Source organism: Sphingomonas kyeonggiensis, assembly GCF_030812785.1.
Taxonomy (GTDB): Bacteria; Pseudomonadota; Alphaproteobacteria; order Sphingomonadales; family Sphingomonadaceae; genus Sphingomonas; species Sphingomonas kyeonggiensis_B.
On the sequence record NZ_JAUSTJ010000001.1, the window covers coordinates 112,277 to 165,483 of the forward strand.

A 53,207-nucleotide genomic window follows, 5' to 3' on the forward strand; every position below is an offset into this window, starting at 1 on the left:
GCCAGGCCGGCGACGGCTTCAGCGTGACCGACGCGACTTCCGAGCAGGTCGCCGCGGCCTATGCCAAGGCGAAGCCCGGTGGCCCGATGCACATGGGCCAGTGGGACCGCACGATCGCGATCTCGGCGTTCGAGCTGCCCGGCATGGCGCCGGGGCCCGATCGCGACGCCAAGGTCGCGGCGGCCAAGGCGATGCACAAGACCGAGAGCGTCTGCCATATGGGCACCGATCTCGCCGCGCCAGAGCCGGCGGCAGTCTTTGAGATGCTCGGCAGCGATTGCCATTACCAGCGCCTGACGATGGGCGGCGGCAAGTTCGACGGCCAGCTCAGCTGCAAGGGCAGCGAGCCGGGCGCTAAGGTCGATGTCGCGGTCTCCGGCAGCTACGCCGCCGAGGATTTCGCGATCCGCCTCGACATCGATCAGCAGCCCGGCGACCCGGCGCAGCGGGCCAAGATGACCATGGCGCTCAGCGGCCACCGCACCGGGGAATGCGCGAAGTAATCAGGCCTCAGGACGATAGGCGATGCGCCACATTAGCGCCGCCGTACCCGCCGCGAACAGCGCGAGTATCGCGCTCGACGCGACCGCGCTGATCCAGCGGAACAGCAGCGCGCGATTGTCCATCGGCGGCATCTCGAACAGCCCGAAGCCATAGGTCTGCGCGCCGACGAAGACGGCGAGCGCGGTAAGCGCGCCAACCAGCGCGGCGTGATGCGCCCGGCGCAGCCCGGCGACATGCATCACCAGCCATAGCGGCCCGCCGACCGCCGTGATCGCGATGCCGGCGATCAGGCTGCCGATCAGCCAGCCGCTCACCAGGCTCAGCGGATCGCGCTTGCCGCCGAGCAGCAGCAGCGCGAGCACGATGAGCCCGGCAAAGGCGCTGCCGACGCCGAGCGCAAGCCCGGCCCGGTCGATGGACGTGTCATAGCGTTGCGCAGCTTTCGCGCTGTCGTTCACAGGGGACCCCTCCCGATTCCGCGCAGGATAAACCGCGCGAGTGAGTCCCGACAAGCGTCTGGGAGCGGGGCACCGGCTCGTTTCGGCGCATCAACGCAGCGCGGCGAACCGCCGGTCTCGGATGCAGGCGTCGAGCCCGGGATAGTCAGGCGGCGGCGGGGCCGCGCCAAGCGCGGGCACGGCGAAGGTCTCGCCGATCCGGTGCGCGGCGAAGCGCGCCGGATCCTCGCCGGCACAGCGCAGCATCCCACGCAGCATCGCCGGCGGCGTCGCATAGCCTTCGCGCGACAGGCGGAACGTGCCCCAGTGCACCGCCAGCGCCTCCGGTCGGCCAAGCCCGTCCCACACCCGGATCGCATCCGGCGGCCCGATATGGCTGCCGCTCGCCATCTGCCCCTCCTCGAAGCGGAAGGCGCCGATCGGGATGGCGGCGAAGCGGACCGGCCCCAGCGCCGCCGCCTCGACGGGCCATTTGCCGTCGCCCAGCCCGGTATCGCCGGCGAAGAAGAAATTGCCGTGCGGCAGGTGCACGACGAAGCTCGACCAGAGCGCCCGGCTGCGATCCGCGAACCAGCGGCTGCCCCAGTGATGGCTGCGCGTCACCGTCACGGCCACACCCGGGCGCAGCGCGATCTGCCGGCCCCAGTCGAGCGCGCGCGAGGCCACGCCGGCGCTCGCGATCACCTTGTCGTTGCCGAGCGACGTGACGACCAGCGGATGGTCGCGCTCCGAGAGCCGCTTGAGCGTCGGCAGGTCCATATGGTCGTAGTGATTGTGGCTGACCAGGACGAGGTCGATCCTGGGCAAGTCCTCGAAGCGCACGCCCGGTTCCGCCACACGCCGCGGGCCGAAGCCGAACGGGCCGACCGTGTCGCTCCACACCGGATCGGTGAGGATGTTCACCCCGTCGGCCTGCACCAGCACCGTGGCATGGCCGATCCAGGTGACCCGCATCTTCCCGCCCTCGACGCGCGCCGGCGGCTTGCCCGGCGTCACCGCCACCCGCTCGGGCCATGTCGGCCGGGTCGGATCGCCGAACACCTGCTGCCAGAGCAGCCGGTTGCGGCGCGTGGCGGAGATATCGAGCGCATCGCCATCGGGATTGAAGAAGCGCTTGCCGTCGAAATGGCCCGAGACCGGCCCGCGATAATAGACGCGATCGAGGAAGAAGGGCGCGGCCGTCGCGACCAGGCACAACACGACGACGGCCCAGAGCAAGATGGCAAGAACGATCCGGACCAGGCGCATTACCGACAATGTCGTTACGCGCCCGCACCGCTTCAAGACGCTTGATCGTCGAGCCGCCCCCAGCCTAACCCGGCGCCATGGATCCGCTCCCCCAGACTCCGGAACAGGCCGCCGCCGAGCTCGAGAAGCTCGCCGCCGAGATCGCGCACCACAACCGCCTCTATCATGCCAAGGACGCGCCCGAGATCAGCGACGCGGACTATGATGCACTCATGCGGCGCAACACCGCGATCGAGGCGGCCTTCCCGGACCTGGTCCGCGCCGATTCGCCGTCGAAGCTGGTCGGCTCCGCGCCGTCGGGCCGGCTCGCCAAGATCGCCCATGCCCGGCCGATGTTCAGCCTCGACAATGCGTTCAGCGACGAGGACGTGACCGATTTCCTCGGCCGCGTCCGCCGCTTCCTCGCGCTGGGCGATGCCGAGCCGGTCGCGCTCACCGCCGAGCCCAAGATCGACGGCCTGTCCTGCTCGCTGCGCTATGTGAACGGCAAGCTCGTCCAGGCGCTCACCCGCGGCGATGGCCAGATCGGCGAGGACGTGACCGCCAATGTCCGGACGATCAAGGACATCCCCGAGGAGATCGCCGGCGCGCCCGAGATCTTCGAGGTGCGCGGCGAGGTGTACATGGCGAAGGACGATTTCGCCGCGCTCAACGCCCGGCTGCTCGCCGAGGCGGAGGAGAGTGGCAAGGAAGCGCGCCAGTTCGCCAATCCGCGCAACGCCGCCGCCGGCTCGCTGCGCCAGAAGGATGCCGCGGTCACCGCGTCACGCCCCCTGCGCTTCTGGGCATGGGGCTGGGGCGAGGTCACTTCCCTGCCCGGCGAGACCCAGGTGGAGGTGATCCGCGCGATCCAGGCGATGGGCTTCCCGGTCTCCGACCTGTTCACCGGCCCCGTCGATCTCGACGCGGCGCTGGCGCAGTACCGGAAGATCGAGGCGGTCCGCGCCGACCTCCCCTTCGATATCGATGGGGTGGTCTACAAGGTCGACCGGCTCGACTGGCAGACGCGTCTGGGTTTTGTCGGCCGCTTCCCGCGCTGGGGCATGGCGCACAAATTCCCGGCGGAGCGCGCCCAGACCACGCTGCGCGCAATCGACATCCAGGTCGGCCGCACCGGCAAGCTCACCCCCGTCGCCCGGCTCGAGCCGGTCACCGTCGGCGGTGTCGTCGTCACCAACGCGACGCTGCACAATGCCGACGAGATCGCCCGGCTCGGCGTGCGCCCCGGCGACCGCGTCGTCCTGCAGCGCGCCGGCGACGTGATCCCGCAGATCGTCGAGAACCTCACCCGCGACGAGGCCCGCGATCCCTGGGCCTTCCCGACGCATTGCCCGATCTGCCAGTCCGAGGCGGTGGCCGAAGAGGGCGAGGTCGACATCCGCTGCACCGGCGGGCTGATCTGCCCGGCCCAGCGGCTCGAGCGGCTCAAGCATTTCGTCAGCCGCGGCGCGCTCGACATCGAGGGGTTGGGCGAGAAGACGCTGGCCGAGTTCCTCGATCTCGGCTGGATCGCCGAGCCGGCGGACATCTTCCGCCTGGCTGCGCACCGCGAGGAATTGCTCGGGCGCGAAGGCTGGCAGGAGAAATCCGTCGATGCGCTGATCGCGGCGATCAGGGCGAAGAAGGAACCCGATGCCGCGCGCCTGCTGTTCGGCCTCGGCATCCGCCATATCGGCGCGATCACCGCGCGAGACCTGCTGAAACGCTATGCAACATTGCCCGCGCTCCAGGCGCTGGCCGACGAGATCATCGCGATGCGCGATGCAACGCCGCCACAGATCGGTGAGACCGAGGCGAAACACCGCGCCCGGCTCGACAAGGCCGTCGCCGAGCATATCGGCGTCGAGAATGTCGGCGGCGCGGTCGGCCAGGCGCTCGCCGATTTCTTCCACGAGCCGCACAATCGCGCAGTGTGGGAAGACCTGCTCGGCGAAGTCGCGCCGCCGCCCTTCATCGTCGAGACGCGCGAATCGGAAGTCTCGGGAAAGACGCTGGTTTTCACCGGCACGCTGGAAGCGCTGAGTCGCGACGAGGCCAAGGCGCAGGCCGAGTCGCTTGGCGCCCGAGTCGCGGGATCGGTGTCGGCGAAGACCGATCTGGTCATTGCGGGGCCGGGCGCGGGCTCGAAGCTCAAAAAGGCCGCAGATCTCGGAATTCGCGTAATTACGGAGAGCGATTGGCTGCAAATCGTCGGAAACACTGAGTGACTTTTTTGCAACGCAACAATCCTGAATCGTGGATTAACAGCCCTGCCCATCCTGACTCGGATTGACTGTCACAGGACCGACATAAATTAATCGCATGGGCGGCGACGACGGTGAACCACACCGCGTCAGTGCAGACGACAAGCACACACCGAAAGGGAAACACCTCCAATGCGCACCAAGCTTTTTGCTGGCGTGGCTTTCGCCGCGCTGCTGATTCCGGGCGCTGCCTTCGCGCAGTCGACCGGTACGCAGGACTTCGAAGGCGAAGAGATCGTCGTCACCGGCAGCCGCGTCGAGAAGGGCGTCGGCGGCATCCAGGTCCCGGACGCCGGCAAGACCAAGGTCGTCATCAACAGCGAGCTGATCGGTCGTCAGCGCCCCGGCCAGACGGTCAACGAAATCGTCAACCTGTCGCCGGGCGTCAGCTTCCAGAACAACGACGCGACCGGCGCCGCTGGCGGCACCTTCACGATCCGCGGCTTCGACTCGACCCGCATCTCGCAGACGATCGACGGCATTCCGCTGAACGACACCGGCAACTACGCGATCTACTCGAACCAGCAGCAGGATCCGGAAACGCTCGACTCGATCAGCGTCAGCCTGGGTTCGACCGACGTCGACAGCCCGACCGCCTCGGCTTCGGGCGGCACGATCAACATCCGCACCCGCGTGCCCAGCGACGAATTCCACGTCATGCTGAGCGGCACCTATGGCGACTATCTCGCCGAGGGTTCGGGCACCCAGCCGATCTACCGCGTGTTCGGCATGGTCGACACCGGCGTGTTCACCAGCTTCGGCACCAAGGCCTTCTTCTCGGCCTCGAACATCGATGCGCGCCAGCCGTTCAACAACTATGGCAAGCTGCGCAAGCAGCAGTACAATGCCCGCATCTATCAGCCGCTGGGCTCGAACGGCGACTTCATCGCGATCGCCGGCCACTATAACGAGAACCGCAACAACTTCTTCGGCTCGGTTCCGCTCCGCACCGATCTGCGCTCGGGCCCGGCCACGACCGGCACCACCCCGCGCATCGTCGGCCCGAACACGGCGAACCGCTTCCCGCTGACCCGCGAAGAGCGTTTCTACGACATCAACTATCCGTGCACGATGGCCGTTGGCCGTCCGGGCATTGCGGACAACGTCGCGGCCTCCCCGGCAGCCCCGACCGCCGGCGCCAGCTGCGGTTCGGAATTCGACCGCCGCTACAACCCGTCGAACACTGGCAACATCCGCGGTAACCTCCGCCTGACCCTGGCCGACGGCCTGATCCTGACGGTTGACCCGAGCTACCAGTACACCAAGGCCAATGGCGGCGGTGTCGTGGCGGCACGCGAAGGCTGCACCACGCTCGGCACCTCGCCGGTCGTCGGCGCGGGCTGCGGCGCCGGCACCTACACCGGCGTGATCAACGCCGGCCCGAACACCGGCACCGGTACGGTGGGCGGCTTCGGCACATATGTCGGCCGTGACCTCAACGGCGACGGCGATCTGCTCGACACCGTCTACATCACCAACCCGAGCCAGACCCAGACCCGTCGCTACATCGTCAGCTCGTCGCTGGTCTATGACATCGCCGAGGGGCACCGCCTGCGCCTCAGCTACACCTTCGATCGCGGCCGTCACCGCCAGACCGGCGAGCATGGCACGGTCCTGGGCAATGGCGAGCCGGGCGACGTGTTCCCGGTGAACAGCCCGATCCTGCAGAACGACGGCAGCGTGCTCCAGAAGCGCGACCGCCTGTCCTATGCGACGCTGAACCTGGTTGCAGGTCAGTATCGCGGCGAGTTCGGTCCGGTCACCGTCAACCTCGGCCTGACCGGCAAGTTCTTCCAGCGCGACCTGAACCAGCACTGCTTCACCGTCGCCGCCAACGGCAACGTCGCCTGCGTGGCGCCGTCGCAGGTCGCCGGCTACACCGCCGCCAACCCCTACAACTACAACCCGACCACGGGCGTAGTGACCGGTTTCGCGGCGCCGCAGGATCGTACCTACAAGTACAGCCGCGCGCTGCCGGACGTGAACGTCACCTACGACATCGCCCAGCACCTGCAGGCCTATGCCAGCTACAACAAGGGCATCTCGGTTCCGGGTACGGACATCCTGTACAACGCCTTCTACTTCCCGACGAACGTCGAAGGCGCCAAGCCGCGTCCGGAAATCACCGACACGTTCGAAGGTGGCCTGCGCTACTCGTCGAGCAAGGTGCAGGGCGTGCTCTCGGGCTGGTACACCAGCTACAAGGATCGTATCGCCAGCGCCTATGATCCCGAGCTGGACCAGGTCATCACCCGCAACCTCGGTTCGGTGACCAAGTGGGGCTTCGACGGCAGCCTGTCGTACAAGCCGATGGACAACCTGCTGGTCTATGTCTTCGGTTCGTACCTGCACTCGAAGATCAAGGACAACCTGCTGCTCGGCCGCAACATCGACACCGATCGCAATTCCGCGACCCCGGGCGTCGACGTCTACTACCAGACCGCCGGCAAGCGTGAGAGCGGTGCGCCCGTCTACACCTTCGGTGGCCGCGTCCAGGGCACGCTCGGCCCGGTCGACCTGGGTATCCAGGCCAAGCGCACCGGTCCGCGCTACGTCAACGACGAGAACCTGCCGATCAGCCAGTGCTTCAACACGGCTGGCACCGGCAGCGGCACCCTCACCGGCGTGACCTGCTACAACGGCGCAGCCGGACCGACCGTCCCGGTCGCCAATAACAACCCGGGTCAGATGCTCCAGGTCTATGGTTCCAAGACCCCGTCGTACAACATCGTGGACATCGACATCCGCGTGAACCTCGGCAAGATCATCGACGGTGCGAATGACCGCACCTACTTCCAGCTGAACGTCGGCAACCTGTTCGACGAGTTCTACGCTGGTGGTTTCGGTGGCGGCTCGAACCGCTTCAGCGTTCCGAACGTCGTGATCGGCACGCCGCGCTCGCTGACCGGCACGCTGGTGATCGGCTTCTAAGCCGCACGCCAACCGTCGAAACGAAGCCGCCGCCCCGGGCAACCGGGGCGGCGGTTTTCGTTTGGGGGAAGATCTCCCCTTCCGCTTGCGGGAGGGGCCGGGGGAGGGCGTGGCGCCAAAAGAGAACAGCCCCCTCCCCTGACCCCTCCCGCAAGCGGAAGGGGAATCAAGCCTTGGCGTAGATGCTGTTGATCGGCCGCGCGAACACCCGGCGGACCATCGGCTCGAAGAAGTCGAGCGGCGCGCTGTCATAGGCCGGGTCGAACGCCGCCTGGTCGTACTTCTCGCAAAACTCCGCGCAGGCCTCGAAATGCGGATGCCCGCGGAACCCCTCGCGGATGTCGCGGTCCATCCCCAGGTGATGGAAGAAATAATAGCCCTGGAAGGCGCCGTGCTTGTCGGCGATCCAGTGCAGCTCCTCGCTGACGAACGGCCGAAGGATCGCCGCGGCGATCTCGGGATGATTGTAGCTCCCCAGCGTGTCGCCGATGTCGTGGAGCAGCGCCATCACCACATAATCCTCGCCCCGCCCGTCGCGGTGCGCCCGCGTCGCGGTCTGCAGCGAATGCTGGAGCCGGTCGATCGCGAAGCCGCCGAAATCGCCGTCGAGCAGCCGGAGATGGGTCAGGACCCGGTCGGGAAGCCCGGCCGCGAAGCCGCGGAACGCGCCGCCGATGATCGCCCAGTCCTCGGCCGTGCCCTCGGCCATCGCATGGAATTTCGCCCGCTCGCCGCCGGTTTCCATCTCGCTCTCCCTCTCGCTGCCGGTCTGGCGCCGGCCCTTGCGAGCCTACCCCTCTTTGCCCCCGCCTGTCAGCGGTGTTAGAGGCAGGTCGTGGCTACCCTGGACCCCAGATCCCCCTTCCTCGCGCAGCCGTCGAAGCCGCCGGCCGCGCTGTCGCGCCCGTTCTTCGAGGACAAGAACCGTGCCTTCTGGATGCTGCAGGCCGGCGGCTGGACCGGCTATCTGCTCCTGCGCACCGTCTCGGTGGTGTCGAACTCGCAGCCGATCCAGAGCGCGATCGCCGGCATCGTCGAGACGATCATCGGCTATTGCCTGACGCTGCTGCTCTCGGCGCTCTACCGCACCTATCGCAAGCTGCCGCGCGTCCCGTCGATCCTGCTGACCCTCGCCACGCTGGGCATCGCCACGACGATCTACGCGATGCTCGACGCCTTCACCTATTCCTTCGTCCGCGGCACGCCGGGGATCACCCTGTCGCTGGTCACCGGCACGGTGTTCATCAACTTCACCGTGCTCGCCGGCTGGTCGGCGCTCTATTTCGCGGTCAATTTCTACCTCGTCGTCGAGGACCAGATCGACCAGATGCAGGCGCTGGAGATGCAGGCCAGCCAGGCCCAGCTGGCGATGCTGCGCTACCAGCTCAATCCGCATTTCCTTTTCAACACGCTCAACTCGATCTCGACCCTGGTGCTGCTCAAGCAGACCGAGCGGGCGAACATCATGCTCTCCCGCCTCAGCTCGTTCCTCCGCTACACGCTGGCCAACGAGCCGACCGCGCACGTCACGCTCCAGCAGGAGGCGGAGACGCTGAAGCTCTATCTCGAGATCGAGAAGATGCGCTTCGACGAGCGGCTGCGCACCCATTTCGAGATCGACGAGCGCGTCACCAAGGCGCGGCTGCCGTCGCTGCTGCTCCAGCCGCTCGTCGAGAACGCCATCAAATATGCCGTCACGCCCCAGGAAGAGGGCGCCGATATCACCGTCTCCGCTCGGCTCGCCGGAGAACGAGTGCAGATCGCCGTATCCGATACGGGTCCGGGATTGATCGAAGTCAAGCAGCGGCCGACCCTTTCAACCGGCGTGGGGCTCGCCAATATCAAGGAGCGGTTGGCCCAGGCTTACGGGCCTGACCATCGATTTGAGACGCGTTCGGACCCAGGGAAGGGGTTCAGCGTTGAGATCGAGATACCGTTCCAGATCGAGGAACCTAATCGAGAGGCCGCATGACCATTCGGACCATCCTGGTAGACGACGAATCCCTTGCAATTCAGGGGCTCGAACTGAGGCTCCAGGAACATGAAGATGTCGAGATCATCGACAAATGCTCGAACGGACGCGAGGCGATCCGTTCGATCAAGACCCATAAACCCGACCTTGTTTTCCTCGACATCCAGATGCCCGGCTTCGACGGGTTCTCCGTCGTGCAGGGGCTGATGGAAGTCGAACCGCCGCTGTTCGTGTTCGTGACCGCATACAGCGATCATGCGATCCGCGCCTTCGAGGCGCAGGCGATGGACTATCTGATGAAGCCGGTCGAACCCGCCCGGCTCGCCGACACGCTCGACCGGGTGCGCCAGCGCCTGAGCGAGAAGCGCGGCGTCGAGGAGATCGAGAAGCTCAAGGAAGTGCTCGCCGAAGTCGCCCCCGATGCGGCCGACGAGATCGCCGCCTCGTCCGTCGACGGCGAGATGGCGTCGAGCCGCTTCGAGAAGCTGATCAACATCAAGGACCGCGGCCAGATCTTCCGCGTCGACGTCGACACGATCGAGCGGATCGACGCGGCCGGCGATTACATGTGCATCTATACCGGCGACAACACGCTGATCCTGCGCGAGACGATGAAGGACCTCGAGAAGCGCCTCGATCCGCGCCGCTTCCAGCGCGTCCACCGCTCGACCATCGTCAATCTCGACCTGGTCCGCCAGGTCAAGCCGCACACCAATGGCGAATGCTTCCTCGTGCTCGATTCGGGTGCCCAGGTGAAGGTGAGCCGCTCGTACCGGGACGTCGTCGCCCGCTTCGTGCACTAATCCCATCTCCCTCTCCCCGCTCGCGGGGAGAGGGCCGGGGAGAGGGGCAGTGCCGCGCACCACCCCTCTCCGCCACAACTTCACAAATCCCGCCGCTCCAGCCTTTCGAGCAGCTTCGCCAGCCGGTCGGCATCCGCCTGCACGGCCTCGCGATCGGGCAGGTCCGCGCGGGCTGTCGGCGGCGAGGCCATCACATCGACCAGGTTCACCGCTTCGTTGGGATCGCTGCGCAGGTCGTACATCTCCCATTGCTGCGGCACCTGGCCCGAGGGATCGAAATAGCGCGCCAGCTTGTGGTGCAGCGTCCGCACGCAGCGGACATGGCAGGGCTGGTGCACCGATCCCGGCGACAGCGTCACGCCAGGATGCCCGCGCACCCCGCGGATCACCTTGTCGACCACCGCCTTGTAGACTGCGAACTCCTCATAGCTGTGCTTTTCCTGCGCGGTCCGCTCGAAGGGCAGCGGTGCGGTGATCTCGTCATCGGTGATGAACAGCACACCCTCGCGCACCTGCCCGTCTGGCTCGATGATCGGCTCCTCTACCCGCGCGCCGTCCACCGCGTTCACGATCAGCCGGGACAGGTCGACGCCCGGCAGCGGCGGCACCGGGCGGCTGCCCGCCATCCGGTCGCCGATCGCATGGCGCTGCTCGGGCGTCACGCCTGCAAAGCCGAGCACCGTAGGCACGATGTCGATATGCGTGGTCAGCGCGTCGATCTGCGCCGGTTCGGGCGCGATGCCGCCCGGGTTCGCCGACGCCGTGCCGTCGGGATCGGGGAACTGCACCACCACCGGCACGTGCAGCGCCTCCTGATAGGCGGTGTACCATTTCTCGATCATGCCGCCATGCGCGCCGGCATATTCGCCGTGATCGGACAGGAAGATCACGACCGTGTTGCCCGCCTGGCCCGATTCCTCGAGCGCGGTGAGCACCGCGTTGATATGGACGTCGACCACCGCGTGCAGCCAGCCATAGAATTGCAGGAAGGCGCGCATCCCGCCCTCGGCATCGCCGGAGAGCTGGAAGGGAATGCAGCTGCGCAGCGAGAACTCGACCGCCGCCTCGAACGCCTCTGCCGTGCTCGGGTCATAGCCCTTGCTCTCGAAGGCGGGGACGAGGTTGGCGACCAGGTTGAACCCGCCCTTGGCCGCCAGCGCCAACCCGACCTTGTAGGCCGCCTCATGCTGCGCGGTCGGCTTGGTCGACAGGTCTTCGTCCTGGGTGAGCGACGCCTTGTCGTAGCTGCATTCCTGGGGGAAGCCGTCCGGGTTGAGCCAGGGCTGCATCGTCCCCGGCTTGGGCTGCATCGCCCGCTCGTCGGCGGTCGGCACGGTGAGCGGCCCGAAGATCGACTGGGTCCCGCGCGGCCCATCCCCCGGCAGCGCCTGGGCGATCACGCCGGGATAGGTGGCGATGTCGTGCGGATTGGTGAACGAGGCGACGGCGAACCAGGGCGGGATGTCGTTCGTGTCCGGCCCGGTCGATGCCGGGTCGCGCGCGCTCATCGCGGCATAGACACGGTCATAGTCGAGCGCGAGTCCCTTGCGCCGGATGAAGGCGCAGGCAGTGTCGGTGAAGCCGAAGTCCCGATAGACGCCCAGATTGTTGGGCTGGGCGCCGTGGGGCTCGGGATAGCTCGGCTCCCAATCGTCGAAGCCGTAGCGATCGAGGCTGTGATCGGGCGGATTGGAGACGTGCCATTTGCCGAAATAATGGGTGGTGTAGCCCGCTTGACGCATCCAGCTGCCCAGCGTCGGGATGCCGTCGGGCGCCAGCCAGGGGAAGTTCGGCGAATCGCCGTTCTTGAACAGCCCGTCGGTCTGGGTGACGCCGGTCTTGGTGCCGTATTGGCCGGTGTAGATCACCGTGCGGCTCGGCGTGCAGGCCGATGCAGCGATGGTGTGGTTGCGCAGCACCGCGGCCCGGTTGCGCAGCTTGAGCAGGCCGGGGAAATATTGCGCATAGGGGTTGGTCGCCGGATCGACCTCGCCCTGGAAGCCGAGGATCTGCTTCAGGGAGTCGAGCAGCCCGGCTTCGTCGCCATAGGAGAAGCGCGGGAACCTGTATTGGTCGCAGGTGATCAGCAGGATATTCGGCCGCGCGGCCGAACTGGAATCGCTCGCCATATGTGCCCCTCCGTTCGGATTTCGAGGATCGAGCGACCTGCAGCCAGCCGCCCTCCCCGCCGGCGCGAAGCTGCCCCAGCGCGACGAGTCCGGGCAAAGCAAGCTTGCGCCGAAACGGGGATATGTCGTCGCACGCATGCCGAATTGGCGGGATTTGGCAGCATGCTGGCAAAGCGACGCTACGGCCCCCTTGCCCCGGCGTCGTTACCTCTTTAGAACAATCCGGGAACGAGAGGGGTTCCCGTATGTCCAAGTATCAGAGCTTCGCCGCGCTGCACGTTCCCGGCGATCCGGTCATCCTGTTCAACGTCTGGGACGCGGGCAGCGCCCGCGCCGCCGAGCGCGCCGGAGCAAAGGCGATCGCCACCGGCAGCGCCTCGGTCTCCACCGCGCACGGCTTCGACGATGCCGAAGCGCTGCCGCTCGACCTCGCGCTCGCCAATGCCCGGCGCACCGTCGGCGCGGTGGCGCTGCCGGTCAGCGTCGATTTCGAGGGCGGCTATGCCGTCGATCCCGACGCGGTCGCCGCCAATGTCGAGAAGCTCGCCGCCACCGGCGCGATCGGCTGCAATTTCGAGGACCAGGTCGTCGCCAGCAACGGCACGCCCGCGCGCGTCATGCACACAATCGAGGACCAGTCCGCCCGCATCGCCGCGATCCGCTGGACGGTCGGCCCGGACTTCTTCCTCAACGCCCGCACCGACATCTTCCTGATCGCAAAGGGCGACACGCATGACGCAGCGATGGCCGACGAGGCGATCGAGCGCGGCAAGGCCTATGCCGATGCCGGCGCCAGCGGCTTCTTCGTCCCCGGCCTCGCCGACCTCGCCCTACTCGAGCGCGTGGCGAAGGCGGTGCCGCTGCCGGTAAACTTCATGGCCTTCCCCGGCGCGCCCGAGGCGAAGGCGGTGGCGCAGACCGGCGTGGCCCGCATCAGCCACGGCCCCTTCCCCCACATGGCCGCGCTCAAGGCCTTCGAGGACGCGGCACGGGCGGCGTTTTCGGCGTGAGTCCATAAAGCCCTCTCCCTTTGGGAGAGGGTTGGGTGAGGGCGGCCTGTCCGCGAACGACGCGGCCAGAGGCGTATCGACCCTCATCCTCCCACGCCCTTAGGCCGCGGGCCCCTCCTTCTCCCAGAGGGAGAAGGGGTAATCGGGCTTCCAAAATAGGATTCCGCCTGTCACCCTCGACAGGCTCTTTCTCACCGTCGAACCCCATCCCGAGCACGCGAGGCCGATGCCCCGCGCACGCGTCAGGGATTCAAGAGATTCAATGAATCGCTCAACCGACGATCCGCCGAAGATCAGCCCTCGGCGCCCTCTTCCGTCTCGCCGCCAGCCGCCGGACGCTCGAACCATGCCTCGACCGGGCCGTTTAGCTTGATCGTCAGCGGGTTGCCCTTGCGGTCGACCTTGTTGCCGAGCGCGGCGCGGATCCAGCCTTCGGAGATGCAATATTCCTCGACGTCGCGGCGTTCGACGCCCTTGAAGCGGATGCCGATGCCGCGCTCCAGCAGCTCGCGCTGGAAATAGGGGCTGTTCTGGTTGACCGACAGGCGGTCCGGAGGCGTGTCACTCATGGCCCAGCCCTTTGCCGCTATTGGCGCAGGCTTTCAAGGTAGCGGTGGATCGAGGAGACCACCACCGATCCCTCGCCCACCCCGGACGCGACCCGCTTGACCGAGCCCGAGCGGACATCGCCCACCGCGAAGATCCCGGGCTTGGACGAGCAGAAGAAGGTCTCGCCGCTGCCGGTCCGGACGAAGCCGGTCGGATCGAGTTCCAGGCAACCGTCGAGCCAGTCGGTCGAGGGCACCGCGCCGATCATCACGAACAGCGCCCCGGCCTTGCGCCGGCTGGTCTCGCCGGTCCGGCGGTCGGTCCAGCGCAGCCCCTCCAGATGCCGCTCGCCCTCCAGCTCGGTCACTTCGGTGAAGGGATGGAGCGTGATCCGGTCCGATGCCTCGATCCGCTCGATCAGGTAGCGCGACATGGTGTCGGCCAGCCCCTTGCCGCGCACCAGGATATGGACGTGCCCGGCGCTGCGGGCGAGGTAGATCGCCGCCTGCCCCGCCGAGTTGCCGCCGCCGACCACCACCACTTCCTGCCCGGCGCACAGCCCGGCCTCCATGTTGGTCGCGGCATAATAGATGCCGTTGCCCTCCAGCTCGGCATAGCGCGGCAGGTCGAGCTTGCGGTAGCGCGCACCGGTGGCGACGACCACCGCCCGCGACCGGATCTCGGTGCCGTCGTCGAGCCGGACGGTGAAGGGCACGCCCGAACAGTCGAGCCCCACCGCCCCGCGCGATACCAGCAGCCGCGCACCGAACTTCTGCGCCTGCACCTGCGCCCGCCCGGCCAGCGCCTGGCCCGAGATGCCGGTCGGGAAGCCCAGGTAATTCTCGATCTTCGAGCTGGTCCCCGCCTGCCCGCCCGGCGCGATCGATTCGATCACGATCGTGTCGAGCCCTTCCGAAGCGGCGTACACCGCCGAGGCCAGCCCCGCTGGCCCGCCGCCGACCACGGCGACGTCATGGACATGGTCGGGATCGAGATCGACGGTGAGGCCCAGTGCATCGGCGACCTGGCCGTTGCTCGGCCGGCGGAAAGTCTGGCCGCGGACCACGACGACCGGCAGGTCCTCGAGGCTGAGCCGGAAGCATTCGAGGAAGCCGCCGGCATCGGCGTCGGTCTCGGTGTCGATCTGGCGGTGCGGCAGGCCGTTGCGGCGCAGGAAGCTCTCGATCCGCGCGGTGGCGGCGGCATGGGCGGGCCCGATCAGCGCGATGCCGGCCTCGCCGTGGAGCATCATCCCCACCCGGCGCAGGATGAAGGCGCGCATCACCACTTCGCCGATGTCCGGCTCGGCCGAGATCAGCCGGCGGAACTCGAGCCGGCCCACTCTGGCAACCCGAGTGCCGGGCCTGGCCCTGGCGGAGACCAGGATCTTGCGGTCGTTGAACAGGTCGAGCTCGCCGGTGAACTGGCGGGCGCCGTGGACATGAACGACATGCTCATGCCCCTTGGCATCGACGTCGAGCACCTCGACCGCGCCTTCGAGGATGAGGAAGAAGTCGACGCTGCGGTCGCCCCGGTCGAACAGCGGACCGCCTTCGGGCAGTTCCTCGACGGTGCCGAAGGCGGTGACCCGCCCGGCCATGTCGTCGTTGAGTTCGGGAAAGGTCTGGGCCTCCCGCTTGTACGGATCGGAAGGATCGGCGGTCAGCTGCGGCTGGAAGTGCGAATCGGTGCCCATGCCCCAGCGTAACGAGGGGGACCGACCCTAGGCCAGCCCCCCGAAAGTGTTAGCGGCAGTAGCGCACCCGGACCGGGCGATCGAGATACGGATCCCAGACGCGACGGGTCTCGCAATAGCCGCGATAGGAGCGGTAGTGGTTGCGATAATAATAGCCGTCGGTCGGGTAATAGCCGTGGTCGCGGTAGTAGCCGCGATCATAGTCGTAGCGGCGGTCGTTGTTGCTGCTGGCGATCGCCGCGCCGATGGCGAGGCCGGCGATGCCCGCGACGATCGCGGTGCCGGTGTCGTCATGGCCGCGATAATGGTGGCCATAGCCGCCGCGATACCGCTGTGCCTCGGCCGACGGGGCAAAAGCGGTGAGCGCCGCGGCACCCATTGCGAAGCCGAGTACGACCCTCTGCGCGAACTTGAACATACTTTCCTCCTCAACTGCTGGCGCCTTCGGCTGCCCGAGGAGGGACGAGTCGCGGCGCTGAGGTCAGGGAGATAACGCGCGGAGCCTGAACTGGTTCGGAATCGGCTGTTAAGCGGCGGTTTAGCTGGTTAAGGACCCGGCATGCGCTACTGGCTCCTCCGCTCCGAACCCGATGTCTATGGCTGGGATGACCTGATCAAGGAGGGCGCCACCGAGTGGAACGGCGTGCGCAACTATACCGCGCGCAACTTCCTCAAGGAGATGGAGCCGGGCGACCAGGCGCTCTTCTACCATTCGAACACCGAAAAGGCCGCGGTCGGGATCATGGAGATCACCCGCGCCTGGCAGGCGGATGGCGATGACGGCAAATGGGCCAGCGTCGCGGTGAAGCCGGTGCGCAAGCTGGGCAAGCCGGTGACGCTCGCCATGCTCAAGGCCGAGCCCCGGCTGGCCAAGCTCGAAGTCCTCCGCCAGTCCCGCCTCTCGGTCACCCCCGTCCGCGACGACGAATGGGCGGTGATCCTGGAACTGGGCAGCTAGGACCCGGGTCCAACAGCGCACCGCCAGGCGACTCGCGGAAGTTCACTAAGTTCATGACCTGCGCGGCCTAGCGCGCGCCCTGAAGCGCCTCGATCGGCGGCTTTGCGCAACTTGCTTGCGGCCGCCTGATCCTATCTTTCCAACGAAATCAAAGAGCGGCCGGACAAGACCCCCGGCCGCCCGAGCCAAGCAGGCGAAATCCTACATTGCAAGACCGATCACGGCACCAGCAGCGGGCGCATCTTCGGCACCGCCACTGCCAGCTCGTCGGCCACCATCTTCGAGAAGAAATCGGCGCCCACCGGCCCCAGATGCGTATAGTCGAAGGCCAGCTTGGCATCGCCGAGCGGCTCGACCGCGGCGTTGTTCTGCGGCGCCGAGGGCGCGGCGGCTGCGGCAGCCGGGTTGGCGATCGTCGTGCCGGTCAGCGCCGCCGCGGAGACTTCGCGGGCCGGCGCGACCTGAGCGAAGCGGTTGGCCATCGACGGGCCCAGCGCTTCGACGGCATCGGCGCTGCGCTTGTTGAGATCGACCAGCGGCACGTTCATCTCCGCCGCCACCTTGCGGATCGCCGCGGCCCAGGCATCGAGATCGCGGTCGAGCTTGCCGGCCTTGAACTGGCGGCGGGTGAGCGGGGTCAGCAAGATCGGCTCGGCACCGGCGGCGCGCGTCTCCTCGACATAGCGCTTCAGATTGGCCGGGAATTCGGTGGTGAGGTCGGTCGAGCGACCCGGCTTGCCCGGCTGGTCGTTATGGCCGAACTGGATGAGGACATAGGTCTTCACGAAGCCCGGCGTCTTCATTTCGGCCAGAGCCAGGTCCCAGCTGCCCTCGGCCCGATAGCTGTACGTGCTGCGCCCGCCCCGAGCGAGGTTCACGCAGGCGGCGAAGCTGGTGACATGGGTGGCACAGAAGCTGCCGCCCCAGCCCGACAGCACCTGGGTGGTCGAATCGCCGACCAGGATGATCTTCGAGGCCTTGATCGGCACCGCCGGCGGACGCTCCTGCGGCGCGGTCTGCGCCTGCGCCATGCCGCACGACAGCGCCAGAACCCATCCGACGACAACAGCCTTGCGCATCCCATCCCTCCCGAATCTATTTGGACCGAGGCTAGATGACACCGGTGCCAATGACAATCAGGGCAGCGGGAGGCGCACCTCGAGGTCGCGCATCTGCCGCGTCTCGGGCGGCGGGAGGCCGTTCAGGTCGATGGCGACGCGGCCGGTCTTGTCGGGCTTCTTTTTGAAGGCGCGCCCGACCCCGCTGATCGCGTCGCCGACCAGCTTGACCGGGTTGGTCGACTCGCCCGGCTCCTCGCAGCAGCTGTTCGGGTCGATCACCTTGCCGACGCCGCGGATCAGGGCGGTGCCCATGCCGAGGATGTTGATGCCGGTCGTGCAACCCTCCGACCGGGTCGCGCAGGGCGCGATCGAGGCGTTTAGCGCGCCGATGCCGGTCACGTCCGGGTTGCTCGGCATCGGCCGGTCGGGCGGGCCGCGCTCGCCAGGCAGCGGCAGGCGTGGATCGGGCGGAGCGCCCTGGCCGCACACGACGATCTCGTCCCTGGTCCGCGCCGCAGCGCAGGGATCGTTGAGGATCGACCAGCTCTGCTTGCCGTCCGCCGCCTGTTTCGGCTGGTTGAGCGTGCCCGGCGCATCCTGCGCGGCAATCAGGGCCAGCATCGTCAGCAACATGAAAAAACTCCGCCCGGTCCACTGGGGACTAGACGGAGCTAATCACAGATAGCCGTCTGTAGGAAAGCCCTCCGGCCTCTACGCCCTTTCGCCACCCCGGCTCGAGGCCGGGATGACGAGGGAATTGCTTACGCAGCGTGCTTCGCGCGGCTGGCGCGCTTGCGCTCGTGCGGATCGAGGTGGCGCTTGCGCAGGCGGATCTTGGTCGGGGTGACTTCGACCATCTCGTCGTCGTCGATATACGCGATCGCCTGCTCCAGCGTCATCTTCTTCGGCGGGGTCAGGCGGACGGCGTCGTCCTTGCCGCCCGAGGCGCGGAAGTTGGTGAGCTGCTTCGCCTTCATCGGGTTGACCTCGAGGTCTTCCGTCTTGGCGTTCTCGCCGACGATCATGCCCTCGTACAGGGCCTCGCCGTGACCGACGAACAGGATGCCGCGCTCCTCGAGCGGGCCCAAGGCGTAGCTCTGCGCTTCGCCATTGCCGTTCGAGATCAGCACGCCGTTCTTGCGGCCTTCGATCTGGCCCTTGTGGGGACCATATTTCTCGAACAGGCGGTTCATGACGCCGGTACCGCGGGTGTCCGACAGGAACTCGCCATGATAGCCGATCAGGCCGCGCGACGGCGCCGAGAAGGTGATGCGGGTCTTGCCGCCGCCCGAGGGACGCATGTCGGTCATCTCGGCCTTGCGCTGGTTCATCTTGTCGACGACCGTGCCCGAGAATTCATCGTCCACGTCGATCACGACGGTTTCGTACGGCTCGGTCTTCTTGCCGTCGTCATCGGTGCCGAACAGCACGCGCGGACGGCTGATGCCGAGCTCGAAGCCCTCGCGGCGCATCGTCTCGATCAGCACGCCGAGCTGAAGCTCGCCGCGGCCGGCGACTTCGAACGAGTCCTTGTCCTCGCTCTCGGTGACCTTGATCGCGACGTTCGACTCGGCTTCGCGCTCGAGACGGTCGCGGATCATGCGGCTGGTGACCTTCGAACCTTCACGGCCCGCCATCGGCGAATCGTTGACGGCGAAGCGCATCGACAGCGTCGGCGGATCGATCGGCTGCGCCTGGATCGGGGTCGACACGGTGGTGTCGGCGATGGTGTTCGACACGGTGGCGACGGTGAGGCCGGCCAGCGAGATGATGTCGCCCGCCTTGGCTTCGTCGGTCGGCACGCGCTCCAGACCCTGGAAGGTCATGATCTTCGAGGCGCGGCCGGTCTCGATCACCTTGCCGTCGGCGTCGAGCGCGTGGATCGGCTGGTTGAGCTTGACCGTGCCCGACTGGACGCGGCCGGTGAGGATGCGGCCGAGGAAGTTGTCGCGATCGAGCAGCGTCACGAGGAAGCTGAACGGCGCGTCCTGGTCGAGCGCGGGCGGCGGCACATGCTCGACGATCTTCTCGAACAGCGGCTGCAGCGTGCCTTCGCGGGCATCGGCATCGTCCGAGGCATAGCCGTTGCGGCCCGAGGCGTAGAGCACCGGGAAGTCGAGCTGCTCGTCATTGGCTTCGAGCGTGACGAACAGATCGAACACTTCGTCGAGCACTTCCTGCACGCGCGCATCCGAACGGTCGATCTTGTTGACGACCACGATCGGGCGCAGGCCGAGCTTGAGCGCCTTGCCGGTGACGAACTTGGTCTGCGGCATCGCGCCTTCCGACGAGTCGACGAGCAGGATCACGCCGTCGACCATCGAGAGGATGCGCTCCACTTCACCGCCGAAGTCCGCGTGACCCGGGGTATCGACGATGTTGATGCGAACCGGCTCGCCTCCACCCGGAGGCGCCCACTCGACCGAGGTCGGCTTCGCCAGGATGGTGATGCCGCGCTCCTTTTCGAGGTCGTTCGAATCCATCGCGCGCTCTTCGACGCGCTGGTTGTCGCGGAAGGTGCCGGACTGACGGAAGAGCTGGTCGACGAGCGTGGTCTTGCCGTGGTCGACGTGCGCGATGATCGCCACGTTGCGGAGGTTCATGATGCTATCCTGGAAGTAAGTTGGCGGGCCCGTACAGCAATTTGTGCGTTGCGGGAAGCCCGGTGATTCGCCGCCGGTTTCGAGACGACCCGCCCCGAAAATGTTGAATCCCTTGAATCGCCATCGCGTGCGCGGCGCGGAAGTTCACAAAGTTCGCGACATCCACGCGCGTGGCGCTTATCTGTCAGATGGGCACAAGGCGCCAGGCCGGCAAGGGCCGCCGAAAGGGTAATTGGAGCAAGTGCGCGCATCGGTCATTCTGAACCACAAAAGCGCCGTGTAGGACAGCGCCGATTGCATGAAGGGAAGAACATGGCCGAGCCGCTGAAGATCCTCGTCATCATGGGATCCGTCCGCGAGGGACGGATGGCGGAGCCGGTGGCGCATTGGGTGATCGAAGGCGCCGCCGAACGTGCGGCACTCGACCTCGAACTGATCGACCTGAAGGACTGGGACCTGCCCTTCTATCCCTTCGCCAGGCCGCCGGCGGTGGGCGATTACCAGGATCCGCTGCAGTTGCGCTGGGCGGAGAAGATCGCGGGTGCCGACGGCTATATCCTGATCTGCCCCGAATATAATCACGGCATCCCGGCGGTGCTGAAGAACGCGCTCGATTTCGTCTATGCCGAATGGCACCGCAAGCCGGTGACCTTTGTCGGCTATGGCGGCAATGGCGGCGCACGCTCGATCGAGCAGCTGACCATGGTGGCGCGCGAGCTGCGGATGGCGCCGCTGGAAGCGTCGGTCCACATCATGAGCGTGTGGAGCAAGGCCGCGGGCGGCAGCTTCATCCCCGACGGCAAGGACACGCGCTGGATCGGGCATCTGTATGACGAGCTGGAATGGTGGGGCCGCACGCTGAAGGCCGGACGCGACGCCGCAGATTGAGCGGATCGGGCCGGAACCTGCTCTTTTTCGCAGGAACGATGCGACCGAAACGACCCCGCGGCGTTTAGCCGGCATGAACCCCGATCCGATCGCGATCGCCCGGCGGCTGCTGAACAGGGCGGAGAAGGAACTGGTCGAGCGGATCATCGCCGCCGGCAGCTCTGCCGCCGCGGCGGCGGCCGGCGAGATACGCGGCTATTTTCTCTCCGCGCTCCAGGAGTTCATGACCACGCTCGGCAAGCTGCCGCATGCCACGGCGAACTGGATCCTCGATCTCGACCGCGGCTGGCACGCCCGGCGGCTGACCCATGTCGAGACGCAGCTGGTGCAGGAAGCCTGGGGCAGCCGGGTCAATCCGGCCGATGTGCGGATCGTGAAGGGCGCGGGCCTTTCCGCCTGGGCGGCGATCGCCTTCCGCAAGGGCAATCCGGCGATCACCCTGGGCAACACCATCTACATCAAGTCGGACCTGAAATATCTCACGCACAGCGACCTTTCGAACTCGCTGCGCGGCATCGAGATGCTGCTGCACGAATATACGCATGTGGTGCAGTACGCGACGCTCGGCTTCGCCCGGTTCGGCACCCGCTATGCCTCCGAGCTCAAGGCGCATGGCTATGATCCCGACAAGCTCTACGACTATGGCTCGCGCAACAATGACTGGTTCCACGAGACGCTGGAAGGGCAGGCGCAGATCGTCGGCGAATTCGGCTCGGCGAAGCGCGCGCTGAACGTGCCGAAGAATCGCACGCTGGCCGACAGGCTGCGCGCGAAGCTCAAGGGCACCGGCATCTATGCGCAGTAAGCGAATGCCGATCCTCATCCTTTTGAGCTTCGTCCTCGCCGCCTGCCAGCAGGGCGCGGAGATCCGGATCGACCAGAAGGACGGGCGCGCGACCTTCTCGCTTTCGCGGATATCCAGCGACAAGCCGGCCTGCATCCGCAACCTCGAAGTCTATGAAGGCGAGCCGAAGGGAGGCCAGCCCTTGTGGCAGATCGCGGGCGGGGACGAAGGCTGCATCGCCAGCGTCGAGTTCGCCAAGGTCCCCAAGGGATTCTCGCAGGCCGACGACACCCCGGCCGGCCTCAGGCTCAAGCCCGGCCAGAGCTACGCCGTCCAGGCGTCGGGCACCGGCTGGCTGGCGTTCGGCGCATTCACTGCGCGCTAGCCGGCGCTACCCCGCCAGCGCCGCCTTGCACCTGTCCGGCTCGGCGGCGAAGCGGGCCGGGTCGAGCACGATCTGCTGGGTGCGCAGCGTCTTCCTGCCCGCCGGGCGGAAGGTGAAGCTGCGCTTCTCCGCGCCGTCCTGCACCTCCAGCACATAATCGACCGCCGAATTGCCCGGTTCGCCGGCGACGCGGCGCAGGATCTTCATGCCGTCGCGCAGCCCCGCGGCATAGGCGTTGGAGGCAGGATCGAGGCCGGTCAGCACATTGCCCGCCTTGGACACGGCATCGGGATCCCAGCCGCGCTCGAACACCGGCACATCAGCGGTGACCAGCCGGGCGCAGGTGCCGAACGCGTCCTCGGGCAGGAGGAGCGGCTCGCCACGGGTGAGGTAGCGGTCGAGGTCCGGGCGGATGTCGAGGCCGGCGCGGCCGATCTCCGCGACGAACCCGTCGGTGAGCTGGGGCGGCTCCTTTGCATTGCGGGTCCGGGCGAGCTGGGCGCGCAGCACCGTGTCGAGATCGCCCAGGCCCTTCGCCTGGAGCTGCCGGTCCCAGAGTGCCGCGAGCATCGCCCCGCGCTGATAGGGGATCTTCTCCGCATCATAGTCCCCGCTCCAGAATTTGGCGGCGGCCGCGACATTGCCGGTCGCCCGGTAGGACGAGGCGGCATAGGCGCGCAGCATCTCGTTCCAGTCGGTGACGAACTGCTCCGGCGTCCACAACCCGGCCCGCAGCATCAGCCGGCGGGCGTAGAAATCGGTGAAGCCCTCGCTCAGCCAATAGGCTTCGGGCTCGGCCTGTTGCGGGAAGCGGCCGAGCTGGCGGGCGTTCCAGCTGTGGAAATATTCATGCGCGAGCAGCCAGGCGAGCCCGGAGAGCGGCGCGTCGCGATCGATCCAGGTGGCGAAGGCATCGCTGCGGCCGGTGCCGCCATAGCTGAGCCGGCCGGGCACCGAGGCGAGCGGGATGGCGGTGATCAGGAAGGGACCGGCCTTGTCCTCGCGCCAGAAATCGCGCTCGACCGAGACGACTTGCTGGGCAAGCTTGTCGAAGGCCTGCACGTCGAAATTGAAGCTGCCGATATGAGCGACGCGGACGGGCGCGCCGTTGAGCGAGACGGTGGAGACGGACAGGTCGCGCCCGCCGATCGCGATGCTCTCGAGGATGTCGCCGACGGTGCGCGGATGGCCGCCCAGGCCGGTGGCATGCTCGGTGTCCGAAGCGAAGCCGAGGCTCTTCGGTCCCTTCCAGATGAAGCGGGCAGGCGCCTCGTCGCGATCGACCGGGCGGGCATAGAGGACCTCGCCGACCGAATAGAACCAGCCGGGCCGAACCACCGGATGCGCCTGCTCGCTGCTGCCGGCAGTGGGATCGGCATCATAGGCCGAGACGATCCGGTAGCGCATCACCAGTGCGGCACCGGGCGCCGAGCGGACGATCCGGCCGCCATTGGGGGCAGGTGCGGTCGAGCTGGCGCCTTCGACGCGGATGTCGCGCGCCCATTGGCCGAGCCTGCGCTCGCCGGCCCAGCTGTCGACCCAGTCGATCATGGTGGTGCCGGACTTGTCCGCCTTCAGCCGGATCGTGACGTCGAGCGCGGCGATCGCGTCGCCCTGCATCTCGGGGGCGAGTTCATAGGATATCGCAGGATCGGGCGCGGGCGCGGCGCCGCCAAGCACCAGCAGGACCGGCAGTGCCGCAACGCGCAACCGATGATGCAGGGAAGTCCCCCTTTTCGAACCCGGACGCGATTTATCGGGGCGGAGGCTGACCGGCGGATGAACGGAACGGCTGTTCAACGATCCTTTCGTGCCGCTATTCCTGCGGCCAGCCGCGCCAATGTTGGCGGCGAAGGAGTAAGGCGATGAAGAAGAGTCTGTTGCTGGCGCTGGTGCTGCTCGCGGGCTGCTCGGCGGCCAAGACCGAGAAGCAGAGCGTGAGCCTGGTGCTCGACGCCGATTTCACCACCGGCAAGCTGCTGCTCAACTGCCGCGATTCGAGCAGCGGCACCTGCCATGTACTGGTCGCCGGTTCGGGCGAGCCGGTGTTCCTCTCCGCCGCCAAGGGCACGACCAGCGAGGGCGACGGCGCCAAGGACGGCGCCCGCTTCTGCGCCGGTACCGCAGTGCCGCAGAATGGCTGCAGCCTGACCGTGCTGCGCAATGGCGAGCAGATCTACCGGTCGAGCCAGGTGAAAAGCGAAACCCGCTGAGGATAGCGGCCCTTGGCGCGGGCGCGTTGGTGTATTACATAAACGACACAGTTGGACTGCGGTCCGGATGTCCCTATGCTGGGCACCGGACAGCTTTGGAGACGTACGCATGGCAAGCGAGACCTTGGTGGCCGATCAGGATCTGGTGCTCACCCCGCCCGAGCCGGTGAAGGTCGTCGCGCCCGAAAAGGCGGCCGGGCTGGTGCCGGTGGACGACAAGAAGAAGACCGAGCTGGAAGCGCGGGTCGACGGCTTCATCGACGATCTCGTCGCGCAGGATGTCAACTCGCCCGAGTTCGGCAAGCGCGTCGATGCGATCGCGGCGATGGGCCAGAAGGAGATCCGCGACGCGGCCGGCCAGTCCAACCGCTTCCTCGACCGGCCGGTCAAGGCGATGGGCAATGACGGCGTCGGCGCCGATCTGCTCGCGCTGCGCAAGAAGGTGGAGGAGCTCGATCCCAGCCAGAACGGCAAGCTGATCGGCGGGGGCGGCGGCTTCCTGTCGAAGATCTTCGGCGGCGGGATGCAGCAATATTTCCGCAAGTACCAGTCGTCGCAGACGCACATCAACGGCATCCTCAAGAGCCTGGCCAACGGCAAGGACGAGCTGCTGATGGACAATGCCGCGATCGACACCGAGCGGCAGAACCTGTGGGCCTCGATGGGCCGGCTCGAGCAGATGATCTATCTGTCCAAGGCGATGGACGCGAAGATCGAGGACAAGGCCAACGAGCTGGATCACACCGATCCGGCCAAGGCCAAGGCGTTGCGCGAGACCGCGCTCTTCTACGTCCGCCAGCGCACCACCGACCTGCTCACCCAGATGGCGGTGACGGTGCAGGGCTATCTGGCACTCGACCTGGTCAAGAAGAACAATGTCGAGCTGGTGAAGGGCGTCGACCGCGCTTCGACCACCACCGTATCGGCGCTGCGCACCGCGGTGACCGTGGCGCAGGCGCTGACCAACCAGAAGCTGGTGCTCGACCAGATCACCGCGCTCAACTCGACCACGGCCGGGCTGATCGATTCGACCGGCGCGCTGCTCAAGAGCCAGTCGGCGGCGATCCACGAGCAGGCGGCGAACTCGACCATCCCGGTCGAGACGCTGCAGCGCGCGTTCCAGAACATTTACGACACGATGGACGCGATCGACACGTTCAAGCTCAAGGCGCTCGACAGCATGAAGACCACGGTCAACACGCTGTCGAACGAAGTCGAGAAGTCGAAGGGTTATATCGCCCGCGCCGAGGGGGCTTCGCAGAATCAGGTCTCGAGCGGGGCGGAGACGTTCAAGCTGGAGGCGATGTAAGCCGTGCCCACCGATGTCGATCGCGAACTGAACCGGATCGGGGATACGCTCAACCGGGTGCGCAGCCGCACCGATGTGGCGGTCTCCGGTCGCAACCGCCAGCACCGCGAGGCCGAAGTGGTCCGCCGCCTCGGGCGGATCGCGGCGGCGGACGGCGCGATCATCGCCGGGGCGATCGCCTTTGCGCTGATCGTCTCGCCGCTGGGGATCATGGGCGCGATGCTGGTCGGGCTGCTGCTGATCGCGGCGACGATGCTCTTCGCGGTGCTGCCGGCGAGCGCGCCGGTGAATGTCGAGAAGCTGGCGGAGATCCCGCTCAAGGCACTGCCGCGCTCCACGGAGCGCTGGCTGGAGACGCAGCGCCCTGCCCTGCCCTCCCCGGTGCGTGGACTGGTCGATTCGATCGGGGTGAAGCTGGAGACGCTCACCCCGCAGCTCGCCACGCTCGACGAGAACAGCCCGGCGGCGATGGAAGTGCGCAAGCTGGTCGGCGAGCAGCTGCCCGAGCTGGTCAAGGGCTATGCCCGCGTTCCCGAGCCGCTGCGCCGGGTGGAGCGCAACGGCCTGACCCCGGACCAGCAGCTCGCCCAGGGCCTGCAGCTGATCGACGACGAGATCGCCGAGATGACGTCGCAACTGGCCCAGGGCGACGTCGACGCGCTGGCGACCCGCGGGCGGTATCTGCAGATCAAGTATCAGGGCGAAGACGGGTAAGGCGCGACAGCGTCCGACACCTTTGTGGGGCGCCACTAGATCGTCTCGTTGACGATGAACTCGTGCAGATCGAGGACCTCCGGCGGCACGCTCTCGCGCACCGACGAGAATGGCAGGCGCTCGAACGCTCGGCGCCAGAAGGTCAGTGCCGCCTGATCCTTCCGGAATACGCAGATCAGCCATGGCTCTTCCGAGGCCAGCACCGTCTGACGGAGCACCTCGGATGCGATCCCTTTCCCGCGGTGTTTTGGCAGCACGTACAGATCGGCGAATTCCATGATCTCGCGGCCGCGAAAATTCTGACGACCGACCAGCAACAGGCCCGCAAGCTGACCTTCGTGACGGATCAGATATGCCCAGTCGAAGGAATCGGGGTCTCCCAGTCGCTCCAGGAAGCCGGACAGCGAGGTGAATCGCCCAGTCTCGTCGAGGTCACATTCGGACCATGACGACGACTCGAGTTCGTAGAACTGCCAGATCCGGTCCAGCAGCGGCGCATCCGCACGCGTCACGCGGGCAAGGCTGATGGAGGCAGTCATGGCATGTCCTTGTACCTGATCGGCATGAGGGGGTTGCCGATTGACCCGGTTTCGGCGTTTCGCCCTAGGATCCGCCCGGATGCGGCCAGCCGCCCGCCACGCAGCGCGCATCGAAGCTGCGGGCCAGCTCGGCGAGGCTGACCGCGCCCAACCGTGCCACCAATAAAGCCTCCGCCTCGCGCAACGCATCCTCCAGCGCTTCGTTGACTGCCGCCTCGACCGCGCAGGCCGGGTTCTCATGCTCGGCACCGATCGCGAACAGGCTCGGCCCGCCCACCGCGCGGTGGATGTCGAGTAGCGAGACCTTCTCCAGGTCGGCGGCGATCGCCCAGCCGCCGCCATGGCCCTTTTCCGAACGGACATAGCCGGCGTCGCGCAGCCCGGCCATCGTCCGGCGGACCACCACCGGATTGGTCTGGAGCATCTTCGCGATGTGCTCCGACGTCATCGGCCCGTCGTGCCGCGCCATGTGGAGCAGCACATGGAGCATCCGGGATAGGCGACTGTCCTTTCGCATCGATCCTTCCTCGGGTCCGCGCGGCCGGTTGGCAAGCGCGGCCTTTCACGATACTTATCATGTTACATGATTCGCGAAAGGCTGCCCATGACCGAGAACAAGCACGAGAACCCCGCCCACTGGGACGATGCGGCGGCCAATTACGAGCGCACCGCCCATCCCTTCACCGCGCAATTCGCCGAGGAGGCGCTGGCCCGAGTGACGCTTACGCCCGGCATGCAGGTGCTCGACGTGGCGGCGGGTACCGGTGCGCTGGCGCTCGCGGCGGCACGGAGCGGTGCCTATGTCCTCGCCACCGACTTCTCCCCGGGCATGGTCGCGCGGATCGCGGCGGCGGGGCTGCCCAATGTCGATGCGGAAGTGATGGACGGCCAGGCGCTCGACCTGCCGGACGCGAGCTTCGATGTCAGCTTCTCGGTGTTCGGCGTCATCATGTTCCCCGACTGGCGCAAGGGCCTGGCCGAGATGGCGCGGGTGACCAGGCCCGGCGGCCTCGGCGTGCTCGCCGCCTGGCAGAGCGAAGGCGCGGCGACCTTCCTGTTGCTCTCGCAGATCCGCCGGCGGCTGTTCCCCCGGCTCGACGGCAAGACTAAACTGCCCGAGGGCGCGGTGGCGCTGGGCGATCCGGAATGGTTGTCGGCAGCGATGGTCGATGCGGGGTTCCAGCCGCCGAAGATCGAAATGGTGGTGCACGACTTCCCGCTCGGCATCAGCCAGCTCGATACGCCGGACGAGCTGTTCGGGATGAGCCCGGACTGGGTGGCGCTCGACGAGGGCCAGCGGGCGGAAGTGGTTGCCGAGGTGCGGCGGATGGCGGAGGGGCGGGCGATCCTGCCAATTCCGTCGACTGCGTTGATCGCGGTGGCGGTGCGCTAGGCGGGGCGGAATTCCTCGACGGCTTCGTACATGCCGAGGGTGAAGGTGGAGACTTCCAGCGCCTGCTGGAACCACGGCAAGGGCCGCGGATCGGCGCGCATCGCTTCGTACGCGGCCTGGCTCTCCCAGCGCGCGACCATCGTCACCGACTGGCCGTCGAGGCCGCGGTGCAGGGTCGAGCCGAGGAAACCGGATGCGTGACGGACGATCTGCTCGGTCACTTCAGTGAGGAGCGCGAGCACCCGCGCCTGATGCTCGGGCGCCATGTCGAACCGGTTGATCAGGACGATCGGGCCATCGGCCATGCTCATTTCTCCAGCACTTCCCTTGCACGATCTGCCAGCCGCTCGACTGCGGCGGCGTGGATGCCCGGTGCGGACGCGAGCACGCCGAAGGCCTGGCCGCTCGGCGTGTTGAAGCCGAGCGGGCGGCCGAGCGCGTCGGTGATCGCCGCGCCCGCCTCGCGCGCGACCAGCACCGCGGCGGCGACGTCCCATTCATTGCCCCAGCGGATCGTGGCGAGCAGGTCGGCCTCGCCCGCCGCGACCATCGCGATGCGCAGCGCGATCGAATTGGGCTTGGCGACCATCACAAGATCGCTGTCGACCCTGGGCAGCTGGTCGGCGGGTACCCGGGCTCCGGCGAGCATGTCGCGCGGGGCGACGCCGAGGCGCGTACCGTTACGGAAGGCGCCCTTTCCTGCCTCGGCGATCCAGACCTCGCCCCGTGCCGGCGCGTCGAGCACGCCGATCACCGGCTGGCCGTCCTCGACCAGCGCGATCGACACCGCCCAGCCAGGGCGCCCGCGCAGATAGTCGCGGGTGCCGTCGATCGGATCGACCACCCAGATGCGCCGCGCGGCCAGCCGTTTGGCATTGTCGGCGGTCTCCTCGGACAGCCAGCCCGCGTCGGGCAGCAGCGCCGCGAGCCGGATGCGGAGCAGCGAATCGACCTCGAGATCGACGTCGCAGACCGGACTTCCCGGCACCTTCTCCCAGCGCTTGAAGTCGGTATCCCAGCGCGCCATCGCCAGCCGCCCGGCCTCCGCGGCGATCGCCGCGACTTCGGAGGCGAGACCGGCCTCAGGCACCGGCGATGGTCATCCCGTCGATGCGGAGGGTCGGCGCGTTGATCCCGTAGCGGAACTCGAGATCGTTCGCCGGCGTCATCGCCAGGAACATGTCCTTAAGGTTGCTCGCGATGGTGATCTCCGAGACCGGACGGGTGATCTCGCCCTTCTCGATCAGGAAGCCCGCCGCGCCGCGGCTATAGTCGCCGGTGACGCCGTTGACGCCCTGGCCGATCAGCTCGGTGACGAGGATGCCATATTCGATCTCGCCGACCAGCGTCTCGGCCGGGATATGGCCTGCCTCCATATAGAGGTTGGACGGCGCTACGCCCGGCGCGCCGCCGATCCCGCGCGAGGCATGGCCGGTCGGCTCCAGCCCGAGCTGGCGGGCCGAGGCGCTTTCGAGCAGCCAGGTCTCGAGCAGGCCGGCATCGACCAGCTTGACCGGCTGGACCGGCAGTCCCTCGCCATCAAAGGGGCGCGAGCGCAGGCCGCGCGGGCGATGCGGATCGTCGCAGATCGTCACACCCTTGGCGAAGACCTGCTGGCCGAGCCTGTCGAGCAGGAAGCTGGTCTTGCGGGTGATCGCCGAGCCGCTGATCGCGCCGAGGAAATGGCCGATCAGTCCGGACGAGACGCGGCGATCGAAGACGACCGGCATCGCGCCGCTGGGAATCTTCGCCGGATCGAGCCGCGCCACCGCGCGCTCGCCGGCGAGCCGGCCGATCGCCTCGGGCGCTTCGAGCATCGCGGCGTGGCGTGCGGAGTGATGCGCATAGTCGCGCTCCATGCCGCCGCCGGTACCGGCGAGCACGCTGGCCGAGATGCCATGACTGGTCTGGGCATAGCCGCCGGTGAAGCCATGGCTGGTCGCGAGCGTCATCACCGAACGCGAGGCGCCGGCGCTGGCGCCTTCGCTGTTGGTCACGCCCACGACCGCGCGCGCGGCTTCCTCGGCCAGCAGCGCACGGGCCTTGAGCGTTGGCGGATCGACATGGGCGCCGTCGTCGAGGTCGAGCATCGGCGGGCTGCCGCGGAGCAGCCGGTCCTCGGGGGCGAGGCCGGCCCATTTGTCCTCGGGCGCTTCCCTGGCCATGGCCACAACGCGCTCGACGAGCATGTCCATCGCGGCGGCGCTCAGGTCCGAGGTGGAGACGCTGGCCGAGCGGCGACCGACGAACACGCGCAGGCCGAGCTCCTCGCTCTCCGAGCGCTCGATATCCTCGAGCTCGCTCATGCGCACCGAGATCGACTGGGAGCTGTCGGCGGCGAACACGGCATCGGCGGCATCGGCGCCGGCTGCACGCGCGCGGGCGACGACATCGGCGGCGCGTTCGCAGGCTTCGGAGATGGTCAGCATCGAGGGGACTTAGGGAGCCGGAGGCGGAACGTCAAAGCGTCTGTCCGACGACAAAGCAGGCGGCGAACATCAGCAGGCCGGCATTGCGGTTCGAACGGAAGCGGGCGAGCGCGTTGGTGCCGTCCTGCGGATCGAGCGTGGCGACCTGCCAGAGCAGGTGGAGCGCCATCGGCAGCAGCGCCGCCAGCGCGAGAGGATCGGGACGCATCTGCCAGAAGGCGGCGCCCCAGCAGGCCAGCGCGATCAGGTAGAAGGCAGTGACGCCGCCCCGGACATGGCTGCCCATCGCCCGCGCCGAGGAGCGGACGCCGACCAGCGCATCGTCCTCGATGTCCTGGATCGCGTAGATCGTGTCGTAGCCGATCACCCAGGCGATGCAGCCGGCATAGAGCAGTGCGAGCGGCAGCAAAGGCTGGCCGCCGATCTCCACCCAGCCGACCAAAGCCGCCCAGGAAAAGACCAGGCCGAGCCAGGCCTGGGGCCACCAGGTGATCCGCTTCATGAAGGGATAGGCGGCAACCGGGGCGATGCTGGCCAGCGCGACGAGGCGCGCGGGCCAGTGGAGCTGGAACCAGACGACCAGCCCGATCAGGCACAGCGCGGCGAGCCAGAGCGTGGCGGCCTTCACCGACACCGCGCCGCTCGCCACCGGGCGGCTTCGGGTGCGGGCGATCTGGCGGTCGAGGTCGCGATCGACGATATCGTTGAAGACGCAGCCCGCGCCGCGCATGGCGATGCTGCCGACCAGCAGCCAGAGGATCAGATCCCAGCGCTCGACCGCACCCTTGGCCAGCGCGACCGCCCAGGCGCCGGGCCAGAACAGCAGCCACCAGCCGATCGGCCGGTCGAAGCGGGCGAGCAGCGCATAGGGCCGCCAGCCGCTGGGGAGCAGGCCCACCAGCCCGCGATGCTCGGTATCCGGAACGATCTGCTGCGCTTCTGCCATGCGTCCCGTCTCCGCGCGGCGGGAGGAAAGATCAAGCCCGCAACAATCTGGCATAATTCTGCGACAAACTGCGCAGAGGGCAGGATCGGATCCTTTCATTCCGGAAACATCCGATGCGCCTTATCCTTGCCAGCCTGACCCTTGCCGCAATCGCCAGCCCCGCCCTGGCCGACAGCACGCCCAATTTCTTCATCAGCCCGATGGGCGAGCCGTTCCGCGGGCCCGATGCGCCCAATATCTGGTTTGACAAGGCCGACACGAACCATGACGGCATCCTCACGCAGGACGAGATGGAAGCCGATGCCGCGCGCTTCTTCGCGACGCTCGACAAGAACAAGGACGGCGAGATCGATCCCGACGAGATCGAGAATTACGAAACGGTGGTCGCCCCGATGATCCGGGTCGGCGGCTATATGGGCACCGAACCCGAATCGACCGAGGGGAGCGGTGACAGCGATTCGCCCCGGCCCAAGGCGACCTATGTCGCGCAGGGCGCGGCGCGCTTCGGCTATTTCGACTATCCCGAGCCGGTGGTGGTGGCCGACACCAATTTCGATCGCGGCGTGGATGCGCGCGAGTTCCGCATCGCCGCCGACAAGCGCTTCGCGCTGCTCGACAAGAATGGCGACGGCAAGATCGAGAAGAGCGAGCTGCCCAAGCTCGAGGCATCGAGCTTCAAGCCTGGCAAGCGCGGTGGCGGCGGACGCGGCATGGGCGGCCATGGCGGCGGCCGGCGCCGCGGCGGCGGTGGCGGTGGCTTTGGCGGCGGTGGCATGGGGCCGGGCGGCGGCATGGGCGACTAGAGCTCAACCGACGCCATGATGACACCGCGCCCTACGTGGGGCGCGGCATCGACGGCTTAGCTGTAAAATTCAAGCGAGGTCAGAGGAAATACTCCTGTTTCGAGTTTATTCTTCTCAAACCATTGGCACCACGCATGCAGTGGGCCTCCAGAAGATCTTTGCCCGATATTTTCGACAGTCATCACCGGACCGCCCGACTTCAGCTGCACCGTGGAACCTATACCGATCTCTGCTTCAGCCATTCAGTGCCCCTTCCTCATCATCGTTAACCATTATCTACGCCACATTGAACCTTCAATAATGTGATGTCTATCGAGAGACGAAAGTAATTTGGGTCATTCCGGACCGTCCATTAAGCGAGCCAAGGGAGTGACGCGGGGCGCGCTCCACGGCTAGAGCAGGCAGATGCCCGCTACGCCCGCCTGGCCGCCCCAGTCCGCCCCGCGCCTGTTCGTCGAGACCACCCTCTCGCCCGGCGAGATCAGGATCGATGGGCCGCAGGCGCATTATCTGATCTCGGTGATGCGGATAAAGCTCGGCGAGGCGATCAAGCTGTTTGACGACAGGACCGGCGAATGGGCCGGGGTCGCGCGCCAGATCGGCAAGCGCGACCTGATCCTCGAAGTGACCGACCAGCTGCGCGAGCGCGAGCCGGTGCCCGACCTGTGGCTGTGCGCCGCGCCGATCAAGAAGGGGCGGATCGACTGGATCGCGGAGAAGGCCTGCGAGCTGGGGGTCGACCGGCTGGTGCCGGTGCTCACCCGCCGCGCGGTGGTCGACAAGCTCAACCTCGAGCGGCTGCGCGCGCACATGATCGAGGCGGCCGAGCAATGCGGGCGCACCGCCCTGCCCCAGCTCGAGGCGATGGTGAAGCTGCCGGCGCTGCTGCGCGACTGGCCCGGGGAGCGCGTGCTGTTCTTCGCCGACGAGACCGGCGGCGTGCCGGCGGTGGATGCGATGCGGGCCAATCCGGGCCCGGCGGCGATCCTGATCGGGCCCGAGGGCGGCTTCGACGATGCCGAGCGCGAGGCGATCAAGGCGCATCCCAGGGCGATCGGGATAGCACTGGGGCCGCGGATTCTGCGGGCGGAGACTGCGGCGGCGGCCGCGGTGGCGCTGTGGATGGGGGCTGCGGGGGACTGGTGACGGATTAGCCGCGGATCTTGCTTCCCGCCCAGGCGAAGAACCGCGGCACCGGCGCATTGCGCTGCATCCAGGCGCTATATTCCTGATAGGCGGGGTCGCTGCCGAGATGCAGTTCCTCGGTACGCGCGCGCCAGTAATAGATGCCGCTCACGCACGCCATGATCCCGGCGTTGCGCAGCCCCTCGACCCAGGTCGTGGTGGCGAGGAAGGGCAGGCCGGAGAGCCACCAGAACAGGTTCTTCGACAGATAGGCCGGGTGACGGCTCCACGCATAGGGCCCGTGGGTCAGGATGCCGCGGTGCGTGAGGTTCGAGAAGCGGATGCCGAAGGCGATCGTCGCCCAGGCATAGATGCCGGTCAGCACCACCAGCACCACGCCCAGCCCGCCGAGGATCCAGGGATGGCCGGCGAACCACCAGGTCCAGTCGGCGCTGCCGGGATGATAGTCGAGCACCCCGCCTTCGTTCATCAGCACGAAGGGCGGGTAGCAGATCAACGCCGCGGTCCAGCCCGCCGCATAGGGCGTGGCGGTGCGGATGTGCGAATCGAGCGGCCGCATCGTCAGGATGTAGCCGGCGGTGGCGAAGGCGACGTCGATCACGAACATGAAGCTGATGCAGTAGTTCGCGATCACCGCCGGGCTGTCGAACATGTGCGCGAAGTTCCAGCCGACGAAATCGCCGAAATTGGGCGGCACGATCGAGAGCATGAAGGCGAGAAAGAAGCCCTTCACCGCCCAGCTGCGCAGATGATTGTGGATCGCCGAAGTGTCGATCGGCTCCTTGAGCCCCATCAGCCAGGCGCCGAGATGCCAGGCGCCATCCTTCGGCTGGACGAGCTTGCGATCGAGCCAGAGGACATAGGGGATCGAGAGCAGGAACAGCGCCGGCGCCGCCATCTCGATGCACCAGATCGACCAGGCGAAATTGGCGTAGCGGCCGCTCCACCAGAAGCGGAAGGTGGCGTAGATCAGCGCGATGCCGCCCCAGGTGAGCCACAGGCCGGTGAGCTTGGTCACCGAGATGTCGAGCGTCTCCCGAAGCGTGCGCGGCGAGGACCAGTCGATACCGGTGCTCGGGTTGCGGTGCACCTTGTCGACGAGGACCGACCAGAGGACCATCGGCACCGCGCAGGCGACGACGTTGACCAATGCCGAATAGGGGCCGTCGAGCCGGTACAAAGTGGCGAACATCGTCCACAGCGCCATGCCCGCCAGGCCGGCCATACCCACCCCGGTGCTCACCGCCGAGCGGGGGCGCGGATCGGCCTTTGCATCGGCGGCCAGCTTGGGATCGTGATACATGGCGGAAACGAGTAGCGCGCAATGGTTAGCGTCCCGTGAAGGATTGCGCCTCCGCGCGGCCCTTTACCTGCCCGCCCGCAGGGTCCTATGACCCTGCAATCCTAAGAATGAGGTCGCTTCCCCCGATGATCCGCGCGCTCGCCGCAGCTGCCCTGCTCGCTTCCGTCTCCGCCCCGGCACTCGCCCAGAACGCGGCGGCCCAGAATTCGGCGCCGGCACAGACCGCGCCCTATCCGAACACCATCCCCGATGCGCGCGACGTGGCTTATCCGGGCACGCTGACGCTCGACATCGACGCGACCGACATCACCCGCGGCATCTTCAACGTGAAGCAGACGATCCCCGTCGCGAAGGCGGGGCACATGGTGCTGCTCTATCCGAAGTGGATTCCCGGCAAGCACGGCCCGCGCGGTGAGATCGAGAAGCTGGGCGGCCTGGTCATCAAGGCAAACGGCAAGGTGATCCCGTGGAAGCGCGATCCGGTCGACGTCTTCGCCTTCCACATCGACGTGCCGGCGGGCGCCAAGAAGCTCGATGTCAGCTTCAACTTCGTCTCGGCGACCGTGGGAGACCAGGGGCGCATCGTGATGACGCCGAACCTGATGAGCCTGCAGTTCTTCTCGCTCAGCCTCTATCCGGCCGGCTATTTCACTCGCCGCATCCCGATCCAGGCCAAGGTGACCTATCCGGCAGGCTGGACCGCCAGCTCGGCGGTGGACGCGAAGGTGGCCGGCAACGTCTACACCTATGACAAGACCAATTACGACGTGCTGATGGACTCGCCGGTACTCGCCGGCCGCTATTACCGCCAGTTGAAGCTGACCGACCGCGTCTCGGTCGAGACCTATGCCGACAGCCCCGAGGAGCTCGCCGCCAAGCCCGAGCATGTCGATGCGCTCAAGAAGCTGGTCGAGCAGGCGGTGAAGACCTTCGGGGTCGAGCATTACGACCATTACCGCTTCCTGTTCTCGATCAGCGACGAGCTGGGCGGGATCGGTGTCGAGCATCACCGCAGCTCGGAGAACGGCACGGGCCTGGGCTTCTTCACCAAATGGGACGAGAAGGCGACCAGCCGCAACTTGCTGCCGCACGAATACACCCATAGCTGGGACGGCAAGTTCCGCCGCGGCGCCGACCTGTGGACCCCCGATTTCCGCACCCCGATGCGCGGCTCGCTGCTCTGGGTCTATGAGGGCCAGACCCAGTTCTGGGGCTATGTGCTCCAGGCGCGCTCGGGCCTGGTGAGCAAGGCCGACACGCTCGACCAATATGCCGGCATCGCCGCCAGCCTCGACAACCGGAAGGGCCGCACCTGGCGCCCGATGGGCGACACCACCAACGATCCGGTGATCACCCCGCGCTCGCCCAAGGGCTGGGTGAGCTGGCAGCGCAGCGAGGACTATTACAACGAGGGCCTGCTGATCTGGCTGGATGCCGATTCGATCATCCGCGAGAAGAGCCGTGGCACCAAGTCGATCGACGATTTCGCCCATATCTTCTTCGGCGGCCGCGACGGCGATTATGGCGAGCTGACCTATACGTTCGACGACGTGGTCGCGACGCTCAACCAGGTCGTGCCCTATGACTGGCGCAAGTTCCTCGACGAGCGGGTGAACGGCACGTCGCAGAATGCCCCGCTCGGCGGGTTCGAGCGCAACGGCTATAAGCTGGTCTATAACGACACCCCCAACAAGGCGACGCCCAAGACCAGCACCGACCTGTCCTATTCGATCGGCGTGGCGATCGGGCCCAAGGGCATCTCCGGCGTGATGTGGGGCAGCCCGGCCTTCGACGCGGGAATCACCCTAGCCGACGAGATCGTCGCGGTGAACGGCACGGCCTTCACCGGCGACAAGCTGAAGGACGCGGTGAAGGCGGCCAAGGGCGGCAAGGACCCGATCAAGCTCACCGTGAAGCGCGGTTCGCGCTACCGCGACGTGGCCATCGACTATCACGATGGCCTGCGCTATCCGCACCTCGAGAAAACAACCGAAGGAGAGGCTGGCCTGGATAAACTCCTCCAGCCGAAGTGACGGCAGAGGGGCGCCAAACCGCCCAGCTAAGGAAATACTAGCGTGCGTATCGATCTTATTCCGGTGGGTGATGATCCGCCGAACAGCCTGAACGTGATCATCGAAGTGCCCGTCGGCGGCGAGCCGGTGAAGTACGAGTTCGACAAGGAAAGCGGCGCGCTGTTCGTCGACCGCATCCTGCACACGCCGATGCGCTACCCGGCCAATTACGGCTTCGTGCCGCACACCCTGTCGCCCGACGGCGATCCGCTCGACGCGCTGGTCATCGCGCGCTCGCCCTTCGTGCCGGGCTGCGTGGTGCGTGCCCGCCCGATCGGCGTGCTCAAGCTCGAGGACGAGGCCGGCGGCGACGAGAAGCTGATCTGCGTGCCGGTCGACTCGACCTTCCCCTACTATTCGGACATCGGCGAGCGGCAGGACCTGCCCTCGATCGTGCTCCAGCAGATCGAGCACTTCTTCAAGCACTACAAGGACCTCGAGTCCGAGAAGTGGGTACGCATCGGCCAGTGGGGCGATGCGGAAGAGGCCCGCAAGATCGTGCTCGAAGCGATCGAAGCCGCAAAGAAGGCCAAGGAGGCCGCGGCCGCCTGAACCGCGCGCTGGCCTGGCGACTGTGCGCAGTAGCCGGGCTGGCGACGCTGGCCGCGTCGATGGGGTTCGGGCGCATCCCGGACCTCGTCGCCTGCGGCCCGACCCATGGCGCCGGGCCGATCATCGCGCTCGAGCTGGTGCGCAGCCCCGCCGAGCTCGCCGAATTGTTCGGCGCCCCGCCCTGTTCCGAGAAGTTCCGTGTCGCCCAGCTGAGCGCCAGCTGGTGGGACGCGCTGGTCTTCATCCCCGCTTATGCGACCTTCCTGATCCTCGGCGCGCTGGCGCTGCGGCGCGACGCGCGCACGCTCGGCTGGATCGCGATGGCGGTGCTGTTCGCCGCCGCGCTGCTCGACCAGATCGAAGGCGTGATCCTGCTCCAGATCCTGCCGGTCGGCCCCGATGCGCAGAGCCTGTTCGACATGCTGTTCGTCGCGGTCCGCGCCAAGTTCGCACTGCTCGGGATCGGCGAATTGCTGCTCGCGCTGCTGGCCTGGCGCGGGGCGCTGATCGCCAGGCTCAGCGCGGTGCCGCTGGCGGCCGGCGGACTGGTCTCGCTCTGGTTCCTGCTGAGCGCGCCGCACCATCCCTGGATGATGCAGGCGCACAGCTATGGCTGGATGGCGCTGCTGGCCCTCGCCCTGGTCGGAGCGATCAACCCGCGCTGGGTACGCCGGGCATGAGCAGGCCGCACCGCAAAGGCATCGGCAACGTCGTCGCGCCTCCGCGCTTCCTGCTGTTCCTCGCCGCGACGCTGGTGGCGGGCTGGTTCCTGCTGCCTGCGCTCGGTGTGCATTTCGGGATCATGCTGGCGTTCGATGTCGGCGCGGCGGCGTTCCTGCTCTCGGCGCTGCCGCTGCTCGGCCACCGCGCCGGCGGGATGCGCGAGAGCGCCTGCCGCAACGATGCCAACCGGCCGATGCTGTTGCTGATCACGGTGATGGTGGGCGTGGCGGTGTTCACCTCGATCGCCGCCGAGCTGATGAGCGGGATCAAGTCCAATCCCTGGGCGCTGCCGGCGATCCTGGGCACGCTGGCGCTGAGCTGGACGTTCAGCAACATCATCTTCGCGCTGCACTATGCGCACATCTTCTACACCGCCGGGCGGAACGGCGCCGATGCGGGCGGGCTGGAATTCCCCGACACCAAAGAGCCCGATTACTGGGACTTCGTCTATTTCGCGGTCTGCCTGGGCATGACCTTCCAGACCAGCGACGTGACCATCTCCAGCCGCCGCCTGCGCCGCGTGGTGACCGCGCACTGCCTGGCGGCGTTTGTGTTCAACCTGGGAATCCTGGCGTTCACGATCAACGTGCTGGGGGGATGACGACTCAATTCTTCCCCCAGCTTGCTGGGGGAGGGGGACGGCCGCCGAAGGCGGTGGTGGAGGGGCGCGGCGGGCACCGCCGCGTTGCGGCGGCCCCTCCACCATTTGCTCCGCAAACGGTCCCCCTCCCCGAGACAAGCTCGGGGAGGAATTTATCAACGCTTCCTCCCCTTCTTCGGCGGGGCGCGCCTTGCCGCCTCGATCGCCAGCAGCGCCCAGCGGCGCAGTTCGTCGGCGTCATCATAGGTCTCGTCGGGCGCGCGGCGATAGTTGAGCGACTGGACCCTGCCGTCCTCGCGGGTGACCGAGAAGCGCGGGATGTCGCCCCATTCGGCGGCGCTCTCCGCATCGGCCTTGAGCCACAGCGCGTCGAAGGCGAGGATCGCGAAGGCCAGCCCGTCGAAATAGAGCGCGGCACCGCCGAACAACCGCTTGCGGGTGACCGTGCCGAGCGGTTCGAGGGCCTCGGCGACCCAGTCGGCCAGGCCCTCGTCGATCGCCATCAGCCGCGCCCGGCCAGTGCCACCAGCGCATCGCCGCTGACGCGTTGCACGGTCCATTCGTCCATCGCCTGCGCGCCCATCGCCCGGTAGAAATCGATTGCCGGTGTGTTCCAGTCAAGCACCGCCCATTCGAAGCGGCCACAGTCGCGGTCGAGCGCGATGCCGGCGAGATGGCGGAGCAGCGCCTTGCCCGCACCCGAGCCGCGCGCATCGGGAGTGACGTAGAGGTCTTCGAGATAGATGCCGGGCTTGCCGGTCCAGGTCGAGAAATTGTGGAAGAACAGCGCGAAGCCGACGGGCCTGCCGTCCAGCTCGGCGATCAGGCTCTCGGCGACGCGGCGCTCGAACAGCGCGTCGTGGAGCATCGCCTCGGTCGCCACCACGGCGTCGGGTTCACGCTCGTACAGCGCCAGCTCGCGGATCAAGTCGAGGATCAGCGCGACATCCTGCGGCGCGGCGGTGCGGATAGTGATCATGAAAGGGCGGACTCCACTTCGGGCTCGGCGATGCCGGGTTTGCTGCGCGCCGCCATCAGGCATCCGGCGACGATCAGCAAGGTGCCACCGACGGTCAGCAGCGTCAGCGGCTCGTGGAAGAACAGCCAGCCCATGATCGCCGCCCAGACGAACGCGGTATATTCGACGGTGAGCAGCACCTGCGCCTCGGCCCGGGCATAGGCCCAGGAGAGCAGCAGCAGCGAGACGATCGCCAGGCTGGCGGCGAGCAGGACCAGCCACCATTGGCCGGGCGCGGGCATGACGAGCAGCCAGGGTGCGGGCACGCAGAAGATCGCGAGGATGATCCAGTTCTGGAAGAAGGCGATCTCGATCGGCTTGGCCTGCTGCGCCTGGTGGCGGGCGATGACCAGGTTGACCGCGTAGAACACCGCCGAGGTGAGCACCGCGACCATGCCGAGCGCCGAATCGGGCCGGTGCGGCGCACCTAGCTGTCCGGCGAGGATGATCCCGACGCCGGCCAGGCCAAGCAGCGAGCCGAGGATCGAGCGGGCGCCGATCTTCTCCTTCAGGAAGATCGCGGCGAGCGCGAGCGCGATCAGCGGGGCGATGAAGGTCAGCGCGATCGCCTCGGCCAGCGGCACGCGGACGATCCCCCAGAAGAAGGCGATCGCCATCACCGCGATCACCACGCTGCGGATCGCATGGATCCGGATCACCCGCGGCTCGGGCAGGCGCGGCTTGTTGAAGGCGAAGAGCGGGGTCATGATCGCCGCACCCGCCACCAGCCGCCAGAAGATCGCGGCATAGGCGCCGATGACGAGGCCGATCCCCTTCATCACCGCATCCATGATCGAATAGAGGGCGATGCCCGCGCAGGCAGCGAGCAGGGCTGCGAGGATCGGGGTGGCGCGCGGCATGGACTAGCGGATCATGTGCGGGCGCGCGAACTGCCCCTCATGAAGCAACAACGAGCTAATGGTCATGTGGCCTGAGCAGCGTCTGCTTCGAGCGCATTTCGAGCGAGGCGGATCAGATCCGGCAGCGCGTTCTGCATCGCGCAGATCAGGTCGGCATTCTCTTGCCAAAGCTTGTCGTGCGACACGACGTAAGGCGGCGCTTGTATCAGCGTGGCCGCGATGAGGTCCGGCCCGGCGCCCCCAAAGGTGGCCATGTCCTCATGCGCACCAGTATCCGGCTGCGCAGCTATGCCAATCGCCGTCATGGAATGATCGTCGTCGAGAAAGCGGACGTACCACGGGCCAGGTGTGGCATGGGCATGCATCTCGGCCAGACGGTCGAGATCAGCCGGAGTCATTCGGCCGCCACCGCGGCGGCCTCGGTGGCTGCCTCGATCTCCGCGGCCTTGGCCTCGACCAGCTTGACGATATGGTCGAGCATGTCGGCGTCGTTCACCGTGTGATCGGTGACACCCGACAGATAGACCATGTGCTTGCCGTTGCCGCCGCCGGTGAGGCCGATATCGGTCTCGCGCGCCTCGCCCGGGCCGTTGACCACGCAGCCGAGCACCGAGAGCGACAGCGGCGTGCGGATATGCTGGAGGCGCTCCTCCAGCGCCTGAACGGTGCGGATCACGTCGAAGCCCTGGCGGGCGCAGCTGGGACAGGAGACGACGCGAACGCCGCGGTTACGGATGCCGAGTGCCTTGAGAATCTCGAAGCCGACGCGGACTTCCTCCTCGGGCTCGGCCGAAAGCGAAACACGAATGGTGTCGCCGATGCCGAACCAGAGCAGCGAGCCGATGCCGATCGCCGACTTGACCGTGCCGCCGACGAAGCCGCCCGCCTCGGTGATGCCGAGATGCAGCGGGCAATCGACCGCGTCGGCGAGCTGCTGGTATGCGGCGACGGCGAGGAACACGTCGGAGGCCTTCACCGCGACCTTGAACGCGTGGAAGTCGCGGTCCTGGAGCAGCTTGATATGGTCGAGCGCCGATTCGACCAGCGCCTCGGGGCAGGGCTCGCCGTACTTTTCGAGCAGGTCCTTCTCGAGGCTGCCGGCATTGACGCCGATGCGGATCGCGCAGCCATTGGCCTTGGCGGCGTTGACCACTTCGTTCACGCGGTCCGCGCTACCGATATTGCCCGGGTTGATGCGCAGGCAGGCGGCGCCGGCGTCCGCCGCTTCGAGGGCGCGCTTGTAGTGGAAATGGATGTCCGCGACGATCGGCACACGGGCAGCGCGGACGATCTGCTTGAGTGCCGCGGTCGATTCGACGTCCGGGCAGGAGACGCGGATGATGTCCACCCCGGCATCCTCGCAGCGGCGGATCTGGTCGATCGTCGCGCGGGCATCGGAGGTGGCGGTGTTGGTCATGGTCTGCACCGTCACCGGCGCATCGCCGCCTACGGGGACATTGCCCACCATGATCTGACGGCTGGGCCGCCGGACGATATCGCGCCAGGGACGTACGGACATGGCGGCCATATAGGCGCTTTGCCCCCGCGGGGCCAGCCGCGACGATGTCGAGATTCCATGCAGAAATGCATAGGCGCTGCTTTACGCGTTGCTAAGCAAGCTGGGCTAGGTTTGGGGGCTGTTTCCGAACTTCGAGGCCTGCGTTGCGGCACGACCCGATCCCTGCTGCCACGGCTCGCACCAGCCAGCGCCATTACGGCATGGACTGGCTGCGGATCGCCGCGTTCGGGCTGCTGATCCTCTATCACATCGCGATGGCCTTCTCGCCCTGGGACTGGGTGATCAAGACCGAATATGCCTTTGGCTGGCTGATCCCGCCGATGGCGCTGCTGACGCCGTGGCGCCTGCCCCTGCTGTTCGCGGTGTCGGGCTATGCCTCGCGCAAGCTCTACGACCGGGCGCCGGGCGACTTTGCGCGATCCCGTGCGCTCCGGCTGCTCGTGCCACTCGCCTTCGGCATGGCGGTGTTGGTGCCGCTCGAGATGTGGGTGCGGGTGATGGAGAATGGCTATCCCCACGGCTACCTGCATTTCTGGGCGCTCGATTACTGGCGCAGCGGCATCTTCTGGGGCCGCGAGTTCCCGAGCTGGGAGCATCTCTGGTTCGTCGCCTATCTCGCTGCCTATACGCTGCTGCTCGCCGGCGCGCTGGCACTGCGCGGCCCGCAGCTGATGCGAGCGATCGGGGGCGTGGCGGAATGGCTGGACAAGGGCCATCGCCTGCTCTGGGCGCCGGTGGCGCTGCTGGCGATGGCCCGGCTCGCGCTGCTGTTCGTCGCGCCCGAGCGCCAGGGGCTGCTGCGCGACTGGGGCGGGCATGCGCAATATGTGCCGATCTTCCTGTTCGGCTTCGCACTGGCCGACGCGCCGAGCCTGTGGCCGGCGATCGCGCGCAACTGGAAGCCGGGCGCGGCGCTGGCGGCGCTGGCGGGAGCGGTAGTCGTCACGGTCGAACTGAGCTGGCCGGGCGCCGGCGTGCCGCCGCATGAAGTGATGGCGCTCGACCGCGCCGCGCGCACTGCCATGGCCTGGGGCATGATCCTCGCGCTGTTCCACATCGCCGAGACGCGCTGGAACCACGACCACCCCCTGCGCAAGCCGCTCGCCGAGGCGGTGTTCCCCTTCTACATCGTCCACCATCCCGCGATCGTGCTGATCGCCTGGTATTCGCTGCCGCTGCACCTGAGCGCCCCGCTCGACTTCGCGCTGCTGCTCGGCGGCACCGCGAGCGTCTGCGCCGCGACCTATCTGGTCGGCCGGCGGATCGGCTGGCTGCGGCCGCTGATCGGACTCAACCGGCTGGCGAAGCCCGAAAGCTCTGCTAGGGAGACTGCGCCTGCCTCTGGAGTAGTCTGATGCGCCTTCTCGTGATCCTCGCGGCCCTGATCGGCTTCGCCGCGCCCGCCAATGCCTATTGGGAATATGGCCATCAGACCGTCGCCGCGATCGCCTGGCGCAACGTCACCCCGGCGACCCGCAACAAGATCACCCAGCTGCTCCGCCACACCGACCTGCTCAAGACCGAAGGCTGCCCCGCCACCAACATCGAGGAAGCGTCGGTCTGGGCCGACTGCATCAAGAAGCTGGGCGCGGACTGGCGCTACGCCTCGGTCTGGCATTACCAGGACGCCGACGTCTGCAAGCCGTTCGACGTGACCGCGGAATGCAAGGACGGCAATTGCGTCTCCGCCCAGATCGAGCGCGACGTGAAGCTGCTCAAGGACCGCAAGGCGCCGCAGGTCGAGCGGGTGAAGGCGCTGCTGTTCCTCGTCCATTTCGTCGGCGATATCGGCCAGCCGCTCCACGGCGCCGAGCACGACCATGACGCCGGCGGCAACAAGGCGATGGTGAGCTATGGCATCTACACCACCGACCGGCTGAACCTGCACTCGGTGTGGGACGGGCTGCTCGCCGAACGCGCGATCACCTCGGGCCCGAACATCGTGCGCAGCTACAGCCGTGCCGACCGGGCGAAGTTCGGCGGCGGCACCGTGCAGGACTGGGGCAAGGACAGCTGGGAGCTTTCCAAGACCATCTATGCCGACCTGAACGGCGGCGACACCTGCAAGCCGATCACCACCCGCATCGCGATCACCGAGCCGATGATCGAGAAATGGGTGCCCGAGGCGCGCAACCAGGTGATCAAGGGCGGCCTGCGCCTTGCCCGCCTGCTCGACGAGGCGCTGGGCTGAGGCGTCAGCCCTTGGCGTAGTGCTCGAGGAAGCCGCAGCGCGGGCAGCGCCAGCTCTGGATGTCGATCGGCTTGTGCGGCAGCTTCAGGCCGAGGAACAACTGCCTCTGGGGCGGGCCGGCGACCCAGCCGGTCGGGCGCCGATAGGTGTCGCGATCGGCCAGGATGAAGCCTTCTTCCATCGAGGCCTGGCATTTCGGGCAGCTGTTCGACCGGATGGGCATCACGCATCGCCTCCCCAGTTGAACACCCGCCATTCGCCATCGGTCTTGTTGGCGAGCAGCCACAGCAGCGCCGCGACCAGTGGCACCAGCAGCACGAACCATATCCGGCCGCGATGCAGGCCGGCATGGACGATCAGTCCCGCGGCCCCGCCGAACAGCATCGTCGCCGCCCAACCCTGCCAGGTGACCGGCACCGCGCCCAGGCCGAACCTCTTCGGGCGGAACCAATAGCCGGGCCGGACGCTGGCCCGCTCTCGGAAACGGGCGCCGATCATGACAGTGCCACCGCGATGCCGGCGAGCAGCGCCACCCCGGCGAGGGCCAGCAGGAGCGGGATCCGCTCGCGGCGGGCATGAACAGCAAGGAACATCGGTCTTCCTCCTTCAGTCTGCGGGGCGGGACAGCGATGCGGTCGCGCCGCATGCCGTTCAGTCCTCGCCTTCCTTCGCCTTGGGCGGGCGGCCGCGCTTCGCGCGCACCGGCTCCGCCAGCTTCACCCCGCGCTTGCCCAGTGCCTCGCGCAGCAGGCACTCGACCTGGGCGTTGACGCTCCTGAGGTCGGCCGCCGCCGAGCGCTCGATCGCCGCATAGAGGGCGGGATCGAGGCGCAACGGAAAGGCTTTCTTCTGGGGCGGCTGGTCGGACACGGGGTTCGCCTTACTGGTACAGCGAGCCCGTGTTGACCACCGGCTGGGTATCGCGCTCGCCGCACAGCACGACCATCAGGTTCGACACCATCGCGGCGCGGCGCTCGTCGTCGAGATGCACCACGTCCTTGGCGGAGAGCTGGGCCAGCGCCATCTCGACCATGCCGACCGCACCCTCGACCAGGGTCTGGCGTGCCGCCACGACCGCCTGGGCCTGCTGGCGGCGGAGCATCGCGCCGGCGATCTCCTGGGCATAGGCCAGATGGGTGAAGCCGCATTCGTCGACGGTGATCCCGGCGACGCGCAGCCGCTCGATCAGCTCGCCGCGCAGCTCGGTGCCGACCTGGTCGTGATTGCCGCGCAGCGTGACTTCCTGATGCTCGAAATCGTCATAGGGATAGCGCGAGCCGATGGTGCGCACCGCCGCTTCGATCTGGACGTTCACGAACGCCTTGTAGTCGTCGACGTCGAACAGCGCCTGCGCGGTGTCGGTCACGCGCCACACCACCTGCGCCGCCATCTCGATCGGATTGCCGCGCAGGTCGTTCACCTTGATGCGCTCCGAGATGATGTTGTTGGCGCGCACCGAGACCTTCTTCTTGATCAGCCACGGCCAGGCCCAGCGCAGCCCGGTGGTGCGATCGGTGCCCTGATAGTCGCCGAACAGCGTGATCACCGCAGCCTGGTTGGGCTGGAGCAGGTAGAAGCCGCACAGCACGAACAGCTCGACCAGGATCGACACGAGCAACCAGGAGATGACGATCCAGTCTTCCATGCGGTCGATCTGGGTGAGCGCGCCCGCCGTCGCTGCCAGGGCGATCAGCAGCACGAGCAGCATCCCATAGCCGCTCGTCGTGCTTGCAGGCTTCTCGCTGCTCTGGCGCAGTGCCGGCGCGGCGCCACGTACGTCGGTCATTCTTACCTCCCATAATTATGATATCGTATTTATATCGATTCGACGGACCCCGCAAGCGGAATCGGAGGGTGGTTCATCCTCCGCTCATCCAGACCGGGGAGAGTGCGCCGCGCCGACCGATCTGGGGGAAAGAATGCGATCCAGCCTGCCCGCCCTGTGCGCCGTCCTGCTGCTGCCCATGCCGGCCCTGGCCCAACCTTCCGCGGCCACGATAGCCCGCGACGCGGATGCGGCGATGGCGGCGGCGATCGACCCCAGGGGTTCGGGCGCGGTGGTGCTGATCGCGCGGGGCGACACCGTCCTCTATCGCAAGGCGCGTGGCATGGCCGAGGTGGAGCTGGGCGTGCCGCTGTCGCCCGACCAGGTCTTCCGCATCGCCTCGATCACCAAGAGCTTCACCGGCGCGATGCTCGTCCAGATGGCGGCACGCGGCGAAGTCTCGCTCGATGCGCCGGCAGTGCGCTATCTGCCCGAGGTGGCGCTCGATCCGCGCATCACCCTGCGCCAGCTGCTCAGCCACACCGCCGGCGTCAGCGAGCGGGACGTGGTGCCCCAGCCGCCCTTCGGCAATGACGAGGTACCGGTCGCCGAGCAGGTCCGCCGGATCGCCGCGCGGCCGCTCGCCTTCGAGCCCGGCACAGCGCAGCGTTACTCGAACGCCGGCTATATCCTGCTCGCTGCGGTGATCGAGAAGGTGACGGGCCAGAGCTGGGACGCGGCGATGCGGACCCGGCTATTCGCGCCGCTGGGACTGGCCGACACCGCCTATGACCGGGCGGATCTGGTCGTGCCGGGCCGGGTCAGCGGGTATGCCGGCGACAAGGGCGCGCTGCGCAACGCCACGCCGTTCAACCTCTCGATCCCCAAGACCGCCGGATCGCTGCACGCGACCGCGGCCGACCTGTTGCGCTGGATGCGGGCGCTGTCACAGGGCAAGGTGGTGGGCGCCGAGGGCTTTGCGGAGATGAGCAGGCCCGCGCTGGCGAGCGTCGGCGTGCAGGAGCGCTATGGGCTGGGGCTCTATCGCTGGCAGGTGCGCGGCCAGGATGCAATCGGCCATACCGGCCAGATCGACGGCTTCGCCTCCGCGCTGTTCTACCTGCCGGCAGAAGACGCCACGGTGGTAGTGCTGGCCAATAACGACGGCTTCGACGCACAGACGCTCGCCCGGCGGATGGCGGCGATCGTGATCGGCAAGCCCTACCCACTGCCTGCGGCCGGGCAGGCGCTGCCAGCCGGGGCGGCGGCGCTGGCCGGCACCTATGGCAGCGATCCGGCGACGGCACGTACGGTCGCCCTTGCCGATGGCAGGATCACCGTGGCCCGGCCGGGCCGCACGCCACTACCCGTCACCTTCGATGGCGCGGGCAACATCCATTTCGTGCCGGACGAGCTCAGCTATTTCACCCCGGTCCGCGACCGCGCGGGCAAGGTGATCCGGCTCGACTATTTCGCCCGGGGCGAAGGGCCCGCCGTGTCGCTCGAACGCCAGCCATGAAAAAGGCCGCCGGAATTGCTCCCGGCGGCCCCTTTTCTTCGCGGCGGATGCCTCAGCTGATGACGATAGTCACCGCGCGGCGGTTCTGCGCCCAGCTGGCGTCGTCCGAGCCGAGCGCGATCGGGCGTTCCTTGCCATAGCTGATCGTGGTGATGCGGGTCGGCGAGATGCCGCGCGAGGCGAGATAGTTCTTCGCAGCATTGGCGCGGCGATCGCCAAGGCCGAGATTGTACTCGCGGGTGCCGCGCTCGTCGCAGTGGCCCTCGATCGTGATCCGGGTGTTGGGGTGCGCGGTCAGCCACTGTGCCTGGCTGTCGAGGATCGCGCGCGCCTCCGGATCGATGTCATACTGGTCGAAGGCGAAGTGCACGGTGTCGCTCGACACTTCGCGGCGGAACTGCTCGTTGATCGGCGCGGCGACGGTGTCGCTGTCACCCTCGCCCGCATTGACCGGACCAGTTTCCGACGGCGCGGGCGGGATATCGGTGACATTGCGCTTCTTGGTGCAACCCGCAGTGGCGATCAGCGCGATGCCGAGCACCAGGCCAGTCGTGATCTTGGACATGGTCATTTCCTCCTAGATGTCGCATCGAGCCCGCTTGCCCGGGCCCATAGCACAGATGCGGTAACGTTTCAGGGGCGAATCGGTCCCCAGCTGGGATCCGATCCGTCGAGCGGCGTGGGGATACGCCGCGCATTGGTGCCGGTGAGGTCCACCGACCAGAGGTCCGGACGACCCGAACCCTGGGCCGAACGGAAGAACATCAGCACGCGGCCATTGGGCGACCAGCTCGGCGCCTCGTCGCCCCAGCTGTTGGTCAGCAGCTTCTCGCCTCCGCCGCTCGGGTTCATCACGCCGATCCGGAAGGCGCCGCCGCCGGTGCGGGTGAAGGCGATCAGGTCGCCGCGCGGGCTCCATACCGGCGTGGCATAGCGGCCGCCGCCGAAGCTGATCCGGTGCTGGTTCGAGCCGTCGGCGTCCATCACATAGAGCTGCTGGGTGCCGCTGCGGTCGCTCTCGAACACGATCTTCGAGCCGTCGGGCGAATAGCTGCCGCCGGTATCGATGCCGGGCGAAGTGGTCAGCCGCTGCGGCGCGCCGCCGGCGGTGGCGACGCGGTAGACATCGGTGTTGCCGGCCTGCGCCATCGAGAAGAGGATGTTGCGGCCATCGGGCGAGAAGCGCGGTGCGAAGCTGAGGCTGACGTTCGAGACGAGCAGCCGGTTCTCCCGCGTCGCCATGTCATAGACATAGATGGACGGCTTGCGCTGGGTGTAGCTCATGTAGACGATCGCGTTCTGCTTCGGCGACATGCGCGGGGTGAGCACGATCGACTGGCCGTTGGTCAGGAAGCGATGGTTGGCGCCGTCCTGGTCCATGATCGCCAGCTGCTTGCGGCGCTTGTTCTTGGGGCCGGTCTCGGCGACGTAGACCACCTGGCTGTCGAAATAGGGGCCTTCGCCGGTGAGCTTGGAATAGACCGCATCGGCGCATTTGTGCGCGGCGCGGCGCCAGTCGCCCGGCGAGACGACGAAGCCCTGGCGGACCAGCTCGCTCTGCAGCAGCACGTCGTAGAGATAGCAGCCGACGGTGAGCGAGCCATTGCCATTGGCGCGGACATAGCCCTGGATGATCGCCTGATTGCCGTTCCAGCTGCCGTAGTTCGGCGCAGCGACCTCGCTATAGGCGATGCCGCGGCTGGCCGCGGGGCCACGCGTCTTGAACAGGCCGGTGTTGCGCAGATCGTCCTCCACCACCTGGGCGAGCTTGGCGCCGAGCTGGTCGGTCGGGCCGGCGGGCGTGTCCACCGCCTGCGAGGTCGGCATCGCCGGGATCGCGATGACCAGGTCCTTGGCCGCGGTATTGCTGACATCGACGCTGAGCGGCGTGTCCTGGTCCGGGGTCGGGACCGGCGGGGGCGCCGGCACGTCCTGCGCCTGCGCGACGGTGGCCGCGGTGCTCGCCAGCAGGGCCGCGAGCGTCAGATGGGCAAATTTCATCGTCACAGGTCCTCGTACAAAACCGGGGCTATCACTTTCCACGCGCCATAGAATTGCGGCGGCAGCTTGAAGGGGGCGGCGAGCTTCACCGCGCGGATCGCGCGATCCCGGGCGAGGCTCGCCTGGGCACGGTTGCTGTCGGTGACGCCGGTCTGCGCGGTGACGCGCGGCTCGCCGGCGAGCGAGCCGTCCTCGTTGAGGCGCACGGTCACGGTGGTGCGCAGCTTGTCCGAATCCGCGCCGCTGGGCGGGGCCCAGTGCGGACGGATCTGGCGGATGATCGCGGCGCTGAGCGCGGCCTTCTGCTCGGGGCCGACGGTGGCGGCGGGCGGCGTCGTCGAGGTGCTCTTGGCCGGCTTATCGTTGATGCCGTTGAGCAGGCCATCGAGCCGGCCCGTCGGCGCAACCGGACGGGTGGAGGCGCGCGCAGGTGCCTTGGCCGGCGCAGCCTTGGGCGGCGTCTTCGGCGCGGGCTTGACCGCATCGGGTGCGGGCGCCGGCTTGGGCTGGACCGGCTGCGGCTTGGCGACGGGCTGGGGATTGGGCGCGGGCTCGGGCGGTGCGCTCTCCGGCTCGATCGGCGCTTCCACGGGGGAGAGCTTCGCCGCCGGCTCCTCGTTGGTCGGGGTCGGCGAGGTGCTTTCGAGCGCGACCTGATCGACCAGTGCGACTTCGATCGGCGTCGGCTTCAGCTTGAGCGGATTGGGGGTGGCGAGGAAGCCGACCGACAATATACCGAACAGGGCGACATGCCCGATCAGCGCAATCGTCAGCCCAGCGCCCTCGGTCCGGTTCACGGCTTGGTGCTCGCGTCGGTGATCAGCGACACGCGGTTGAGCCCGGCATGGTTGAGCTCGCCCATCACCTTCATGACCTTGCCATAGCCCAGGCCCTGATCGGCGCGCAGGAACACGGCGGCCGGCTTGCCGTCCGGACCCGGCGCGCGGCCGGCGATTTCCTCGAGCTTGGCCGGCAGCGCGGCATCCGGGGTCAGCTCGTTGTCGACGAAGACCTGGCCCTTGTCGTCGATCGAGATCTGGACGGGCTTCTGGTCCTGGTCGACCGGCTTGGCCCGGCTCTCCGGCAGGTTCACCGGGACGCCGGCGGTGAGCAGGGGTGCGGTGACCATGAAGATGATCAGCAGCACCAGCATCACGTCGACCAGCGGCGTGACGTTGATGTCGGCCATCGGCGCGCGGCGGCCGCGGGACTTGTTCGAAGGGAGATGCATCGCCACCGGCCTAGGCCTCCATCTCCAGGCGACGGCTGAGCGTCGCGTGGAAACCGTCGGCGAAGCGGTTGAGGCGGGCCTCGACGCGGTTCACGGCGTGCGAATAGCGGTTGTACGCGATCAGCGCGGGGATGGCGGCGAACAGGCCGATCGCAGTGGCGAACAGCGCCTCGGCGATGCCCGGCGCGACCACGGCGAGCGACGAGCTCTGCTCCTTGGCGATGCCGGTGAAGCTGCGCATGATGCCCCACACCGTGCCGAACAGGCCGATGAACGGCGCTGCCGAGGCAATGGTGGCGAGGAAGTTGAGGCGGTCGGCGAGCTTGTCGACTTCCTGGGCGATCGTCGCGCCCATCGCGGTGGCGAGGCGCTCGCGGGTGCCTTCGCGATCGATGGCCTTGCCCGAAGTCGAGCGGCGCCATTCGGTGACGCCGGCGGCGAAGACCCGGGCGATCGGCTGCTCGCGGCCGGCGGCGCGGCGGTGGAACTCGTCGATATCGTCGGCTTCGCGATATTCGCTTTCGAACCGGTCGATCGCCTTCTTCACCGAGCTGACCCGGAAGCCGAAGCTCAGAATGATCGTCCAGGTCCAGAGCGACGCGAGCAGCAGGCCGATCATCACGGCGCGCACCACCCAGTCCGCCTGCAGGAACAGGCCGATCGGCGACATGGTTGCGGCGTCGGTGCTGATGAATTCCATGATCGGTTCAGTTTCCCTTGAAGACCAGCGGTGCGAAACGTTCCATCCACGCTGCCGGCTGGCGGCGCGGACGGCCGGACGGGGCGACGAACACCGCCTCGATCTCCGCTTCGGCCACTATGGTAACGTCGCGCATGACTCGTTGATGAATATCCACTGCGGCGGGGCGCAGCTGGACCAGCCGGCTGACCACCACCAGTTCATCGCCCAGGCGCGCCGGCGCCCGGTAGCGAATGTTCGCCTCGCGGAGCGCATAGGCGCCCTCGCCTGCTTCATGGGCGGCGCGCTGGTCGATGCCGGCCAGGGCCAGCATATCGGAGCGGGCCCGCTCCATGAACCGCAGATAATTGGCGTGATAGACCACGCCGCTGAGGTCGGTGTCCTCGAAATAGACACGCAGGACGAAATGATGCTCGAGGCCCTCGAACCGGCCAGGGGCGAAACGGACGTCCATGCCCGGCCCCTAACGCAGCGTTTTCCATGGGGGAACCCCCAGCCTCAGTCGAACAGCCCTTCCTGCGCGGTGGACGGAGGATTGAGCCCGAGATGCTTCCACCCCGCGGCGTTCAGGCATCGGCCACGGGCGGTGCGAGCAATCATCCCGATCTGGATCAGATAGGGTTCGATCACTTCCTCGATCGTGTCGCGCGGCTCGGACAGGCCCGCCGCCAGCGTCTCCACGCCGACCGGGCCGCCCTTGTAGATATCGGCGATCATCAGGAGGTAGCGCCGGTCCATCGCGTCGAGCCCGAGCGCGTCGACCTCGAGCCGGGTCAGCGACTGGTCGGCGACCCTGGCATGCACCGTCTCCTCGCCCAGCACATTGGCGAAGTCGCGCACCCGGCGCAGCAGCCGCCCGGCGATGCGCGGGGTACCGCGCGAGCGCCTGGCGATTTCCTTGGCGCCGTCGGGGGCGACATGGAGGTCGAGCAGGCTCGCAGCACGCGTGACGACCTTCTCCAGCTCGTCGACCGTATAGAAATTGAGGCGGACCGGGATGCCGAAGCGATCGCGGAGCGGCTGGGTGAGCAGGCCCTGGCGGGTGGTGGCGCCGACCAGGGTGAAGCGCGGCAGGTCGATACGCACGCTGCGTGCCGAAGGGCCCTCGCCGATCATCAGGTCCAGCGCGCGGTCCTCCATCGCCGGATAGAGGACTTCCTCGACCGCGGGATTGAGCCGGTGGATCTCGTCGATGAACAGCACGTCGCCGTCCTCGAGATTGGTGAGCAGCGCCGCGAGATCACCCGACTTGGCGATCACCGGCCCGGAGGTGGAGCGGAAGCCGACGCCCATCTCGCGGGCGATGATCTGGGCTAGCGTGGTCTTGCCCAGGCCCGGGGGGCCGAAGAACAGGACATGGTCGAGCGCATCGCCGCGCTGCTTGGCGGCATCGATGAACACCCGCAGATTCTCGCGCGCCGCCTTCTGCCCGACGAAC

General features: G+C 67.4%; 58 protein-coding genes (2 of these 58 running past the window's edge). 23 read left to right on the plus strand and 35 right to left on the minus strand.

Annotated features, from left to right (window positions below):
- Positions 1-503: the 3' portion of a DUF3617 domain-containing protein gene (locus tag J2W22_RS00535; protein WP_307116320.1), read on the plus strand. 61 nt of this gene lie to the left of the window's left edge; the window shows 503 of its 564 coding nt (coding positions 62-564); its start codon lies off the left edge, out of view; it ends in the stop codon at positions 501-503.
- Here J2W22_RS00535 and J2W22_RS00540 read toward each other — a convergent pair whose 3' ends face one another.
- Positions 504-962, minus strand: coding sequence for a hypothetical protein (locus tag J2W22_RS00540; protein ID WP_307116321.1), 459 nt, complete (start codon positions 960-962; stop codon positions 504-506).
- Between the two features lie 90 nt (positions 963-1,052).
- On the minus strand, positions 1,053-2,210 hold the full coding sequence (locus J2W22_RS00545) for an MBL fold metallo-hydrolase (RefSeq protein WP_307116322.1): 1,158 nt from the start codon (positions 2,208-2,210) through the stop codon (positions 1,053-1,055).
- Between the two features lie 77 nt (positions 2,211-2,287).
- On the opposite strand from J2W22_RS00545, the gene ligA reads away from it, so the two are divergent.
- Positions 2,288-4,417 carry an NAD-dependent DNA ligase LigA gene (ligA, locus tag J2W22_RS00550; protein ID WP_307116323.1) on the plus strand — a complete coding sequence of 710 codons (2,130 nt, stop codon included), beginning with the start codon at positions 2,288-2,290 and terminating at the stop codon, positions 4,415-4,417.
- A gap of 168 nt (positions 4,418-4,585) precedes the next feature.
- On the plus strand, positions 4,586-7,384 hold the full coding sequence (locus tag J2W22_RS00555; RefSeq protein ID WP_307116324.1) for a TonB-dependent receptor: 2,799 nt from the start codon (positions 4,586-4,588) through the stop codon (positions 7,382-7,384).
- A 166-nt stretch (positions 7,385-7,550) separates the two neighbouring features.
- Here J2W22_RS00555 and J2W22_RS00560 read toward each other — a convergent pair whose 3' ends face one another.
- Positions 7,551-8,129: an HD domain-containing protein gene (locus tag J2W22_RS00560; RefSeq protein WP_307116325.1), complete on the minus strand. Its 579-nt coding sequence runs from the start codon at positions 8,127-8,129 to the stop codon at positions 7,551-7,553.
- A 192-nt stretch (positions 8,130-8,321) separates the two neighbouring features.
- Between J2W22_RS00560 and J2W22_RS00565 the strand changes: the two genes are divergently transcribed.
- Positions 8,322-9,356 carry a sensor histidine kinase gene (locus J2W22_RS00565; protein WP_307117961.1) on the plus strand — a complete coding sequence of 345 codons (1,035 nt, stop codon included), beginning with the start codon at positions 8,322-8,324 and terminating at the stop codon, positions 9,354-9,356.
- On the plus strand, positions 9,353-10,159 hold the full coding sequence (locus J2W22_RS00570) for a LytR/AlgR family response regulator transcription factor (protein ID WP_307116326.1): 807 nt from the start codon (positions 9,353-9,355) through the stop codon (positions 10,157-10,159). Before J2W22_RS00565 ends, J2W22_RS00570 begins: the two co-directional genes overlap by 4 nt.
- 80 nt (positions 10,160-10,239) lie before the next feature.
- On the opposite strand, the gene J2W22_RS00575 is transcribed toward J2W22_RS00570, so the two are convergent.
- On the minus strand, positions 10,240-12,288 hold the full coding sequence (locus J2W22_RS00575) for a sulfatase-like hydrolase/transferase (protein ID WP_307116327.1): 2,049 nt from the start codon (positions 12,286-12,288) through the stop codon (positions 10,240-10,242).
- A gap of 245 nt (positions 12,289-12,533) precedes the next feature.
- Between J2W22_RS00575 and J2W22_RS00580 the strand changes: the two genes are divergently transcribed.
- Positions 12,534-13,298, plus strand: coding sequence for an isocitrate lyase/PEP mutase family protein (locus J2W22_RS00580; RefSeq protein ID WP_307116328.1), 765 nt, complete (start codon positions 12,534-12,536; stop codon positions 13,296-13,298).
- Positions 13,299-13,591: 293 nt separating this feature from the next.
- Here the strand turns inward: J2W22_RS00580 and J2W22_RS00585 are convergent, their stop codons facing one another.
- Genes J2W22_RS00585 through J2W22_RS00595 form a run of 3 tightly spaced genes read right to left on the minus strand, consistent with a single transcriptional unit; the run spans position 13,592 to position 15,961 of the window.
- Entirely contained in the window at positions 13,592-13,867 is a 276-nt protein-coding gene (locus J2W22_RS00585; protein WP_307116329.1) for a DUF3297 family protein, read from the minus strand.
- Positions 13,868-13,884: 17 nt separating this feature from the next.
- Positions 13,885-15,543, minus strand: coding sequence for an FAD-dependent oxidoreductase (locus J2W22_RS00590; protein WP_307116330.1), 1,659 nt, complete (start codon positions 15,541-15,543; stop codon positions 13,885-13,887).
- Positions 15,544-15,592: 49 nt separating this feature from the next.
- On the minus strand, positions 15,593-15,961 hold the full coding sequence (locus tag J2W22_RS00595; RefSeq protein ID WP_307116331.1) for a hypothetical protein: 369 nt from the start codon (positions 15,959-15,961) through the stop codon (positions 15,593-15,595).
- Positions 15,962-16,102: 141 nt separating this feature from the next.
- On the opposite strand from J2W22_RS00595, the gene J2W22_RS00600 reads away from it, so the two are divergent.
- Positions 16,103-16,501, plus strand: coding sequence for an EVE domain-containing protein (locus J2W22_RS00600; RefSeq protein WP_307116332.1), 399 nt, complete (start codon positions 16,103-16,105; stop codon positions 16,499-16,501).
- Positions 16,502-16,719: 218 nt separating this feature from the next.
- Here the strand turns inward: J2W22_RS00600 and J2W22_RS00605 are convergent, their stop codons facing one another.
- From J2W22_RS00605 to typA, 3 genes are all read right to left on the minus strand, one after another.
- Complete coding sequence (locus tag J2W22_RS00605; protein ID WP_307116333.1) at positions 16,720-17,580, minus strand: rhamnogalacturonan acetylesterase; 861 nt, start codon at positions 17,578-17,580, stop codon at positions 16,720-16,722.
- 57 nt (positions 17,581-17,637) lie between these two features.
- The gene (locus J2W22_RS00610; protein ID WP_307116334.1) at positions 17,638-18,195 is read right to left on the minus strand and encodes a hypothetical protein; all 558 of its coding nucleotides are present in this window, start codon (positions 18,193-18,195) and stop codon (positions 17,638-17,640) included.
- A 128-nt stretch (positions 18,196-18,323) separates the two neighbouring features.
- A complete protein-coding gene (gene typA / locus J2W22_RS00615) occupies positions 18,324-20,165 on the minus strand; it encodes a translational GTPase TypA (RefSeq protein WP_307116335.1) in 1,842 nt (613 codons plus the stop codon).
- Between the two features lie 312 nt (positions 20,166-20,477).
- Between typA and J2W22_RS00620 the strand changes: the two genes are divergently transcribed.
- The 3 genes from J2W22_RS00620 (at position 20,478) to J2W22_RS00630 (ending at position 22,222) form a co-directional block, all read left to right on the plus strand.
- Complete coding sequence (locus tag J2W22_RS00620) at positions 20,478-21,053, plus strand: NADPH-dependent FMN reductase (RefSeq protein ID WP_307116336.1); 576 nt, start codon at positions 20,478-20,480, stop codon at positions 21,051-21,053.
- A gap of 73 nt (positions 21,054-21,126) precedes the next feature.
- On the plus strand, positions 21,127-21,858 hold the full coding sequence (locus tag J2W22_RS00625) for a hypothetical protein (protein WP_307116337.1): 732 nt from the start codon (positions 21,127-21,129) through the stop codon (positions 21,856-21,858).
- Between the two features lie 4 nt (positions 21,859-21,862).
- Positions 21,863-22,222, plus strand: a complete 360-nt coding sequence (locus tag J2W22_RS00630; protein ID WP_307116338.1) for a hypothetical protein — start codon at positions 21,863-21,865, stop codon at positions 22,220-22,222.
- A gap of 6 nt (positions 22,223-22,228) precedes the next feature.
- On the opposite strand, the gene J2W22_RS00635 is transcribed toward J2W22_RS00630, so the two are convergent.
- Positions 22,229-23,932 carry a M61 family metallopeptidase gene (locus J2W22_RS00635; protein WP_307116339.1) on the minus strand — a complete coding sequence of 568 codons (1,704 nt, stop codon included), beginning with the start codon at positions 23,930-23,932 and terminating at the stop codon, positions 22,229-22,231.
- A gap of 155 nt (positions 23,933-24,087) precedes the next feature.
- On the opposite strand from J2W22_RS00635, the gene J2W22_RS00640 reads away from it, so the two are divergent.
- The 3 genes from J2W22_RS00640 (at position 24,088) to J2W22_RS00650 (ending at position 26,458) form a co-directional block, all read left to right on the plus strand.
- Positions 24,088-24,435, plus strand: coding sequence for a hypothetical protein (locus J2W22_RS00640; RefSeq protein WP_307116340.1), 348 nt, complete (start codon positions 24,088-24,090; stop codon positions 24,433-24,435).
- Between the two features lie 109 nt (positions 24,436-24,544).
- Entirely contained in the window at positions 24,545-25,744 is a 1,200-nt protein-coding gene (locus J2W22_RS00645; RefSeq protein ID WP_307116341.1) for a toxic anion resistance protein, read from the plus strand.
- Positions 25,745-25,747: 3 nt separating this feature from the next.
- Positions 25,748-26,458, plus strand: coding sequence for a hypothetical protein (locus J2W22_RS00650; protein ID WP_307116342.1), 711 nt, complete (start codon positions 25,748-25,750; stop codon positions 26,456-26,458).
- Between the two features lie 35 nt (positions 26,459-26,493).
- Here the strand turns inward: J2W22_RS00650 and J2W22_RS00655 are convergent, their stop codons facing one another.
- A complete protein-coding gene (locus J2W22_RS00655) occupies positions 26,494-26,997 on the minus strand; it encodes a GNAT family N-acetyltransferase (protein WP_307116343.1) in 504 nt (167 codons plus the stop codon).
- 64 nt (positions 26,998-27,061) lie between these two features.
- Positions 27,062-27,514 carry an Rrf2 family transcriptional regulator gene (locus J2W22_RS00660; RefSeq protein WP_307116344.1) on the minus strand — a complete coding sequence of 151 codons (453 nt, stop codon included), beginning with the start codon at positions 27,512-27,514 and terminating at the stop codon, positions 27,062-27,064.
- 87 nt (positions 27,515-27,601) lie between these two features.
- Here J2W22_RS00660 and J2W22_RS00665 point away from each other — a divergent pair, with 87 nt between their 5' ends.
- Positions 27,602-28,390: a class I SAM-dependent methyltransferase gene (locus J2W22_RS00665; RefSeq protein ID WP_307116345.1), complete on the plus strand. Its 789-nt coding sequence runs from the start codon at positions 27,602-27,604 to the stop codon at positions 28,388-28,390.
- Here the strand turns inward: J2W22_RS00665 and J2W22_RS00670 are convergent.
- Genes J2W22_RS00670 through ubiA form a run of 4 tightly spaced genes read right to left on the minus strand, consistent with a single transcriptional unit; the run spans position 28,387 to position 31,765 of the window.
- Positions 28,387-28,695: a putative quinol monooxygenase gene (locus tag J2W22_RS00670; RefSeq protein WP_307116346.1), complete on the minus strand. Its 309-nt coding sequence runs from the start codon at positions 28,693-28,695 to the stop codon at positions 28,387-28,389. The two genes, J2W22_RS00665 and J2W22_RS00670, sit on opposite strands and share 4 nt — an antisense overlap.
- 2 nt (positions 28,696-28,697) lie before the next feature.
- Entirely contained in the window at positions 28,698-29,480 is a 783-nt protein-coding gene (locus J2W22_RS00675) for a 3'(2'),5'-bisphosphate nucleotidase CysQ (protein ID WP_307116347.1), read from the minus strand.
- A complete protein-coding gene (locus J2W22_RS00680) occupies positions 29,473-30,819 on the minus strand; it encodes a TldD/PmbA family protein (protein WP_307116348.1) in 1,347 nt (448 codons plus the stop codon). The genes J2W22_RS00675 and J2W22_RS00680 overlap by 8 nt, the downstream gene beginning before the upstream one ends.
- Positions 30,820-30,850: 31 nt before the next feature.
- Positions 30,851-31,765 (minus strand): 4-hydroxybenzoate octaprenyltransferase, encoded by a 915-nt coding sequence (gene ubiA, locus J2W22_RS00685; protein ID WP_307116349.1) that lies wholly within the window; start codon positions 31,763-31,765, stop codon positions 30,851-30,853.
- 113 nt (positions 31,766-31,878) lie between these two features.
- Between ubiA and J2W22_RS00690 the strand changes: the two genes are divergently transcribed.
- The gene (locus J2W22_RS00690) at positions 31,879-32,568 is read left to right on the plus strand and encodes an EF-hand domain-containing protein (RefSeq protein ID WP_307116350.1); all 690 of its coding nucleotides are present in this window, start codon (positions 31,879-31,881) and stop codon (positions 32,566-32,568) included.
- Positions 32,569-32,624: 56 nt separating this feature from the next.
- Here J2W22_RS00690 and J2W22_RS00695 read toward each other — a convergent pair whose 3' ends face one another.
- Entirely contained in the window at positions 32,625-32,810 is a 186-nt protein-coding gene (locus J2W22_RS00695) for a YodC family protein (protein WP_307116351.1), read from the minus strand.
- 163 nt (positions 32,811-32,973) lie between these two features.
- Between J2W22_RS00695 and J2W22_RS00700 the strand changes: the two genes are divergently transcribed.
- On the plus strand, positions 32,974-33,714 hold the full coding sequence (locus J2W22_RS00700; RefSeq protein WP_307116352.1) for a 16S rRNA (uracil(1498)-N(3))-methyltransferase: 741 nt from the start codon (positions 32,974-32,976) through the stop codon (positions 33,712-33,714).
- A 4-nt stretch (positions 33,715-33,718) separates the two neighbouring features.
- Here J2W22_RS00700 and J2W22_RS00705 read toward each other — a convergent pair whose 3' ends face one another.
- The gene (locus J2W22_RS00705) at positions 33,719-35,017 is read right to left on the minus strand and encodes a methyltransferase family protein (protein ID WP_307116353.1); all 1,299 of its coding nucleotides are present in this window, start codon (positions 35,015-35,017) and stop codon (positions 33,719-33,721) included.
- A gap of 125 nt (positions 35,018-35,142) precedes the next feature.
- On the opposite strand from J2W22_RS00705, the gene J2W22_RS00710 reads away from it, so the two are divergent.
- Genes J2W22_RS00710 through J2W22_RS00725 form a run of 4 tightly spaced genes read left to right on the plus strand, consistent with a single transcriptional unit; the run spans position 35,143 to position 38,965 of the window.
- A complete protein-coding gene (locus tag J2W22_RS00710; RefSeq protein WP_307117962.1) occupies positions 35,143-37,050 on the plus strand; it encodes a M61 family metallopeptidase in 1,908 nt (635 codons plus the stop codon).
- Positions 37,051-37,092: 42 nt separating this feature from the next.
- Positions 37,093-37,641: an inorganic diphosphatase gene (ppa, locus tag J2W22_RS00715; protein WP_184164419.1), complete on the plus strand. Its 549-nt coding sequence runs from the start codon at positions 37,093-37,095 to the stop codon at positions 37,639-37,641.
- A 59-nt stretch (positions 37,642-37,700) separates the two neighbouring features.
- On the plus strand, positions 37,701-38,321 hold the full coding sequence (locus J2W22_RS00720; RefSeq protein WP_307116354.1) for a hypothetical protein: 621 nt from the start codon (positions 37,701-37,703) through the stop codon (positions 38,319-38,321).
- On the plus strand, positions 38,318-38,965 hold the full coding sequence (locus J2W22_RS00725) for a DUF1345 domain-containing protein (protein WP_307116355.1): 648 nt from the start codon (positions 38,318-38,320) through the stop codon (positions 38,963-38,965). Before J2W22_RS00720 ends, J2W22_RS00725 begins: the two co-directional genes overlap by 4 nt.
- Positions 38,966-39,120: 155 nt before the next feature.
- On the opposite strand, the gene J2W22_RS00730 is transcribed toward J2W22_RS00725, so the two are convergent.
- The 5 genes from J2W22_RS00730 to ispG all read right to left on the minus strand — a co-directional run bounded on the left by J2W22_RS00730 (position 39,121) and on the right by ispG (position 42,362).
- Positions 39,121-39,468, minus strand: a complete 348-nt coding sequence (locus tag J2W22_RS00730; RefSeq protein WP_307116356.1) for a TfoX/Sxy family protein — start codon at positions 39,466-39,468, stop codon at positions 39,121-39,123.
- Positions 39,468-39,944 (minus strand): GNAT family N-acetyltransferase, encoded by a 477-nt coding sequence (locus tag J2W22_RS00735; RefSeq protein ID WP_307116357.1) that lies wholly within the window; start codon positions 39,942-39,944, stop codon positions 39,468-39,470. The genes J2W22_RS00730 and J2W22_RS00735 overlap by 1 nt, the downstream gene beginning before the upstream one ends.
- On the minus strand, positions 39,941-40,843 hold the full coding sequence (locus J2W22_RS00740; RefSeq protein WP_307116358.1) for a DMT family transporter: 903 nt from the start codon (positions 40,841-40,843) through the stop codon (positions 39,941-39,943). The genes J2W22_RS00735 and J2W22_RS00740 overlap by 4 nt, the downstream gene beginning before the upstream one ends.
- 62 nt (positions 40,844-40,905) lie before the next feature.
- Positions 40,906-41,241, minus strand: coding sequence for a hypothetical protein (locus tag J2W22_RS00745; protein ID WP_307116359.1), 336 nt, complete (start codon positions 41,239-41,241; stop codon positions 40,906-40,908).
- Complete coding sequence (gene ispG / locus J2W22_RS00750; RefSeq protein WP_307117963.1) at positions 41,238-42,362, minus strand: flavodoxin-dependent (E)-4-hydroxy-3-methylbut-2-enyl-diphosphate synthase; 1,125 nt, start codon at positions 42,360-42,362, stop codon at positions 41,238-41,240. The genes J2W22_RS00745 and ispG overlap by 4 nt, the downstream gene beginning before the upstream one ends.
- 143 nt (positions 42,363-42,505) lie before the next feature.
- Between ispG and J2W22_RS00755 the strand changes: the two genes are divergently transcribed.
- Positions 42,506-43,717, plus strand: a complete 1,212-nt coding sequence (locus tag J2W22_RS00755; RefSeq protein ID WP_307116360.1) for an acyltransferase family protein — start codon at positions 42,506-42,508, stop codon at positions 43,715-43,717.
- Entirely contained in the window at positions 43,717-44,553 is an 837-nt protein-coding gene (locus J2W22_RS00760) for a S1/P1 nuclease (RefSeq protein WP_307116361.1), read from the plus strand. The genes J2W22_RS00755 and J2W22_RS00760 overlap by 1 nt, the downstream gene beginning before the upstream one ends.
- Positions 44,554-44,557: 4 nt before the next feature.
- On the opposite strand, the gene J2W22_RS00765 is transcribed toward J2W22_RS00760, so the two are convergent.
- The 4 genes from J2W22_RS00765 to J2W22_RS00780 all read right to left on the minus strand — a co-directional run bounded on the left by J2W22_RS00765 (position 44,558) and on the right by J2W22_RS00780 (position 46,339).
- A complete protein-coding gene (locus J2W22_RS00765; protein ID WP_307116362.1) occupies positions 44,558-44,776 on the minus strand; it encodes a PF20097 family protein in 219 nt (72 codons plus the stop codon).
- Complete coding sequence (locus J2W22_RS00770) at positions 44,776-45,051, minus strand: hypothetical protein (protein ID WP_307116363.1); 276 nt, start codon at positions 45,049-45,051, stop codon at positions 44,776-44,778. The genes J2W22_RS00765 and J2W22_RS00770 overlap by 1 nt, the downstream gene beginning before the upstream one ends.
- A 153-nt stretch (positions 45,052-45,204) precedes the next feature.
- Positions 45,205-45,423 (minus strand): toxin-antitoxin system HicB family antitoxin, encoded by a 219-nt coding sequence (locus tag J2W22_RS00775; RefSeq protein WP_307116364.1) that lies wholly within the window; start codon positions 45,421-45,423, stop codon positions 45,205-45,207.
- Positions 45,424-45,433: 10 nt separating this feature from the next.
- Positions 45,434-46,339, minus strand: coding sequence for an SPFH domain-containing protein (locus J2W22_RS00780; RefSeq protein WP_307116365.1), 906 nt, complete (start codon positions 46,337-46,339; stop codon positions 45,434-45,436).
- A gap of 133 nt (positions 46,340-46,472) precedes the next feature.
- On the opposite strand from J2W22_RS00780, the gene J2W22_RS00785 reads away from it, so the two are divergent.
- Positions 46,473-47,837 (plus strand): serine hydrolase domain-containing protein, encoded by a 1,365-nt coding sequence (locus tag J2W22_RS00785; RefSeq protein ID WP_307116366.1) that lies wholly within the window; start codon positions 46,473-46,475, stop codon positions 47,835-47,837.
- A 52-nt stretch (positions 47,838-47,889) separates the two neighbouring features.
- Here the strand turns inward: J2W22_RS00785 and pal are convergent, their stop codons facing one another.
- The 7 genes from pal to ruvB form a co-directional block, all read right to left on the minus strand.
- Entirely contained in the window at positions 47,890-48,402 is a 513-nt protein-coding gene (gene pal, locus J2W22_RS00790) for a peptidoglycan-associated lipoprotein Pal (RefSeq protein WP_307116367.1), read from the minus strand.
- Positions 48,403-48,470: 68 nt separating this feature from the next.
- On the minus strand, positions 48,471-49,838 hold the full coding sequence (tolB, locus tag J2W22_RS00795) for a Tol-Pal system beta propeller repeat protein TolB (protein ID WP_307116368.1): 1,368 nt from the start codon (positions 49,836-49,838) through the stop codon (positions 48,471-48,473).
- Between the two features lie 2 nt (positions 49,839-49,840).
- Entirely contained in the window at positions 49,841-50,635 is a 795-nt protein-coding gene (locus J2W22_RS00800) for a TonB C-terminal domain-containing protein (protein ID WP_307116369.1), read from the minus strand.
- On the minus strand, positions 50,632-51,075 hold the full coding sequence (tolR, locus tag J2W22_RS00805) for a protein TolR (RefSeq protein ID WP_307116370.1): 444 nt from the start codon (positions 51,073-51,075) through the stop codon (positions 50,632-50,634). Before tolR ends, J2W22_RS00800 begins: the two co-directional genes overlap by 4 nt.
- 4 nt (positions 51,076-51,079) lie before the next feature.
- Positions 51,080-51,769 carry a protein TolQ gene (tolQ, locus tag J2W22_RS00810; RefSeq protein ID WP_307116371.1) on the minus strand — a complete coding sequence of 230 codons (690 nt, stop codon included), beginning with the start codon at positions 51,767-51,769 and terminating at the stop codon, positions 51,080-51,082.
- Between the two features lie 7 nt (positions 51,770-51,776).
- Positions 51,777-52,223 carry a YbgC/FadM family acyl-CoA thioesterase gene (locus J2W22_RS00815; RefSeq protein WP_307116372.1) on the minus strand — a complete coding sequence of 149 codons (447 nt, stop codon included), beginning with the start codon at positions 52,221-52,223 and terminating at the stop codon, positions 51,777-51,779.
- A 44-nt stretch (positions 52,224-52,267) separates the two neighbouring features.
- Positions 52,268-53,207: the 3' portion of a Holliday junction branch migration DNA helicase RuvB gene (gene ruvB / locus J2W22_RS00820; RefSeq protein WP_307116373.1), read on the minus strand. 83 nt of this gene lie beyond the right edge of the window; only the last 940 of its 1,023 coding nucleotides appear in the window; its start codon lies off the right edge, out of view — the gene reads right to left on this strand; it ends in the stop codon at positions 52,268-52,270.

Bases quoted from the DNA above. Each gene is read 5' to 3' on its own strand.
- J2W22_RS00585 (WP_307116329.1), bottom strand. From the start codon at position 13,867: ATGAGTGACACGCCTCCGGACCGCCTGTCGGTCAACCAGAACAGCCCC.
- J2W22_RS00690 (WP_307116350.1), top strand. From the start codon at position 31,879: ATGCGCCTTATCCTTGCCAGCCTGACCCTTGCCGCAATCGCCAGCCCC.
- J2W22_RS00660 (WP_307116344.1), bottom strand. From the start codon at position 27,514: ATGCGAAAGGACAGTCGCCTATCCCGGATGCTCCATGTGCTGCTCCAC.
- J2W22_RS00655 (WP_307116343.1), bottom strand. From the start codon at position 26,997: ATGACTGCCTCCATCAGCCTTGCCCGCGTGACGCGTGCGGATGCGCCG.
- J2W22_RS00605 (WP_307116333.1), bottom strand. From the start codon at position 17,580: ATGCGCAAGGCTGTTGTCGTCGGATGGGTTCTGGCGCTGTCGTGCGGC.
- J2W22_RS00575 (WP_307116327.1), bottom strand. From the start codon at position 12,288: ATGGCGAGCGATTCCAGTTCGGCCGCGCGGCCGAATATCCTGCTGATC.
- tolQ (WP_307116371.1), bottom strand. From the start codon at position 51,769: ATGGAATTCATCAGCACCGACGCCGCAACCATGTCGCCGATCGGCCTG.
- J2W22_RS00785 (WP_307116366.1), top strand. From the start codon at position 46,473: ATGCGATCCAGCCTGCCCGCCCTGTGCGCCGTCCTGCTGCTGCCCATG.
- J2W22_RS00565 (WP_307117961.1), top strand. From the start codon at position 8,322: ATGCTGCAGGCCGGCGGCTGGACCGGCTATCTGCTCCTGCGCACCGTC.
- J2W22_RS00645 (WP_307116341.1), top strand. From the start codon at position 24,545: ATGGCAAGCGAGACCTTGGTGGCCGATCAGGATCTGGTGCTCACCCCG.
- J2W22_RS00555 (WP_307116324.1), top strand. From the start codon at position 4,586: ATGCGCACCAAGCTTTTTGCTGGCGTGGCTTTCGCCGCGCTGCTGATT.
- J2W22_RS00560 (WP_307116325.1), bottom strand. From the start codon at position 8,129: ATGGAAACCGGCGGCGAGCGGGCGAAATTCCATGCGATGGCCGAGGGC.
- J2W22_RS00630 (WP_307116338.1), top strand. From the start codon at position 21,863: ATGCCGATCCTCATCCTTTTGAGCTTCGTCCTCGCCGCCTGCCAGCAG.
- J2W22_RS00600 (WP_307116332.1), top strand. From the start codon at position 16,103: ATGCGCTACTGGCTCCTCCGCTCCGAACCCGATGTCTATGGCTGGGAT.
- J2W22_RS00720 (WP_307116354.1), top strand. From the start codon at position 37,701: ATGGGGTTCGGGCGCATCCCGGACCTCGTCGCCTGCGGCCCGACCCAT.
- J2W22_RS00590 (WP_307116330.1), bottom strand. From the start codon at position 15,543: ATGGGCACCGATTCGCACTTCCAGCCGCAGCTGACCGCCGATCCTTCC.
- J2W22_RS00740 (WP_307116358.1), bottom strand. From the start codon at position 40,843: ATGCCGCGCGCCACCCCGATCCTCGCAGCCCTGCTCGCTGCCTGCGCG.
- J2W22_RS00735 (WP_307116357.1), bottom strand. From the start codon at position 39,944: ATGATCACTATCCGCACCGCCGCGCCGCAGGATGTCGCGCTGATCCTC.
- J2W22_RS00610 (WP_307116334.1), bottom strand. From the start codon at position 18,195: ATGTTGCTGACGATGCTGGCCCTGATTGCCGCGCAGGATGCGCCGGGC.
- J2W22_RS00570 (WP_307116326.1), top strand. From the start codon at position 9,353: ATGACCATTCGGACCATCCTGGTAGACGACGAATCCCTTGCAATTCAG.
- J2W22_RS00640 (WP_307116340.1), top strand. From the start codon at position 24,088: ATGAAGAAGAGTCTGTTGCTGGCGCTGGTGCTGCTCGCGGGCTGCTCG.
- typA (WP_307116335.1), bottom strand. From the start codon at position 20,165: ATGAACCTCCGCAACGTGGCGATCATCGCGCACGTCGACCACGGCAAG.
- J2W22_RS00760 (WP_307116361.1), top strand. From the start codon at position 43,717: ATGCGCCTTCTCGTGATCCTCGCGGCCCTGATCGGCTTCGCCGCGCCC.
- J2W22_RS00700 (WP_307116352.1), top strand. From the start codon at position 32,974: ATGCCCGCTACGCCCGCCTGGCCGCCCCAGTCCGCCCCGCGCCTGTTC.
- J2W22_RS00545 (WP_307116322.1), bottom strand. From the start codon at position 2,210: ATGCGCCTGGTCCGGATCGTTCTTGCCATCTTGCTCTGGGCCGTCGTC.
- J2W22_RS00670 (WP_307116346.1), bottom strand. From the start codon at position 28,695: ATGGCCGATGGCCCGATCGTCCTGATCAACCGGTTCGACATGGCGCCC.
- J2W22_RS00780 (WP_307116365.1), bottom strand. From the start codon at position 46,339: ATGACCGACGTACGTGGCGCCGCGCCGGCACTGCGCCAGAGCAGCGAG.
- tolB (WP_307116368.1), bottom strand. From the start codon at position 49,838: ATGAAATTTGCCCATCTGACGCTCGCGGCCCTGCTGGCGAGCACCGCG.
- J2W22_RS00705 (WP_307116353.1), bottom strand. From the start codon at position 35,017: ATGTATCACGATCCCAAGCTGGCCGCCGATGCAAAGGCCGATCCGCGC.
- J2W22_RS00765 (WP_307116362.1), bottom strand. From the start codon at position 44,776: ATGCCCATCCGGTCGAACAGCTGCCCGAAATGCCAGGCCTCGATGGAA.
- ispG (WP_307117963.1), bottom strand. From the start codon at position 42,362: ATGTCCGTACGTCCCTGGCGCGATATCGTCCGGCGGCCCAGCCGTCAG.
- J2W22_RS00695 (WP_307116351.1), bottom strand. From the start codon at position 32,810: ATGGCTGAAGCAGAGATCGGTATAGGTTCCACGGTGCAGCTGAAGTCG.
- J2W22_RS00665 (WP_307116345.1), top strand. From the start codon at position 27,602: ATGACCGAGAACAAGCACGAGAACCCCGCCCACTGGGACGATGCGGCG.
- J2W22_RS00680 (WP_307116348.1), bottom strand. From the start codon at position 30,819: ATGCTGACCATCTCCGAAGCCTGCGAACGCGCCGCCGATGTCGTCGCC.
- ligA (WP_307116323.1), top strand. From the start codon at position 2,288: ATGGATCCGCTCCCCCAGACTCCGGAACAGGCCGCCGCCGAGCTCGAG.
- pal (WP_307116367.1), bottom strand. From the start codon at position 48,402: ATGTCCAAGATCACGACTGGCCTGGTGCTCGGCATCGCGCTGATCGCC.
- J2W22_RS00725 (WP_307116355.1), top strand. From the start codon at position 38,318: ATGAGCAGGCCGCACCGCAAAGGCATCGGCAACGTCGTCGCGCCTCCG.
- J2W22_RS00620 (WP_307116336.1), top strand. From the start codon at position 20,478: ATGGCCGAGCCGCTGAAGATCCTCGTCATCATGGGATCCGTCCGCGAG.
- J2W22_RS00770 (WP_307116363.1), bottom strand. From the start codon at position 45,051: ATGATCGGCGCCCGTTTCCGAGAGCGGGCCAGCGTCCGGCCCGGCTAT.
- J2W22_RS00710 (WP_307117962.1), top strand. From the start codon at position 35,143: ATGATCCGCGCGCTCGCCGCAGCTGCCCTGCTCGCTTCCGTCTCCGCC.
- ubiA (WP_307116349.1), bottom strand. From the start codon at position 31,765: ATGGCAGAAGCGCAGCAGATCGTTCCGGATACCGAGCATCGCGGGCTG.
- J2W22_RS00730 (WP_307116356.1), bottom strand. From the start codon at position 39,468: ATGGCGATCGACGAGGGCCTGGCCGACTGGGTCGCCGAGGCCCTCGAA.
- J2W22_RS00815 (WP_307116372.1), bottom strand. From the start codon at position 52,223: ATGGACGTCCGTTTCGCCCCTGGCCGGTTCGAGGGCCTCGAGCATCAT.
- J2W22_RS00625 (WP_307116337.1), top strand. From the start codon at position 21,127: ATGAACCCCGATCCGATCGCGATCGCCCGGCGGCTGCTGAACAGGGCG.
- J2W22_RS00595 (WP_307116331.1), bottom strand. From the start codon at position 15,961: ATGTTCAAGTTCGCGCAGAGGGTCGTACTCGGCTTCGCAATGGGTGCC.
- J2W22_RS00745 (WP_307116359.1), bottom strand. From the start codon at position 41,241: ATGACTCCGGCTGATCTCGACCGTCTGGCCGAGATGCATGCCCATGCC.
- J2W22_RS00580 (WP_307116328.1), top strand. From the start codon at position 12,534: ATGTCCAAGTATCAGAGCTTCGCCGCGCTGCACGTTCCCGGCGATCCG.